Annotated in this window: 48 protein-coding genes and 1 pseudogene (2 of these 49 running past the window's edge); 27 read left to right on the top strand and 22 right to left on the bottom strand. The window is 67.1% G+C overall.

The genetic code is table 11. The features are described from left to right. Window positions 1-1356: the beginning of a multidrug efflux RND transporter permease subunit gene (locus WCE59_RS08890; RefSeq protein ID WP_343258398.1), read on the bottom strand. Its footprint begins 1764 nt before the window's first position; 1356 of the gene's 3120 nt are visible here — the first part of the coding sequence; the start codon lies at window positions 1354-1356; its stop codon lies beyond the left edge, outside the window. Continuing rightward, window positions 1353-2570, bottom strand: a complete 1218-nt coding sequence (locus WCE59_RS08895; protein ID WP_343258399.1) for an efflux RND transporter periplasmic adaptor subunit — start codon at window positions 2568-2570, stop codon at window positions 1353-1355. The genes WCE59_RS08890 and WCE59_RS08895 overlap by 4 nt, the downstream gene beginning before the upstream one ends. Before the next feature lie 205 nt (window positions 2571-2775). Here WCE59_RS08895 and WCE59_RS08900 point away from each other — a divergent pair, with 205 nt between their 5' ends. The 3 genes from WCE59_RS08900 to WCE59_RS08910 all read left to right on the top strand — a co-directional run bounded on the left by WCE59_RS08900 (window position 2776) and on the right by WCE59_RS08910 (window position 8767). After that, the gene (locus tag WCE59_RS08900) at window positions 2776-3897 is read left to right on the top strand and encodes a UDP-N-acetylglucosamine--N-acetylmuramyl-(pentapeptide) pyrophosphoryl-undecaprenol N-acetylglucosamine transferase (protein ID WP_343258400.1); all 1122 of its coding nucleotides are present in this window, start codon (window positions 2776-2778) and stop codon (window positions 3895-3897) included. 292 nt (window positions 3898-4189) lie between these two features. Further along, window positions 4190-6988: a bifunctional [glutamate--ammonia ligase]-adenylyl-L-tyrosine phosphorylase/[glutamate--ammonia-ligase] adenylyltransferase gene (gene glnE / locus WCE59_RS08905; protein WP_343258401.1), complete on the top strand. Its 2799-nt coding sequence runs from the start codon at window positions 4190-4192 to the stop codon at window positions 6986-6988. Between the two features lie 108 nt (window positions 6989-7096). Then, window positions 7097-8767, top strand: a complete 1671-nt coding sequence (locus WCE59_RS08910; RefSeq protein WP_343258402.1) for a LysM peptidoglycan-binding domain-containing protein — start codon at window positions 7097-7099, stop codon at window positions 8765-8767. 36 nt (window positions 8768-8803) lie between these two features. Here WCE59_RS08910 and WCE59_RS08915 read toward each other — a convergent pair whose 3' ends face one another. Next, on the bottom strand, window positions 8804-9793 hold the full coding sequence (locus tag WCE59_RS08915; RefSeq protein WP_343258403.1) for a mitochondrial fission ELM1 family protein: 990 nt from the start codon (window positions 9791-9793) through the stop codon (window positions 8804-8806). Window positions 9794-9911: 118 nt separating this feature from the next. On the opposite strand from WCE59_RS08915, the gene WCE59_RS08920 reads away from it, so the two are divergent. The 3 genes from WCE59_RS08920 to WCE59_RS08930 all read left to right on the top strand — a co-directional run bounded on the left by WCE59_RS08920 (window position 9912) and on the right by WCE59_RS08930 (window position 11943). Next, the gene (locus WCE59_RS08920) at window positions 9912-10499 is read left to right on the top strand and encodes a malonic semialdehyde reductase (RefSeq protein ID WP_343258404.1); all 588 of its coding nucleotides are present in this window, start codon (window positions 9912-9914) and stop codon (window positions 10497-10499) included. A gap of 43 nt (window positions 10500-10542) precedes the next feature. Further along, entirely contained in the window at window positions 10543-11142 is a 600-nt protein-coding gene (locus WCE59_RS08925; RefSeq protein WP_343258405.1) for a YceI family protein, read from the top strand. 90 nt (window positions 11143-11232) lie between these two features. Beyond that, window positions 11233-11943: a pirin family protein gene (locus WCE59_RS08930; RefSeq protein WP_343258407.1), complete on the top strand. Its 711-nt coding sequence runs from the start codon at window positions 11233-11235 to the stop codon at window positions 11941-11943. A gap of 12 nt (window positions 11944-11955) precedes the next feature. Here the strand turns inward: WCE59_RS08930 and WCE59_RS08935 are convergent, their stop codons facing one another. The 7 genes from WCE59_RS08935 to WCE59_RS08965 form a co-directional block, all read right to left on the bottom strand. After that, window positions 11956-13332 carry a leucyl aminopeptidase family protein gene (locus WCE59_RS08935; protein ID WP_343258408.1) on the bottom strand — a complete coding sequence of 459 codons (1377 nt, stop codon included), beginning with the start codon at window positions 13330-13332 and terminating at the stop codon, window positions 11956-11958. Next, entirely contained in the window at window positions 13329-14057 is a 729-nt protein-coding gene (locus WCE59_RS08940) for an HAD family hydrolase (protein WP_343258409.1), read from the bottom strand. Before WCE59_RS08940 ends, WCE59_RS08935 begins: the two co-directional genes overlap by 4 nt. Window positions 14058-14105: 48 nt before the next feature. Beyond that, entirely contained in the window at window positions 14106-15212 is a 1107-nt protein-coding gene (locus WCE59_RS08945; protein ID WP_343258410.1) for an AI-2E family transporter, read from the bottom strand. Window positions 15213-15223: 11 nt separating this feature from the next. Continuing rightward, entirely contained in the window at window positions 15224-15730 is a 507-nt protein-coding gene (locus tag WCE59_RS08950; RefSeq protein WP_343258411.1) for a protein sip-5, read from the bottom strand. After that, window positions 15727-16236 (bottom strand): phage holin family protein, encoded by a 510-nt coding sequence (locus tag WCE59_RS08955; RefSeq protein ID WP_343258412.1) that lies wholly within the window; start codon window positions 16234-16236, stop codon window positions 15727-15729. The genes WCE59_RS08950 and WCE59_RS08955 overlap by 4 nt, the downstream gene beginning before the upstream one ends. A 57-nt stretch (window positions 16237-16293) precedes the next feature. Continuing rightward, window positions 16294-16674: a hypothetical protein gene (locus WCE59_RS08960; RefSeq protein ID WP_343258413.1), complete on the bottom strand. Its 381-nt coding sequence runs from the start codon at window positions 16672-16674 to the stop codon at window positions 16294-16296. A gap of 91 nt (window positions 16675-16765) precedes the next feature. Further along, a complete protein-coding gene (locus tag WCE59_RS08965) occupies window positions 16766-18235 on the bottom strand; it encodes a Do family serine endopeptidase (protein WP_343258414.1) in 1470 nt (489 codons plus the stop codon). 490 nt (window positions 18236-18725) lie between these two features. Here WCE59_RS08965 and WCE59_RS08970 point away from each other — a divergent pair, with 490 nt between their 5' ends. The 3 genes from WCE59_RS08970 to WCE59_RS08980 all read left to right on the top strand — a co-directional run bounded on the left by WCE59_RS08970 (window position 18726) and on the right by WCE59_RS08980 (window position 23127). Beyond that, window positions 18726-20876: an adenosylcobalamin-dependent ribonucleoside-diphosphate reductase gene (locus WCE59_RS08970; protein ID WP_343258415.1), complete on the top strand. Its 2151-nt coding sequence runs from the start codon at window positions 18726-18728 to the stop codon at window positions 20874-20876. A gap of 70 nt (window positions 20877-20946) precedes the next feature. Continuing rightward, entirely contained in the window at window positions 20947-21699 is a 753-nt protein-coding gene (locus WCE59_RS08975; RefSeq protein WP_343258416.1) for a TSCPD domain-containing protein, read from the top strand. 27 nt (window positions 21700-21726) lie between these two features. Beyond that, window positions 21727-23127, top strand: a complete 1401-nt coding sequence (locus tag WCE59_RS08980; protein ID WP_343258417.1) for a YbjN domain-containing protein — start codon at window positions 21727-21729, stop codon at window positions 23125-23127. Between the two features lie 43 nt (window positions 23128-23170). On the opposite strand, the gene WCE59_RS08985 is transcribed toward WCE59_RS08980, so the two are convergent. The 4 genes from WCE59_RS08985 to WCE59_RS09000 all read right to left on the bottom strand — a co-directional run bounded on the left by WCE59_RS08985 (window position 23171) and on the right by WCE59_RS09000 (window position 28061). Beyond that, window positions 23171-23644, bottom strand: a complete 474-nt coding sequence (locus tag WCE59_RS08985) for a hypothetical protein (RefSeq protein ID WP_343258418.1) — start codon at window positions 23642-23644, stop codon at window positions 23171-23173. A gap of 55 nt (window positions 23645-23699) precedes the next feature. Beyond that, window positions 23700-24122 (bottom strand): Cu(I)-responsive transcriptional regulator, encoded by a 423-nt coding sequence (gene cueR, locus WCE59_RS08990; protein WP_343258419.1) that lies wholly within the window; start codon window positions 24120-24122, stop codon window positions 23700-23702. 17 nt (window positions 24123-24139) lie between these two features. Beyond that, window positions 24140-26605: a heavy metal translocating P-type ATPase gene (locus WCE59_RS08995; protein WP_343258420.1), complete on the bottom strand. Its 2466-nt coding sequence runs from the start codon at window positions 26603-26605 to the stop codon at window positions 24140-24142. A 61-nt stretch (window positions 26606-26666) separates the two neighbouring features. Beyond that, the gene (locus WCE59_RS09000; RefSeq protein WP_343258421.1) at window positions 26667-28061 is read right to left on the bottom strand and encodes a KamA family radical SAM protein; all 1395 of its coding nucleotides are present in this window, start codon (window positions 28059-28061) and stop codon (window positions 26667-26669) included. 282 nt (window positions 28062-28343) lie between these two features. Here WCE59_RS09000 and WCE59_RS09005 point away from each other — a divergent pair, with 282 nt between their 5' ends. Beyond that, on the top strand, window positions 28344-29630 hold the full coding sequence (locus tag WCE59_RS09005; RefSeq protein WP_343258422.1) for an acyltransferase family protein: 1287 nt from the start codon (window positions 28344-28346) through the stop codon (window positions 29628-29630). A gap of 12 nt (window positions 29631-29642) precedes the next feature. On the opposite strand, the gene WCE59_RS09010 is transcribed toward WCE59_RS09005, so the two are convergent. Both WCE59_RS09010 and WCE59_RS09015 read right to left on the bottom strand, forming a co-directional pair. Then, a complete protein-coding gene (locus WCE59_RS09010; protein WP_343258423.1) occupies window positions 29643-30635 on the bottom strand; it encodes a glutathione S-transferase family protein in 993 nt (330 codons plus the stop codon). A gap of 93 nt (window positions 30636-30728) precedes the next feature. Beyond that, entirely contained in the window at window positions 30729-31181 is a 453-nt protein-coding gene (locus WCE59_RS09015) for a nucleoside deaminase (RefSeq protein WP_343258424.1), read from the bottom strand. Window positions 31182-31270: 89 nt separating this feature from the next. On the opposite strand from WCE59_RS09015, the gene ubiE reads away from it, so the two are divergent. From ubiE to WCE59_RS09030, 3 genes are all read left to right on the top strand, one after another. Beyond that, entirely contained in the window at window positions 31271-32029 is a 759-nt protein-coding gene (ubiE, locus tag WCE59_RS09020; RefSeq protein ID WP_343258426.1) for a bifunctional demethylmenaquinone methyltransferase/2-methoxy-6-polyprenyl-1,4-benzoquinol methylase UbiE, read from the top strand. Between the two features lie 103 nt (window positions 32030-32132). Then, window positions 32133-34151, top strand: coding sequence for a M1 family metallopeptidase (locus tag WCE59_RS09025; protein ID WP_449284136.1), 2019 nt, complete (start codon window positions 32133-32135; stop codon window positions 34149-34151). After that, window positions 34148-34876: a hypothetical protein gene (locus WCE59_RS09030; RefSeq protein WP_343258428.1), complete on the top strand. Its 729-nt coding sequence runs from the start codon at window positions 34148-34150 to the stop codon at window positions 34874-34876. Before WCE59_RS09025 ends, WCE59_RS09030 begins: the two co-directional genes overlap by 4 nt. A 31-nt stretch (window positions 34877-34907) precedes the next feature. On the opposite strand, the gene WCE59_RS09035 is transcribed toward WCE59_RS09030, so the two are convergent. Together WCE59_RS09035 and WCE59_RS09040 are read right to left on the bottom strand one after the other, a co-directional pair. Then, window positions 34908-36377 (bottom strand): MATE family efflux transporter, encoded by a 1470-nt coding sequence (locus WCE59_RS09035; RefSeq protein WP_343258429.1) that lies wholly within the window; start codon window positions 36375-36377, stop codon window positions 34908-34910. After that, window positions 36374-37309, bottom strand: a complete 936-nt coding sequence (locus WCE59_RS09040; protein ID WP_343258430.1) for a carbohydrate kinase family protein — start codon at window positions 37307-37309, stop codon at window positions 36374-36376. Before WCE59_RS09040 ends, WCE59_RS09035 begins: the two co-directional genes overlap by 4 nt. 288 nt (window positions 37310-37597) lie before the next feature. Here WCE59_RS09040 and WCE59_RS09045 point away from each other — a divergent pair, with 288 nt between their 5' ends. The 11 genes and pseudogenes from WCE59_RS09045 (at window position 37598) to WCE59_RS09095 (ending at window position 53085) form a co-directional block, all read left to right on the top strand. Further along, window positions 37598-38638 (top strand): rod shape-determining protein, encoded by a 1041-nt coding sequence (locus tag WCE59_RS09045; RefSeq protein WP_343258431.1) that lies wholly within the window; start codon window positions 37598-37600, stop codon window positions 38636-38638. A 56-nt stretch (window positions 38639-38694) separates the two neighbouring features. Then, a pseudogene (mreC, locus tag WCE59_RS09050) lies at window positions 38695-39561 on the top strand (rod shape-determining protein MreC); the annotation flags it as partial. A gap of 17 nt (window positions 39562-39578) precedes the next feature. Continuing rightward, window positions 39579-40061, top strand: a complete 483-nt coding sequence (gene mreD, locus WCE59_RS09055; RefSeq protein WP_343258432.1) for a rod shape-determining protein MreD — start codon at window positions 39579-39581, stop codon at window positions 40059-40061. 27 nt (window positions 40062-40088) lie between these two features. Next, entirely contained in the window at window positions 40089-41972 is a 1884-nt protein-coding gene (gene mrdA, locus WCE59_RS09060; RefSeq protein ID WP_343258433.1) for a penicillin-binding protein 2, read from the top strand. After that, entirely contained in the window at window positions 41969-43078 is a 1110-nt protein-coding gene (gene rodA / locus WCE59_RS09065) for a rod shape-determining protein RodA (RefSeq protein WP_343258434.1), read from the top strand. Before mrdA ends, rodA begins: the two co-directional genes overlap by 4 nt. A gap of 64 nt (window positions 43079-43142) precedes the next feature. After that, entirely contained in the window at window positions 43143-44300 is a 1158-nt protein-coding gene (gene mltB / locus WCE59_RS09070; RefSeq protein ID WP_343258435.1) for a lytic murein transglycosylase B, read from the top strand. After that, window positions 44297-45601: a septal ring lytic transglycosylase RlpA family protein gene (locus WCE59_RS09075; protein WP_343258436.1), complete on the top strand. Its 1305-nt coding sequence runs from the start codon at window positions 44297-44299 to the stop codon at window positions 45599-45601. Before mltB ends, WCE59_RS09075 begins: the two co-directional genes overlap by 4 nt. Before the next feature lie 94 nt (window positions 45602-45695). After that, complete coding sequence (locus WCE59_RS09080; RefSeq protein ID WP_343258437.1) at window positions 45696-46910, top strand: D-alanyl-D-alanine carboxypeptidase family protein; 1215 nt, start codon at window positions 45696-45698, stop codon at window positions 46908-46910. Between the two features lie 89 nt (window positions 46911-46999). Then, window positions 47000-49981 carry a type VI secretion system Vgr family protein gene (locus WCE59_RS09085; protein WP_343258438.1) on the top strand — a complete coding sequence of 994 codons (2982 nt, stop codon included), beginning with the start codon at window positions 47000-47002 and terminating at the stop codon, window positions 49979-49981. Continuing rightward, window positions 49978-52131, top strand: coding sequence for an esterase/lipase family protein (locus WCE59_RS09090; RefSeq protein WP_343258439.1), 2154 nt, complete (start codon window positions 49978-49980; stop codon window positions 52129-52131). The genes WCE59_RS09085 and WCE59_RS09090 overlap by 4 nt, the downstream gene beginning before the upstream one ends. Before the next feature lie 162 nt (window positions 52132-52293). Continuing rightward, on the top strand, window positions 52294-53085 hold the full coding sequence (locus WCE59_RS09095; protein WP_343258440.1) for a T6SS immunity protein Tli4 family protein: 792 nt from the start codon (window positions 52294-52296) through the stop codon (window positions 53083-53085). 63 nt (window positions 53086-53148) lie between these two features. On the opposite strand, the gene WCE59_RS09100 is transcribed toward WCE59_RS09095, so the two are convergent. The 4 genes from WCE59_RS09100 to WCE59_RS09115 form a co-directional block, all read right to left on the bottom strand. Beyond that, entirely contained in the window at window positions 53149-54096 is a 948-nt protein-coding gene (locus tag WCE59_RS09100; protein WP_343258441.1) for a CsgG/HfaB family protein, read from the bottom strand. 96 nt (window positions 54097-54192) lie between these two features. Next, entirely contained in the window at window positions 54193-55140 is a 948-nt protein-coding gene (locus WCE59_RS09105) for a phosphatidate cytidylyltransferase (RefSeq protein ID WP_449284137.1), read from the bottom strand. Beyond that, window positions 55137-55790, bottom strand: a complete 654-nt coding sequence (locus WCE59_RS09110) for a lysophospholipid acyltransferase family protein (RefSeq protein ID WP_343258442.1) — start codon at window positions 55788-55790, stop codon at window positions 55137-55139. The genes WCE59_RS09105 and WCE59_RS09110 overlap by 4 nt, the downstream gene beginning before the upstream one ends. Further along, entirely contained in the window at window positions 55775-56395 is a 621-nt protein-coding gene (locus WCE59_RS09115) for a CDP-alcohol phosphatidyltransferase family protein (protein WP_343258443.1), read from the bottom strand. Before WCE59_RS09115 ends, WCE59_RS09110 begins: the two co-directional genes overlap by 16 nt. Before the next feature lie 88 nt (window positions 56396-56483). On the opposite strand from WCE59_RS09115, the gene WCE59_RS09120 reads away from it, so the two are divergent. The 3 genes from WCE59_RS09120 to lipA form a co-directional block, all read left to right on the top strand. Then, complete coding sequence (locus tag WCE59_RS09120; RefSeq protein ID WP_343258444.1) at window positions 56484-56762, top strand: DUF493 family protein; 279 nt, start codon at window positions 56484-56486, stop codon at window positions 56760-56762. Beyond that, on the top strand, window positions 56750-57451 hold the full coding sequence (lipB, locus tag WCE59_RS09125; protein ID WP_449284138.1) for a lipoyl(octanoyl) transferase LipB: 702 nt from the start codon (window positions 56750-56752) through the stop codon (window positions 57449-57451). The genes WCE59_RS09120 and lipB overlap by 13 nt, the downstream gene beginning before the upstream one ends. 99 nt (window positions 57452-57550) lie before the next feature. Continuing rightward, window positions 57551-57671 carry the beginning of a lipoyl synthase gene (gene lipA, locus WCE59_RS09130; protein WP_343258445.1) on the top strand. The gene runs 887 nt beyond the window's last position, so only the first 121 of its 1008 coding nucleotides appear in the window; it begins with the start codon at window positions 57551-57553; its stop codon lies off the right edge, out of view.

Raw genomic sequence — 57671 nt, forward strand, 5'->3', positions numbered from 1 at the left:
CATGAACAGCAGCGGGATCAGCACCGCGATCAGCGACACGGTCAGCGAGATCAGGGTGAAGCCGATCTGCTTCGCGCCATCCAGCGCCGCCTGCAACCGTGGCTTGCCCTGTTCAAGATGCCGGGCCACGTTTTCAAGCATCACGATCGCATCGTCGACCACGAAGCCGGTGGCAATCGTCAGCGCCATCAGGGTGAGGTTGTTGAGCGAATAGCCCGCCATCAGCATGAAGCCGAAGGTGGCCACCAGCGACAGCGGCACCGCCAGGCTGGGAATGATGGTGGCGGGGATGGTGCGCAGGAACACGAAGGTCACCAGCACCACCAGGCCGATCGCCAGCAGCAGCTCGGTCTGCACGCCCTTGATCGAGGCGCGGATCGATTCGGTGCGGTCGCTGAGTACGGTCAAGTCGACCGCGGTCGGCATGGCCGCCTGCAGGCGCGGTAGCAGCGCGTGCACCGCGTCCACCACCTCGATCACGTTGGCGCCGGACTGGCGCTGGATATTGATCAGGATGGCCGGTGTCTCGCCCGACCACGCCGCGAGCTGGCGGTTCTCGGGGCCCTGGTCCACTTCGGCCAGGTCGCCCAGCCGCAGCGGCGCGCCGCCGCGCCAGTTGATCACCAGGTCGCGGTATTCCTGGGCGGAGCGCATCTGGTCGTTGGCGTCGAGCATGATCGCCCGGGTCGGGCCGTCGAAGCTGCCCTTGGGCATGTTGACGTTGGCAGCGGAAATCGCCGCACGGATGTCATCCATGCCGAGGTTGGCCGCAGCCAGCGCGTTGGGATTCACTTCCACGCGCACTGCGGGCCGCTGGCCGCCGGCCAGGCTCACCAGGCCCACGCCCGGCAGCTGCGACAGGCGCTGGGCCATGCGCGTATCGACCAGATCGTAGACATCGGGCAGCGGCAGCGTGGCCGAGGTGACCGCCAGGGTCAGGATCGGGGTGTCGGCTGGATTGACCTTGCGGTACACCGGCGGCATCGGCAGGTCATTGGGCAGCAGGTTGCTGGCCCCGTTGAGTGCCGCCTGCACCTCCTGCTCGGCCACGCCCAGGTCGATTTCCAGCGAGAACTGCAGGGTGATGACCGAAGCGCCCCCGGAGCTGGTGGACGACATCTGGTTGAGGCCCGGGATCTGGCCCAGATGGCGCTCAAGCGGCGCGGTGACCGCGCTGGTGGTGACCGAGGGGCTGGCGCCCGGGTAGAAGGTCAGCACCTGGATGGTGGGGTAGTCCACCTGGGGCAGCGCCGCCACCGGCAGCAGCCGGTAGGCGAAGATGCCCGACAGCAGCAGCGCCAGCATCAGCAGCGTGGTCGCTACCGGGCGCAGGATGAAGGGGCGGGAGAGGTTCATGCGCCGGGGCCGGTGTCGCTGTCCACGGCGGGCTCGTCGCCCAGGTCTTCGACGGGCTGCCCGCTGGCGTCCACCACCTCCACCTTGGCGCCGTCGCGCAGCCGGTCGATGCCTTCCAGCACCACCCGCTCACCGTCGGCCAGGCCTTCGATCACTTCCACCCGGCCGTCGCTGGTGGCGCCCAGCACCACGGGGCGCACGCTGGCAGTGTCTTCGGCGTCGATCACATAGACGTAAGTGCCCTGGCTGCCGAACTGCACCGCGGCATCCGGGATGGACAGGGTTTCCTCGTTGCCCAGCTGCAGGCGGACGTTGACCGACTGGTTGGGAAACAGGCGGTCATCCTCGAACAGGGCGCGCAGGCGCAGGGTGCCGGTGGCGGTGTCGATGCGGTTGTCGACGCTGGACAGGGTGCCGGTGGCCAGCAGGCGGCGCTCTTCGCGATCCCAGGCCTCGACCGGCAGGCTGTCGGAGCGGCGCATAGCTTCGATCAGCGAGGGCACTGCGGTTTCGGGAATCGAGAACAGGGCGCTGATCGGGCTGGTCTGGGTAATGGTAACGATGCCCTCGGCATCGCCGCTGCGCACCAGGTTGCCGGCGTCCACCTGGCGCAGGCCCACGCGGCCGTCGACCGGCGCGGTGATGCGGGTGTAATCCAGCTGCAGGCGGGCTTCGTCCACGGCAGCCTGGTCGATCTCGCGGCGGGCTTCGAGCTGGCGCACGCGGGCCTCCAGGTCGGACACGTCCTGGGCGGCGACGTAGTCACTCTTGGCCAGGTCGCGGAAGCGGCGCAGTTGGATCCGGGTGTTTTCCAATTCGGCCAGGTTCTGGCGCTGCTGGCCCTCGGCCTCGGCCAGGCGGATGCGGTACTGGGCCGGGTCGATCTGGGCCAGCAGCTGCCCGGCTTCAACCCGCTGACCTTCCTCGAATTCAACCCGCAGCAGCTCGCCGTCCACGCGCGAGCGCACGGTCACCTGGTGCAGCGGGGTCACCGTGCCCAGCGCCCGCAGCTGGACCAGCAGCGGGGCCCGTTCGGTCTCGGCCACCCGCACCGGGGTGGCGGGACCACCCGGCCCGAAGAAGCCGCCGCCCCGGCCCGGCCCCTGAGGCGGCGCGGCGTCGTCTCCGCCCGCGCAGCCGCGCCACAGCAGCAGCAATGCGGCAATGACGGCCACGGCGATCAGGAGGGTCTTGGTGCGGGGGGCTTGCTTCATGGGGGAGTCCGGGATGTGCGGGGCGGCGGCACGGCGGCCGCGATCGGCCGGCGCCGCGGGTGAGGCGTTCGCAAAGTGGGGGTGGGCGGCACGATGTGCTCGCGTGCGCATTTTACAGGGGGTCCGATGACAGATGGCGCAGCCGAAAGTCATGCCTGTCGCACGCGCCGCTATAGTCGCGGTCCCCTCACAGATGCGAGCACCGATGTCCGGTTCAAGCACACCTTCCACGGGCGGTGCGATCGCCCTGGCCGCCGGCGGTACTGGCGGGCACCTGTTTCCCGCCGAAGCCCTGGCCCGCGAGCTGATGGCGCGCGGCCATGCGGTGGTGATCCACACCGAGCAGCGCGGCGCCGCCTATACGGAGGCTTTGGCCGGCATCGAGCACCTGGTGCTGCCGGCGCGCTCCCTGGCGGGTGGCGTCGTGGGCAAGGCGCAGGCGGCGATCACCATTGGCCGGGCCGCGATGCGTGCGCGGCGCGATCTGGTCCGGCGGGGGGCGCGGCTGATGGTCGGCTTCGGCGGCTATCCGAGTTTCGCGCCCGCGCTGGCGGCCAAATCGCTGGGCCTGCCCTTGCTGCTGCATGAACAGGCCACGCGGCTGAGCATGGCCAACCGGCAGCTGCTGCGCCTGGCAGACGGCGTGGCCACCTCGTTTCCGCAGGTGGCCGGGCTGGAAGGATTTGATGCGAACAAGGTGTTCGAGACCGGCAATCCGGTGCGACGCGCGATTCTGGAGGCCCGCGCGGGCTACCCGCCCTTGGCCAGTGATCAGGCGCTGCGGCTGCTGGTGGTGGGCGGCAGCCAGAGCGCGGCAGTGTTCGGGCGGGTGGTGCCACCGGCGCTGCTGGCGCTGGATGAAGGTATCCGCCGCCGGCTGCAGGTGTCGCTGCAGTACCGGGGCGAGGACGCCGCGGCGATTGCGGACCGGCTGGGGCAGGCCGGCATCCAGGCCGATGTGCGCCCGTTCTTCAACGACATGGGTGAGCGCCTGCGCGATGCGCACCTGCTGATTGCCCGTGCGGGCGCGACTACGGCCGCGGATCTGCTGGTGATGGGGCGGCCGGCGATCTTCGTGCCGATTCCGCACGGTGGCTCGCGCGAAGAGCAGCGTCGCAACGCCGACACGCTGGCCGAGGCCGGCGTGGGCTGGTGCCGGCCCGAGCCGGAGCTCACCCCGGAATCGCTGGCGGCGCTGCTGGATGAACTGTTGACATCGCCTACGATGCTTGTCGAGGCGGCCCGTTGCGCGGCGGAGCTGGGCAAGCCGGAAGCGGCGTCGCTGCTGGCTGATGCGGTGGAACAGACGCTGGCGCGAAGAGGCTGAACAGGGCAGAAAGTTTGTGTACTCGCAAGTGCTGTTTTGCAGTGCGGCGTGCATGTTGCATAACCTTTCCTTCACAGTTGCTCTGCACCCGACGTGGGGGAGGGAGCAAAAGCCCGCTACCGGTTTTCCGGTAGCGGGCTTTTTTTATTGTGCCCCGCCGCCGCCGGGAGGCCTTTGCGCTCCATGTCCCCCGGCCTGCGCCTGCGGCTACGGCCTCCTCCTTTACTTACGCGCAAAGGCCTCCCGGCCACGACGGCGGCGTTTGCCCAGGTCCAGTGCCAAAATGCGGGGCATGGATGATGCCGATCTGGATGCTGAACTCGAATCACTTGCTGGCCGCGCGCTGGAGCGCCTGCGACGGGCGCTTGGCGACGATGCGCAGACGCTGGACGTCCAGGCCAATATTGAGCGGGTGCGCCGGGTGGCGATCGCCAGTGATTTCGCCATCGACACCCTGGAACGCCAGCCGGAGCTGATTCCCGCCCTGCTTGCCGATGACGGGCCGGATGCGTTGTCGGCGCCGACGCTCGCGCCCGATGACAGTGACCGCTGGCCGCGCCTGCTGCGGCGCTTCCGCGCCGCCGAGTCCACCCGCCTGCTGTGGCGCGATGTGCTGGGGCTGGATGACCTCGACGCCACCCTGACCGGCAGCACCCGCCTGGCCGATACCTGCCTGCAGCTGGCCCATGACGCGCTGGAGGAGCAGTTCGCCGCCCGGCACGGGAGGGTCCGTGACAGTGATGGCGAAGTCGTGCGCCTGGTGGTGTTCGCGCTGGGCAAGCTGGGCGGGCAGGAGCTCAACTTCAGTTCCGACGTGGACCTGGTCTATGCCTATCCGCAGGGCGGTGAGAGCGACGGTGCGCGCCCACTGGCGGCGGAACAGTACTTCGCCAAGCTGGGGCAGGCGCTGGGTCGGCTGCTGGATGACAACACCGCGGATGGCTTCTGCCATCGGGTGGACCTGCGCCTGCGTCCGTTTGGCGGCGCCGGGCGGGTGGTGCTGAGCTTCGCGGCGATGGAGGCGTATTTCCAGAGCGAAGGGCGTGACTGGGAGCGCTATGCCTGGCAGAAGGCGCGGCCGGTGGCCGGCGATCTTGACGCGGGGATGGAGTTCCTCGATCAGCTGCGGCCGTTCGTCTATCGCCGCTATCTCGACTATGGGGCGCTGGACGGCCTGCGGGCGATGAAGGCATCGATCGCCGCCGAGGTTGCCCGCAAGGAAATGGCCGATGACATCAAGCGTGGGCCCGGCGGTATCCGCGAGATCGAATTCCTGGCCCAGGTGCTGCAGTTGATCCGCGGCGGACGCGAGCCGGCGCTGCGCGAGCCGCGTCTGGAGCCGGCCCTGAGCGCGCTGGTTGCTGCCCGGCATATCCCCGAAGACAGCGCCCGGGACCTGTCGCAGGCCTACCGGTTCCTGCGCCGGCTGGAGAACCGGCTGCAGATGCTGCGCGATGCCCAGGTGCACGCGATTCCAGCGGCGCCGCTGGATCGGCTGCGCATTGCCCGCGGCCTGGGCTACGCGGACTGGGCCGGCCTGGACGTTGAGCTGCAGGCGCACCGCGTCCGGGTCGGCGGGGAATTTGATGACCTGCTGGCCCAGCGCAGCGAACTGCCGTCGGCGGACGGCGATATCGCCGGCTACTGGCGCGCATTGCCGGAAGGCGGGGATGCGGGTGCGCTGGCCGCGGCGGGATTCGACGACGCTGGCAACGTGGATGCGGCGCTGCGCGATTTCGCCCGTTCGCCCAGCGTTCGTGACCTGTCCGATTCCACCCGCGCCCGCCTGGACCGGGTCATGCCGGTCCTGCTGCAGGCCAGCGCCCCGGCTGATCGGCCGCTGCAGGCGGTGCGCCGGCTGCTGGCGCTGCTGCACAACATCCTGCGTCGCTCCGCTTATCTGGCCCTGCTGGACGAGCAGCCAAGCGCACTGCAGCGACTGATCGATCTGGTCAGCCGCAGCGCCTTCCTGGCCGAGCGCGTGGCCGCGCACCCGCTGCTGCTGGATGAGCTGCTGGACGCGCGCGCGGAAGGCCCGCTGCCCGAGCGCGCGCTGTTTGCCCGCGCCTGTGCGCCGGCGCTGCACCATGAGGATCTGGAGCAGGCGCTGTTTGCGCTCAACGAAACCCGCCATGCGCTCAGCTTCCGCATCGCCCTGGCGGTGCTGGACGGGCGCCAGCAGGCGCAGGAGGCAACCCGCCAGCTGGCCTGGCTTGCCGACGCCGTGGTGGAAGGCGTGGTGGAGCTGGCGCGGCGCGACCTGTGTGCCACCCGCGGGGCGATTGAACATGCGCGCTTTGCGGTCCTCGGCTACGGAAGTCTGGGCGGAGAGGAGCTTGGCGTGGGCTCCGATCTTGACCTGGTGTTCCTCTATGACGCGCCGCAGGGCGCCCAGTCGGACGGCCAGCGACCGCTGGATGCGCCGCGCTGGTTCGCGCGCCTGGCGCAGAAGGTGGTGGCGCTGCTGGACACGGTGACCGGCGCGGGCCGGCTGTACGAAGTCGATATCCGCCTGCGCCCGGACGGTGCCAGCGGACTGCTGGTGTCATCGCTGGCCAGCTACGACGACTACCAGCACCAGCGTGCCTGGACCTGGGAGCACCAGGCGCTGGTGCGCGCGCGCTGCGTGGCCGGTGACGACAGCCTGGGTGCGGATTTCGAGCGGGTGCGCGCACGTGCGCTGGCCCGCGAGCGCGATCCGGACGAGCTGCGCGATGAGATCGTCACCATGCGCGCGAAGATGCGTGCCGAACTGGACCGGGGCTCGCCGGGCCGCTTCGACCTCAAGCAGGGCGAGGGCGGGCTGACCGACCTGGAGTTCCTGCTGCAGTACCTGGTGCTGCGCGACGCACACACGCATCCCGAACTGCTGGCACCGCGCGCAACCCCGGCGCTGCTGCAGGCGGCCGGTGGCGCCGGTCTGCTGGATCCGGCGGCGGTGCAAACCCTGCGCGTCGCCCACGCCACCCTGGCCGAACTGGCCCTGGCCTGCGGCCTGGACCGGCGCTCGCGGCTTGTGCCCGACAGCGACGAACTTGCGGCAGCCCGTGCGGCGATCCGCTCGGGAGTGCGTGCAGCGGGCCTGGGCTGACAGCACCGGCGCAGCGGGGCGTTGCCAAGCTGGGGAAAACCCCAGATGGCAGACGGGCGCGGACTGCCTAGCATGGCGGTAATTGCACACCCGCATTGAGGACGATCCATGAGCATCCACGCTATCCGTGACGGCGGCTACCAGCCACCGCCGCCGCCGCCGACCCGCAACGAGACCAAGCACACCGTGGTCCCGGCCGAAAGCATCACCGATATCGCCAACCGTCACGGCGTGTCGGTGCAGGACATCATGAAGTCGAATCCGGCCATCCAGAACCCGGACATGGTGTACCCCAACCAGGAACTGACCATTCCGGCGCGGGTCACCGACGATCCCAGCGTCAGCCTGTCCAGCGATGGCAGCGTGGGTGCCAGCAACACCACCACCGAGAAGACCACGACCACGTCGGAAAACGGCAGCGTGCGCCAGTCGTCCACCTCGGGCACCGTTGGCATCAGCGCCAACGAGGAGAAGGGCACCGTCACCCTGTCCGGGGGTGGCTCGTTCTCCGAGTCGGTGAAGAACGCCAAGGGCTATGGGGTGAGCTTCAGCGCCGGCGGCAATGCGTCGGTCACCGAAGGCGGCAAGACCGAAGACGGCGTGACGACCTACCAGCTGTCGACGGACGTGTCGATATTCCTCAAGGGCGGGGTGAATACGCCCAAGGCCGGGCTTGAGATCGGCCGCACCGAAGGCATCCGCACCTCCTATCAGGTGACCATGCCGGAAGACGCCGATGTCGATCCGAAGGACATCAATCCGTTCGATCCCTCCTCGATACCGGAAGGCGCCGTGGTGACCATGAACGGCTCGGATTACAGCACCAACGAGTTCAAGGCGACCTTCCAGAAGCTGGCACTGCAGACCAAAATCACCGACGAGAGCGGAGTGAGCACCGCGATCGAACGCACCGGTGAGGACACCGTGCGCGTCACCGCTGGCCCGACCGAGGCGATCCAGGCCTACAACGGCGTTGGCGTGGACTTTGGCGTGGCCAACGTGATGCTGGGCCGCAACGACAGCCTGTCCGGGGCCACCCTGCAGACCGCCGAATTCGACCTGTCCACCGAAGAAGGGATGGCGGCCTACAACGACTTCATCACCACCGGCAGCCTGCCCGAAGACAATGGCGACGGGGTGAGCAATGTGGCCACCATCGAAAAGGTGGATTTCAGTTCCCAGACCCAGCTCAGTGGCAAGCTCGGCCCGCTCAAGCTGACCCTGGATGGCGCGCAGAACACTGGCAACATGGTCGTGACCACCTTCCCGGACGGCTCCATGGAGCGCACGGCTGACCTGCAGTACTCGGGCAACGTGCCGATGAACATCACCCAGCGCTGGGACGCGGATGGCAACGAGATCGCCTCCGAGCGCGTCTACAGCTACGACTTCCAGGTGGATGAGCAGAACCAGCAGCTGCTCAACGCCGCGCTGACCGGTGATCTTGCGCAGGCCGCCGACGGGCCGCTGGAGCCGGGCCAGACCGTGACCCTGAGTTTCAACGAAAACCAGATGCAGGCGCTGGCCGGGCAGACCGGGAGCGCGGTAGAAAACGGCGCGCACATGGACCTGGGCCATCTGCTAGGTGGGATGCAGCCGGACGGGTCCTACGCGGCGCAGGAACCTTGGGATTTCGCCCTGTCGCTGGGCCGGAACATGGGCAACAGCGACTATGGACTGGCCGAACGGCTGTTCACGATCGCTGACGGCAGCACGGCGGGCGGCTTTGGCGACCGTGAGTACGCGGCCATCGATGCCGGGGTCCACGTCCAGCCCTGACCCGGCGGCAGGGTGAGTCACAGGATGGCGGGCGGGTCAGCTGATCCGCTCGCGCACCTGGGTGGCAATACGCGCGGTCTCGCGCAGCGGCTCGCAGTCGAAGCGGGCCAGCGCCTCATCCACCGGCCGGATGCGCCCGCGGGTTAGCAGGGCATCGAGGAAACGGCGCGGCCGTCCTTCTGTGCCCGTGGGCTCGAATACGAACACCGGCGCCCGGGTGGCGCAGGCTTCCGACACCATGTTCACCGAGTCGGGCGTGCATACGATGCGGTCGGCCCAGGCCAGCAGGCCGGGGTAGGGGTTGGATTCCCCGGCTTGCCCGGTCCAGGCCATGCCGGGCCATGCTTTATCAGGCCCGTCTCCGCTGTCCATCCGCTCGCGCAGCGCGGCGGTGACCTCCGCCGGGGTGCGCCGCGATACCGTGGCCAGCACGCTGCCGCCCTCATCGGCCAACACGTTGGATATGGATTGGGACAGCGCCTCAAACGCGGCACGATCAAAGCGTGCATGGCGACTGTTGCCGCCCAGCAGCAGGGCAATGCGTGGGCGCGGCAGTTCGGCCAGCAGCGGAAAATCCGCGCGCCCTGCTGCCAGCCATGCATCGTCCACCGGATTGAGGCTGCCAAGCAGGTTCAACACGTTGGGGCCTTCGAGACCGTCGTGTTCGGGCGCGATCACCAGATCCCAATGAGCGGGGTCCATGCGTGGATCCAGGATCTGCACCGCGCGCGCGCCTGCGTCGCGCAGCAGCCGCGTGGCCAGGGCCGACTGGCGTCCACAGCCGATGGTCAGCGCCGGCGGCGTGGCGAGGGCGCGGGCAAATTCGCTGCCGAACGCGTGCTTCGCGCCGGGGAGGCGGTGCGGTGCGGCCCAGCGCCACGGACGTCGCGGCGTCAGCCGCCAGTTGCGGACAGCGTCGTGCCCCAGCGCTGCTGCCAGCGAGAGCGCCTGGCGCAGGTTGCCGGCATGACCATCGGTCAGGGCCCAGGCCGTTCCATAAGTGCTGGGTTGCGGTTCAATATCCATTTATCGTTCTGTTTTTGTGACCATATGTTCCGGTCAGCAGGCTCCGCAAACATCCGTGGAACTCTACACTGGACGCCAATTCACATGCGGCACCCGCCGCGGGGGAGACACTTTCGACATGACTGAAGTCCTGACCGACGCAGCGCTTGACCAGCTGTTCCGCACCGCCCGGACCTATAACCGTTTCAGCGGTGAGATCGACGATGCCACCCTTGAACGGCTGTATGAGCTGACCAAGTGGGGGCCGACCAGTGCCAACACGTCGCCGGCGCGCTTCGTGTTCGTGCGCTCGCCGGAGGCCAAGGCCCGCCTTGCGCCGGCCCTGGACGAGGGCAACCGCGAAAAGACCCTGTCCGCACCGGTGACCGTGATCGTCGGCCACGACCTGGAGTTCCACGAGAAGCTGCCGTACCTGTTCCCCCACACCGATGCCAAGGCATGGTTTGCCGGTCCGCAGGAGGGCCGCCGCGAGCAGGCCTTCCGCAACGGCACCCTGCAGGGCGCGTACCTGATCCTCGCCGCGCGCGCGCTCGGCCTTGATACCGGTCCGATGACCGGCTTCGACGCGGTGAAGGTGGACGAGGCCTTCTTCAAGGGCACCTCCATCCGCTCCAACTTCCTGGTCAACCTGGGCAAGGGCGATCCGGCGAGCATCTTCGACCGGTCGCCGCGCCTGGGGTTCGACGAGGCCTGCCGCATCGAGTAAGCGCGTTACCCCTTTCTGTCATTTCCCTTTTCGGAGACACACCATGAACCATCGCAACTTCCGCCGCCTGGCGCTTGCCGCCGCCCTGTCCTTTGCCGCCACCGCTGCCTTCGCCGCGCCGGTCACCTACACCATGGACCCGGACCACACCACCGTGGCCGCCAAGTGGAACCACTTCGGCTTCTCCAACCCGGTGATCCTGTTCGGCGATGTCGACGGCACGATCGTGTACGACGCCGACAACGTGTCCGCCTCCAGCGTCCAGGTGACTCTGCCGCTGTCGGGCCTGGAGTCCAACGTCAAGGCCTTCAACGACCACCTGCTGAGCGACGACTTCTTCGACGCCGCGCAGTTTCCCGAGGCCACCTTCCGCAGCACCTCGGTGGAGGTCGACGATGACGACGAACTGAAGATCACCGGCGATCTGACCATCAAGGGCATCACCAAGGAAGTGGTGCTGGACGTGGACATCAACCTGATCGGCGAGCATCCGATGACGGGCAAGCAGACCGCAGGCTTCGACGCCGAAGTCACCATCAAGCGCAGCGACTTCGACCTGGGCCTGTACGTGCCGAACGTGGCCGACGAGATCGAGCTGCACATCACCACCGAGGCCCCGATCGCCAGCGGCGACGACGCCTGATCCGAGGTGGCCGGCGCTCCCTCGCCGGCCACTCCTCCTCCTCCGGTAGGAGCGCGCACGGCGCGCTCCTACATAAGTTGTTCTCCTACCATGCAGATCTTCCGTCCGGCCGCCGAGCGCGGCCACGTCAACGCCGGCTGGCTCGACAGCCGCCACAGCTTTTCCTTCGGCCATTACCACGACCCGCAGTGGATGGGCTGGGGACCGCTGCGCGTCATCAACGAGGACCGGGTGTCGCCTGGCGGCGGCTTTGCCCCGCACGGCCACGCCAACATGGAGATCCTCAGCTACGTGATTTCCGGCGGCCTGGCGCATCGCGACAGCACCGGCAGCGAAGGTGTCCTGCGCCCGGGCGAATTGCAGTGGATGAGCGCCGGCCACGGCATCGAGCACAGCGAGTACAACGCCTCCGATTCGGAGCCGGTGCACTTCCTGCAGATATGGATCCAGCCCGATCGCCTGAACGCCGCACCCGACTACGCCCAGAAGGCCTTCGACCCGGCCGCACGACGGGGCAAGTGGGGCCTGCTGGCCTCTCCCGACGGCGCCGACGGCAGCCTAGCGATCCGCCAGGACGCGCGCCTGCTCGGCGTGCAGCTGGCCGCGGGCGAAACCGTGGTCCACACCCTCGATCCCGCCCGCCGCTACTGGCTGCAGGTTGTCCACGGACAGGTGTCCGTCGACGATCGTGAACTGTCGGCCGGCGACGCCATCGGCTACGCCGAGGAGTCCGGCGAGCTGCGCATCACCGGCACAGGCGAAACGCTTGCCGATCTGCTGCTGTTCGACCTGCCGGCCTGATTCGTTCCGACCTCAGCCCGGGTAGCGCGCCTTGAGCATGGCCCACACCGAACGCAGTCCCTGGGCTTCACCGCCGATGGGTCGGCCGGCGCGTTCGCAGTCATTCCAGGCGAACACATCCAGGTGTGCCCACTGGGTGTCCTCGGGTACGAAGCGCTCCAGGTACAGGGCCGCAGTGACTGAGCCGGCCATGCGCGAGCCGGCGTTGGCGATGTCGGCCACGCGGCTGGTCAGGTAGCGCAGGTACGGGCGCCACAGCGGCATCCTCCACACCGGGTCGCGCTGGTCCATGCCGGCCTTGAGCCAGGCGTCGGCCACGGCGTCGTTGTTGCTGTAGAGCGCCGGCAGGTCCGGGCCCAGCGCAATCCGGGCCGCCCCGGTAAGGGTGGCGAAGTCGAGCAGCAGGTCGGGGGTGGATTCGCCGGCATAGGTCAGCGCATCGCCCAGCACCACCCGCCCTTCGGCGTCGGTGTTGTCGATCTCCACGCTGATGCCCTTGCGGGTGGCCACCACTTCGCCGGGACGGAAGGCATCCGGACCGATCGCGTTCTCCACTGCCGGGATCAGCAGCGACAGGCGCACCGGCAGGCCGCGGCTCATGACCAGCTCGGCCAGTGCCAGCGCGTGGGCGGCGCCGCCCATGTCCTTTTTCATGTTGCGCATGCCGTCGGCGGGCTTGATGTCCAGGCCGCCGGTGTCAAAGCACACGCCCTTGCCCACCAGTGACAGCAGCGGGGCGCCCTGCCTGCCCCAGGTCAGGTGCAGCAGCCGCGGGGCGCGATGCGATGCGCGGCCGACGGCATGGATGGCGGGAAAGTTCTGCGCAAGCAGCTCGTCGCCGACGATGCTTTCAAGCCGGCCACCGTGTGCCTCGGCAATGCCGCGGGCCACGGTTTCCAGCTCTTCCGGACCCATGTCTTCGCTCGGGGTGTTGACCAGATCGCGCACGCGGCTGCAGGCGGTGATCACCGCCAGGGTTTCCGCATCAGCCTCCACTGCCAGCCGGGCCGGCGCACGCGGGGCTTTCTTGTAGCGGTCAAAACGGTAGCTGCCCATACCCCAGCCCAGCGCAAGGGCGTCGCGGGCCTCACCCTCCGGGGCCTGTACCGGCTGCCAGTCACCCGCAGGCAGGCAGAATGGCGCGTGCGCATAGGTGAACGGATCCAGGCGGTCGCCCAGCCCGAGGACAGCGCCGGGCGCGCTGCCGTCTTCCGCCGGCAGGCTCAGCCAGGTACCGGGCGCAGCGTCGAAGCCGTGCGCCTCGAGCCACTGGCGGACGGCTGCAGGCTGCTGGTCCAGCCAGCCAGGCAGGGACTCGCGGTCGAGCAGGTGCAGCGGACGGGGGTTTTCTGCCTCGGCAGAGGTGGTCAGCCCGGGGGGAAGGGTCATTCTGTAACACTCCTGTGGGGTGCATCCCCGAGCCCGGCGTCCAGCCAGTCGGCCAGGCCGGTCAGGCTGTCGAAAGCCAGGTCGGGGGTAATGGTGGCGTGTTGCCAGGTGCGGCCATCGCGGTTGATCCAGCAGCTGCGCAGGCCGGCCCGCGCAGCGCCGGCCACGTCGGCCTCGATGTGATCGCCCACGTGCAGCACTTGGCCGTGGTTAAAGCCCAGACGCGCGCAGGCGGCGTGATAGATACAGGGCGAAGGCTTGGCCTTGCCATGTTCCCCGGCGCCCAGCTGGAAGACGAAGTGCTGCTCCAGCCCGATCCGGCCGAGGTCCGCATTGCCGTTGGTCAGCGCTGCGATCGGCACCCGGGCGGCAATGCGCTCAAGCGCGGCGACGCTGTCGGGATAGAACTCCACCTGGTTGCGGGCGGCGAAGAACGCCTCGTAGGCCGAATCCACCAGGTCCGTGTCGCCGCCGCTCTCGCGCAGGGCCTGTTCAATGGTCAGGCGGCGCAGCGCGGACACGTCGTGCGCCAGGTGCGGGTTCTGCTGGTGGACCCGCAGCCGCAGATCGCGCATGGCCCCGGTGGAGAAGCGCTCCGCGGTGCGCGGGCTGTGGGTGCGGAACCACGCATCCAGTGCCTGCTCGATCCGCTCCCCGGTCGGCGCGAACGGCCAAACGGTGTCATCCAGATCGAGGGTGATGGCGCGGACGGGGAAAAACTGCATGCGTCCCATTCTACGCAACGGCCGCGGAGGGGTCCGGGCTGCAACGGATCATTCCAGCAGCCGCGCCCAGGGCTCCATGCCATCAATGCGCGACAGCACCTTCTTGACACAGACCAGCAGCGGCACCGCCAGCAGCAGGCCGATGAAGCCCCACATGAAGCCGAACAGCATCAGCGCCAGGACCAGCAGCAGCGGCGACAGCGCCATGCGGTGACCGACCACCACCGGGGTGAAGATCTGTCCCTCCAGTGTCTGCAGCACCAGATAGACACCAAGTGGAAGCAGCGCCTGACCCAGGTCGTCCCAGACGATCAGGCCCATCATCAGCAACCCCGTGGCCGCCATGAACGCACCCACATAGGGCGCGTAATTGAGCAACGCCACCAGCGTGCCCCACAGCAGCGCATTGGGAAGGCTCAGCCCGATCAGGTGCAGCGCCACCGCCACCGCCGCGCCCAGCACCGCGTTGATCATGGTGATGGTGAACACGTAGCGGGACACTTCCTGCTCGATCCCCTGCATGATCTCCACGCTCACTTTCTGCTGGTAGCGGCTTGGCAGTAGCGAAATCGCATGCCGTTGCAAGGGCTCTCCATAGACCATGAAGAAGAACGTGAGCAGCACCACCGCCAGCACCGACATCACCATCTTCGGCGTGGCCACCAGCCGCTCCCAGGGATCCTGCTCGCGGACTGCCACTACCTCAAGCTGGCCTGCATCGGCGCCGTCGGCGGCGCGGGCCACGGTGGCCGCGGCTTCGCTGGCCTGCTGCATCGGCCCGGTCATCTGCTGCAATTTGGGGGTCAGCAGCTGCAGCTCACTGGGCAGCTGCTGCATCCATTCCGCCGCCGGCGCCACCAGCTGCCGGCCCAGCATCAGGGTCAGCACCAGGGCCGTGCCCAGCAATAGCAGGGCGCCGACGAATGGCGGGATGCGTGCCCGCTTGAGCAGGCGCATCAGCGGGTTGCCGATCAGAGCGAAGAACATCGCCAGCAGCACCGGCAGCAGCAGGTCGCGCGCGGCCCAGGCTGCGAACAGCACCGCCAGGGTGGCCAGGATCACCACTGCGATGGATGCGCGCGGACGCGGTGCCGGAGATTCCACAGCGGCCGGTGCGGGTGCGGATGCGGGCGCTGGCTGCTCGGCGCTGCCCACTGGCCGGCCGCCTAGCGTTCGGACAGTTCGGTCGCCGCCTCGGCGGGCGACGGCTGGCGATCCCAGACCGGGTCGGGTTGGCGACGGTCGGCGTGGTGCACTCCGGCAGGCGACGCGGCAGGCGCGGCAGCTGGGGTGGCGGTACCGGCATCCACTCCCGCTGCGGTCCCGAGCGCATCGTCTGCGGTGTCAGCAGCCTCGTCAGCGGTCTCGGCAGCGTCCTTGGCAGTCATTGCTGCCATGGCCGCCTGTACCGAACCCACCAGACCGACAACCGAAGTGACCAGTTGCAGGGCGCGGGGTCCACCCAGGCTGCCGAGCTTTTTCAGCGCCTTTTCCGGCTCTGCACGGCCGACGACAAAGCCGGATGCCAGGCCACCCACCACGATCCGTAGCGGGGTCCAGGCTTCACGCCACTGGCGGGTCATGCGTCCGTGCGATTGCCGGGTCTGCTCGGCGCGGCCTTCCACCAGGGCTTCCCCGCGTTCCACCCGGCGTTTGAGGTGCTGGAAGTTCATACGGTTGGCCCCTGTGTCATTGGCGCCGCGGTGTCCGGCTGTCCGCTGTCAGGTGCGTCCTTGTCCTCGTCGTCGTCCTTCAGCAGGCCCAGGCGGGTGAGCTGGCGTCGGGTAGCTTTCAGCCCGGTATGACGGGCGTAAACCATTGCCCGCCATCCGGCGAGTCCGGTGATGAGCAAATTGATCGCGGCCGCAATCAGCGCGGCGACCAGCCAGCTCAGCCCGAACGAATGCAGCAGGATGACCAGCAAGGCGAGGGTCAGCAGCCAGGCGGATGTGCCGAACACGATCGTGAGCGCCAGCCAGGCCAGCGTACGTCCCGCTGCGGCCCGTGCCAGCGCCAGGTCCGCACGCAACAGGCGTCGCAGGGCGCGGGCAGTGTCGCGCCCGGATGCAAAGGTCTGGCGTCCGGCCGCGGTGACGCGGCGGACGCTTTCATCCAGATGCGGTGGCTCCCCGGCGTTGGCGCTATCCGCGCCGGCGCTGTCGGGATGATCATCGTTCAAGGCATGCCCCGGCTGCTTGGGTGAAGACGCAACGTTGGCTCAAAACGCAACCGGTGATTACCGGCTGCGTGCGAGCTTGGCGATGATCCAGCCGGCGGCAAATGCCGCACCGAACGAGGCGAGCGGGCGCTCACGGATCAGGTCGGCAGCGCTGTCCACCAGGTCGCGGCCCTTGTCCATCACCTGGTCCAGCTGTTCCTTGCCGGCTTCGGTCAGGTCATCGATTGCGGCCTTGCCGGACTGGGCCGTATCGGCCAGGTCACTCTTGACGGTCTCGCGTCCCGCCTTGAGCTCGCCGCCGGCCACGCTCGCCGCGCTGCGTACTGCATCGCCGGCATCACGGGCGGCCTGCTTGAGGTGGGTGCTGGCTTCGCCAAGGTTGCTCTTGACCGACTCGCTGGAGGGGCGGGTCGTGGTCGAATCGATTGGCTGGTTCATGGATGTCTCCTTGTTGGTGGAACTGATGTGGTGGTGTTGCTGGAATCAAGTCTGCCGCATGGATTGTGCACGCTGTGCGAGCACAGCCACGCTATTGCAGTTGGACCTGGCCGCGCGAGCGGCCGCGCTGGATGATCAGCAGCAGATCTTCCGGCGACTCGGACAGGGCAGCGCGGAAACCGGCCAGGTCGCGGAACGGGCCGCCGGATGAGGCCAGGATCAGATCGCCGGCGCGCAGGCCGTTGCGCTCGGCGCGGCTGCCGGAATCCACGCTTTCAACGCGCACCCCGCCCACCCGCTCGCCGGCGCTGCGGCGCAATGCCTCCGGCAGGTCGGCCAGCGTAGCGCCGGCCAGGCGCGGATCGTAGCTGGCGCCATCGCGGGGGACTTCCATCAGCCGCGCGCTGACGGTGATGGTCCGGCCGTCGCGGATCACTTCCAGGCTGACCTCGGTATCCAGCGGCTGCAGGCCCTGGAAGTTGCGCAGCGATTCGCTGTTGTCGATGCGCTGGCCGTTGGCCGAGATGATCACGTCACCTGCGCGCAGGCCACCTGCCGCGCTGGAAGAACCCGCATGCACACGGGTCACCAGCGCACCGCGCGGCGCTTCCAGCTCCAGCCCGCGGGCGAGTTCCGGGTCCACCGTCTGGGTGTCGATGCCCAGGGTGCCGCGGCGCACTTCGCCGGTGGCATACAGCTGACGCATGACGCTGCCGGCCAGGTTGGATGGAATCGCAAAGCCCAGGCCGATATTGCCGGCCATGCTGCCCTGCGCGTTGAAGCTGGCCGTGTTGATGCCCACCAGCTCGCCGCGCAGGTTGACCAGCGCGCCACCGGAGTTGCCCGGGTTGATCGAGGCGTCGGTCTGGATGAAGTTCTGGTAGCCCACGCCCGGCACGTTGCTGCGGCCCACTGCCGAGACGATTCCCGAGGTGACCGTCTGGCTGAAGCCGAACGGGTTGCCCACCGCGACCACGAAATCGCCCACCTGCAGCGTGCTGCTGTCGGCCAGCGGCACCGCGGTGAGGTTTTCGGCGGGAATGCGCATCAGGGCGATGTCGGTTTCCGGGTCCGAGCCGATGAACTCGGCTTCCATGGTGCGCCCGTCGCTGAGGCTCACCGATACCGACACGGCTTCAGCCCCGCGGGCCACCTCGATCACGTGGTGGTTGGTCAGCACCAGGCCGCGTTCCGCGTCCACGATCACGCCTGATCCCAGGGATTCGTTGATCCGCTCCTGGGCAAGCTCCGGGAACATGCGACGGAAGAACGGGTCGTTGCCGAACGGGCTCTGGGTACGCACCCGCTGGCGGGTGTGCACGCTCAGCACCGCGGGCGTCACCTGCTCAAGCATGGGCGCAAGGGAAGGCAGCGCCTGGCCCTCAATTGCTACGGGTAGCGCGACGGGCGTGGGCCGGGCGGCCGGCCAGGCGGGATCGGCCACTTCGACGGCCGCTGGCTGGGCCAGGGCCGATGGCGGAAGGTCGCGCAACAGAGTGGCAACCAGGCCACCGAAGGCGGCAGCTGCAACCAGGGCCAGTAGTGTGGGAAGCGGGCGCATGATGTTCCTGTTTGTCTCGCAGGGAGGGTCGCCGATACGTGAAGTGGGGCGCGTTCAGTATGGTTCAAGCGTAGTCCTGCAGCGCCCACCTCGGCCACTCCACTGACCAGGGCGGGGGGTTGAAATACGCAATTTTCCCGTTCCCGGAGGGGGATCAAACCGCAACCGCCGCGATCCGCGGGGGGTGCGGCCCAACGGGTTTGACTTCCATTTCCGCCGGGCGTAGTTTTGAGGACCGCTGCCACTACATCTTGGGGTCACCGAAGTGGAGATGGCACAAGCAATGGGGTTTTGGATGAACAGGGTCCATCGCCGCGGGAGTCGCGCCGGAGCATGCCTGTTGTGACGCGCACCACACAAAAATAATCCATGACCGCTGCGCAGCGCGCTGCGCGGCGGGTATTGCCGTCGGTACCGGCAGGCCGCTGGCGGACCACAGAACAACACGCGCCCGGACACCATCGGGCGCAGAAAAGGAGATACACGCAGCATGAGCACGGTTCGCCTGGAGGCAGTTCCCAAAAGCAAGGCGCTGGAGATCCCGATGCAGCCGGCATCACTGGACATCTGGGACAAGAAGTACCGTCTGATGACCAAGCAGGGCGAAGCCCTGGATGCGGATATCGACGGCACCTGGCAGCGCGTGGCCCGCGCCCTGGCCGATGCCGAAGGCGATGCCGACAAGCGCAGCTTCTGGTACGAGCGCTTCCTGTGGGCGTTGCGCCGCGGGGCCATTCCCGCCGGTCGCATCACCTCCAATGCCGGCGCGCTGGAACACAAGCCGGCCACCAGCACCATCAACTGCACCGTGTCCGGGACCATCGGCGATTCGATGGATGACATCCTGGAGAAGGTCCACGAAGCGGGCCTGACCCTGAAGGCCGGCTGCGGCATCGGCTACGAGTTCAGCACCCTGCGCCCGCGCGGGGCGTTCGTGGCCGGTGCGGGCGCCTACACCTCGGGCCCGATGTCGTTCATGGATATCTACGACAAGATGTGCTTCACGGTGTCGTCGGCCGGTGGCCGTCGCGGCGCGCAGATGGGCACGTTCGACGTGTCGCATCCGGACGTGCGCGATTTCATCCGCGCCAAGCGCGAGGACGGGCGCCTGCGCCAGTTCAACCTGTCGCTGCTGATCACCGATGGCTTCATGGAAGCGGTGGATGCCAACAGCGACTGGCCGCTGGTGTTCCCGGTCAGCAAGAAGGAAGTCGACGATCTGGACCTGAAGGATCCGGAGCAGGTGGTGTGGCGCGAGTGGCCGCAGCACGAGGGTTACATCGTCCGCGATGACGGCCTGGTGGCCTGCAGGATCTACGGCAAGGTCAAGGCCCGGCACCTGTGGGACATGATCATGACGTCCACCTACGACTTCGCCGAGCCGGGCTTCATCCTGATCGACCGGGTCAACGAGATGAACAACAACTGGTGGTGTGAGGACATTCGCGCCACCAATCCCTGCGGCGAACAGCCGCTGCCGGCGTACGGTGCCTGCCTGCTGGGTTCGATCAACCTGACCAAGTTCGTGCGCAATCCGTTCACCGACCGCGCCGAGTTCGACTGGGACGAATACCGCGAAGTGGTGCACGTGTTCACCCGCATGCTCGACAACGTGGTGGAGATCAACGGCCTGCCGCTGGAACAGCAGCGCGCCGAGATCATGCGCAAGCGCCGCCACGGCATGGGCTTCCTCGGCCTGGGCAGCACCGTGACCATGCTGCAGATGAAGTACGGCTCCAAGGAAAGCTGCGATTTCACCGAGCGCGTGGCCCGTGACATGGCCGTTGCCGGGTGGGAAACCGGCCTGGCGCTGGCAAAGGAAAAGGGTCCGGCGCCGATCATGGAAGAGCGCTTCAAGGTCACCGCCGGGATGCTGCGCAAGCGCCCGGAGATGAAGAAGGACGGCTGGAAAGTCGGCCAGGAAATCTCCGGCAAGGTGCTGCACGCCCGCTATTCGCGTTACATGCAGAAGGTGGCCACGGTGGCCCCGGAGCTGGTGGCGGAGCTGGCCGAAACCGGCGCACGCTTCACCCACCACAGCTCGATCGCCCCGACCGGCACGATCTCGCTGAGCCTGGCCAACAACGCCTCCAACGGCATCGAGCCATCGTTCGCGCATCACTACAGCCGCAACGTGATCCGCGAGGGCAAGAAATCGAAGGAAAAGGTGGACGTGTTCTCCTTCGAGCTGCTGGCCTATCGCGAGCTGATCAGCCCCAAGGCGATGCCGTACTCGGATGACCCGGAAGCGCAGCTGCCGGACTACTTCATCTCCGCCGACGACATCACCCCCAGGGAGCACGTGGACGTGCAGGCCGCGGCGCAGAAGTGGGTGGACTCTTCGATCTCCAAGACCGCCAACGTGCCCACGGACTATCCGTACGAAGACTTCAAGGACATCTACACCTATGCCCACCGCCAGGGCCTGAAGGGCTGCACCACCTTCCGCTTCAACCCGGCGGCCTTCCAGGGCGTGCTGGTGAAGGAGAAGGACCTGGAGAACACCACTTACCGCTTCGAGCTCGAAGACGGCCAGGTGCTTGAGGCCAAGGGCAACCAGGAGATCGAATACGACGGCGAAACACATACCGCCGCCAATCTGTTCGACGCCCTGAAAGAAGGCTATTACGGCAAGTTCTGACATGGCGGCCGCCCGCAGCGCGGCCAGCCGGAACAACCCCCACGACACAACGCATTACCGAGACCCGCACATGACCCTCAGGATCGAGAAGAAGATCACCGGATACTCCGTCGTCACCCCGGAGGACAAAAAGGAGTCCGCTTCCGCACCGGCAGCCGTGGCCAAGGCGCCACGGGTGGCGGAAGTGATCCAGATGCACGAGCGCATCGAGCGCCCCGACGTGCTGATCGGTTCCACCTACAAGATCAAGTCGCCGCTGGTGGAGCACGCCATGTACGTGACCATCAACGACATCGTGCTCAACGCCGGGACCGAGCACGAGCAGCGCCGCCCGTTCGAGATCTTCATCAACTCCAAGTCGATGGAGCACTTCCAGTGGATCGTGGCGCTGACCCGCATCATGTCGGCCGTGTTCCGCAAGGGCGGCGATGTGACCTTCCTGGTGGAAGAGATGAAGGCCGTGTTCGACCCCAGCGGCGGCTATTTCAAAGCTGGCGGCGTGTACATGCCCTCGCTGATGGCCGAGCTGGGCTACATCGTTGAAGAGCACCTGAAGAGCATTGGCCTGCTGCACGACCCGGACATGAGCGACGCGCAGCGCGCGCTGATCGACGAGAAGCGTCGCCAGTACGAGGACCGTTCAAAAAAAAGCGCTGACGGCGACCAGGGCCGCGACGGTGCCGGAGAGGACGTGGCCGTGACCGGCGATGGCACCAGCTTCCCGCCCTCGGCCACCATGTGCCACAAGTGCAGCACCCAGGCCATCGTGATCATGGACGGCTGCGCCACCTGCCTGAACTGCGGCTACAGCAAGTGCGGCTAGGCCGTCTGTAAGCGAAAGGGGAAGGGGATGAAGTACGCGGCAATGCTGGCGCTGTTGGCGCCGGCTTCAATGGCCTGTGCGGCAGACGGGCTGGTGACCGGCCCGACAGTACTGTCGCTGCTTGAGCAGGCAGGCTACAGCGCAGCGCTGGATGAGGACGGCGTGGGCGACCCGCTGATCCTCACTGCGGCCGCGGGGCTGGACTACCGCATCTATTTTTACGACTGCACGGACGATGGCTGCGAGTCGCTGCAGTTCCATATCGGCCTGGACCTGGCCGATGGCGCCACCGCGGACGTGGTCAACGACTTCAACCGCGGCTACCGCTACGCGCGCAGTTTCCTGGATGAGGAAAACGATCCGTTCCTGCTGATGGACGTGGAAATGGCCCACGCCGATCACGCCGCCCAGTTCGCCACCCATCTGGGCGTCTGGGAGGAGCTGCTGGGTGCCTTCACCACGGCGATGGGTTTTGGCGGCAGCGGCGGTGAGGGCTGGGAGGAAGAGCGCATTGCCTGGCCGGTGGCGCCGCAGGCTGGTGTGCAGCTGACCTACGACAGCAGCCACGCATCGGTGAGCACCACCGGCGACGAGCGCATGGAGATCAACTCCAGCGGCGTGACCCGTGTCTGGGCAGAGGAGGACAGCGAAGGAGTGCTGCAGCGCTGGATGTCCAGCGATACCGGCGTCGAGGTGCAGGGTGCGCCGGCGGAGTTGGAGCCGGCCATTGCCACTGCGATCCAGGCCTTTGACGGCATCACGCTGGATGTACGCCTGGATGCAGAGGGCAACTACGTCGCCGTGGCCAACATGGATCAGATCCAGCCGCTGTACCTGGAGGCCATGCGCAGCATGTTCCAGCACATGGGCGGCGCGCTGGGCGAACTGGGCGAGGACGGAGAAGCGCTGGCCGATGTCGAAGCCGGCATGGAGTCCATGCTCCAGGCGCTGGCCGCGCCGCAGGTGCTGGAAAGCCAGTTGGCCGAACTGCCGGTGGCCTACAACTTCCCCGCCGGTGGGGGCCTGCAGCTGGACCGCGAGTATGCCTATCAGGATGAGGGCGCCAGTCCCTTTGGCGGCGAAACCATCCCGATGAACAACACCATGCTGCTGAGCGCTTCGCAGCAGGTGCCCGGGCACTACGCGCTGGTGTGGACCATCGTGCCTGATCCCGACGCCACCTGGGCAGCGATCGCCAGCGCTGCCCAGCAGCTGGTCGGCGGCGCGCTGATCGACGATGAGGAGGCCGGTGAGCTGATGGACCGGGAGATGGAAGCACTCGGCCGCGACGCCCACTTCAGCACCACCGTCACCTACCGCATCGATCCGTACACCGGCGTGGTGCAGCACATGGAACACGTGGCCACGAAGCGCTTCGGCGGCAAGGAAGAAATCGAGACCAGCGTGCTTTCGCTGCGCGAGCCGTAGGCGGCTTGCCGGATGCTGGCAAGCGCAGCCTGCAAGCAAGCTGTCAGGACTCCTGTTCCGGCTCCATTGGCTGGCACCCTTCTGCTGGGCGCTCAGGCCTTTCCATGGAAAGGATGCCGATCAGATTGTGCAGGTCCGTGGATTGCTGGCGGTCCATGATGACCGGAGTATTTGCTGTTTCCGGGCTACGTGCTGGAAGAACAACCACATACTCGCGATCCAGGGATAACGGGGTCTCCTCGCCTGTCACCAGGTTGAGGATGTCGCGCCTTTCGCCGGTCAGGTGGCGGACCAGGACCGCTCCGGATTGGCGAGGTACGTGCAGGTTGTAATCAGTGACCTCCGGCGGGCTGCGGCAGCCGCCATTCCACACCCACCTCACTCTTTCTATCCGTGTGCCGCTATCTCGGAAAAAGTAATAGTGTCTGCTGCTTGCGTCTTCGCCTTCTGCAAGGCAGTGCGTCCACGCATTCGTCGCTTGCGATGGGCCAGCCGTCAGCCCCAGCAGCACGGCCATGAACAGTGATCGGCACATTCCAAGCGCTCCCTGCTTGTCCTGAAGCTGGAGCGTATCAGGCGTTTCCAGGTTCGCTGGATCGATCCCCGGCTGGCGCTTCCAATCCTTCCAGGATCGGGCAGTCGGGACGGTCGTCGCCGACGCAGCAGTCGGCCAGGGTCTGCAGGGTGGCGGACATCTGGCGCAGGTGTTCGATGCGCTCTTCCAGGTCGGCGATATGCGCTTGGGCCAGGCGCTTGACGTCCGCGCTGCGGCGGGAGCGATCGTTCCACAGGCCCAGCAGCTCGCTGATCTCGGCCACGGAAAAGCCCAGATCGCGGGCGCGTCGGATGAAGCGCAGGCGGTGCACGTCCGCATCGTTGTAGATGCGGTAGCCGGAGTGGCTGCGGTCCGCCGGCGGGATCAGGCCGGCCTGCTCGTAGTAGCGGATCATCTTGGCGGAAACACCGGACGCCGCGGATGCCTCGCCGATATTCATACCTGTCTTCCCATGGGTCACGCCGCCGCCGCAGGTGGCTGGAACCCGCGCAGCCGCAGCGCATTGCTGACCACGAACACGCTGGACAGCGCCATCGCGCCGGCCGCGAACATCGGCGAGAGCAGGATCCCGAAGGCCGGGTACAGCACGCCGGCCGCCACCGGGATCAGCGCCACGTTGTAGGCGAAGGCCCAGAACAGGTTCTGGCGGATGTTGCGGATGGTGGCCTTGGACAGGGCGATCGCGTTGGGTACGCCCTGCAGGCTGCCCGACATCAGCACCACGTCGGCCGCCTCCATGGCGATGTCGGTGCCGGTGCCGATGGCCACGCCCACGTCGGCCTCGGCCAGTGCGGGGGCGTCGTTGATGCCGTCGCCGACAAACGCGAGCCGACCGTGCGCTTCGCGCAGCTTGCGCACCGCCTCCACCTTGCCTTCGGGCAATACCTCGGCCACTACCTCGTCGATCCCGAGCCGATCGGCAATCGCGCGTGCGGTGCGGGCGTTGTCGCCGGTGACCATGGCCACCTTGATTCCAAGTGCATGCAGCGCGTCGATGGCGCCAGCGGTATCGGCCTTGATCGGATCGGACACGGCGAGGATCGCGGCCAGGCGGCCATCGATCGCGGCATACAGCGGCGACTTTCCTTCGCTGCCCAGGCGCTCGGCGACCGGGGCGAATGCGGCCACATCAAGGCCCAGCGAACGCATGTGCCGGTCGGCGCCCACTTCCACTGGGCGGTCCTTGACGCTGGCGCGCACGCCCATGCCGGTGATCGATTCGAAATCCGCCGGCTCCGGCACCTGGATCCCTTCTGCCGCGGCGGCGTCCACGATGGCGCGGGCGATCGGATGCTCCGAGCGCGATTCCACCGCCGCCACCAGTTGCAGCACATCTTCGCGCGCGAATCCTTCGGCCAGCGCCAGGTCGGTCAACAGCGGACGGCCCTCGGTCAGCGTGCCGGTCTTGTCCACCGCCACCACCCGGGCCTCGCGCAGCAGCTGCAGCGCCTGACCGTTGCGGAACAGCACGCCCAGCTCGGCGCCGCGGCCGGTGCCGACCATGATCGACGTCGGCGTGGCCAGGCCCATGGCGCACGGGCAGGCGATGATCAGCACCGCCACCGCGTTGACCACGGCAAAAGTCAGCGCCGGCGAGGGGCCGAACGCCAGCCACACCAGGAAGGTCAGCACCGCCGCGCCCATCACCGCGGGCACGAACCACAGGGTGATCCGGTCCACTGCGGCCTGGATCGGCAGCTTGGCGCCCTGCGCCTGTTCGACCATGCGGATGATCTGCGCCAGCACGGTCGCCCCGCCCACCGCGGTGGCGCGCAGCACCAGCGCGCCCTTCTGGTTGACGGTGCCGCCCACCACGCCGCTGCCGGGTGATTTCTCCACCGGGACCGGTTCGCCGGTGACCATGGATTCGTCGATCCAGCTGCTGCCCTCAACCACTTCGCCGTCTACCGGCACCCGCTCGCCGGGGCGCACGTGGACCAGATCGCCGTCCGCCACTTCGTCGATCGGGATCTCGATCACCTGGCCATCGCGCGTCACCCGCGCCTGCCGCGGCTGCAGGCCCACCAGGCGCTTGATCGCCTCGGAGGTGCGGCCCTTGGCGCGCGCCTCCAGCCAGCGGCCCAGCAGGATCAGCGCCACGATGACCGCGGCGGCTTCGTAATACACGTTGACGGTGCCCGCGGGCAGGGCATCGGGCAGGAACGTGGCCACCACCGAGTAGCCCCAGGCCGCCAGGGTTCCCACCGCGACCAGCGAGTTCATGTCCGGCGCCAATCGGACCAGCGCCGGGATGCCGGTGGTATAGAAGCGCCGGCCCGGCCAGACCAGCACCAGCGTGGTCAGCGCGAACTGGAAGTACCAGCTGTTCTGCAGGCCGATGGTGCGCACCACCCAGTCGTGCATGGGTGGGAGCAGGTGCGAGCCCATTTCCAGGATGAACACCGGCAGGGCCAGGGCGATGGCCACCAGCAGGTCGCGGCGCAGACTGCTGCGCTCGGCGTCCTGGCGGATCGCGGCCTCATCGTTGCCGGCCGGTGCCAGGGCGTCCACGGCGCGGGCGCCGTAGCCGGCCTGTGTGATTGCTGCCAGCACCGCCTGTCCGGGCGCAGTGCCACGCACGGTGGCGCGCTCGGTGGCAAGGTTCACGCTGGCTTCGGCAACGCCGGGGACAGCCAGCAGGGCGCGCTCGATGTTGCCCACGCACGAGCCACAGTGCATCCCCTCGATGGCCAGCGTGGTGGATGTGGCGGGGACGGGATAGCCGGCTTTGCCCAGTGTTTCCACCAGGGTGCCGTGGTCAAGCGTGTGCCCTTCGGCGGCGTGCACCGTGACCCGCCCGGCGGCAAGGTTCGCCGCCACGCTGGCCACGCCATCGACCTTGCCCAGCGCGGCCTCGATCCGGCCCACGCAGGATCCGCAGTTCATGCCCTGGACGGGCAGGCTGATCTTTTCCTGTGTCATGCCGGCAGCATAGACCTTCCCACGATGGGAAGGTCAAGGCCGTGGCAGGTCTGGTCGCGGGCTAGATCAAGGCCAGCTTTTCTTCCTTCATGTCGGAGAATTCTTCCTCATAGAAGAATTTCTCCGCGCCCAGCGCCGGCTTCAGGTCCGGCAGCCAGGTGGCGTTCTCGTCGTACTTGGCGAAGAACGGGCGCTGCACCCAGTCCGGGTTGCGGCCCTGGATCAGGCGCAACACGAACAACTTCTCGCCATTGATTTCGGTCACGCCCTGGATCTCGACCTTGCCCGGATCCGCCGACATCGACGGCCCGCGCGCGGTTCGCGCCAGCCCGGAGACGCGCTGCATGGCCTGGCGGTAGATCTCCCAGGCCTTCACCAGCGGCACCTCGAAGTAATGGCGTGCGCCGGTGTCGCGCTCGACGAACATGTAATACGGCACCATGCCCAGCTGCACCTGGGTGCTCCACATCCGCGTCCAGGTGTCGGCGTCGTCGTTGATGTGGTGCAGCAGCGGCGCCTGGGTGCGGATCTGTGCGCCGGTGGCGCGGATGCGCCGGATCGCCTCGCGGCAGATCGGCGTTTCCATCTCGCGCCAGTGGTTGAAGTGGGCCATAAAGGCCACGTGCTTGCCGGCTTCCACCAGCTCGCGCAGCAGCGCCAGCACATCGTCCGCGTCCGGATCGGTCACGAACCGGTACGGCCAGAAGGTCAGGCTCTTGGAGCCGATGCGGATGTTGGTGACGTGCGCCAGCTCGGGCTTCATCAAGCCTTCGAGGTAATTGCGCAGGTGCCGCGCCTTCATCACCATCGGATCGCCGCCGGTCATCAGCAGGTCGCTGACTTCCGGGTGGGCAGCCAGGTAGCCGTGCAGTTTGTTGGCCTCATTCGACGCAAAGCGCAGCTCCTTGTCACCCACGAACTGCGCCCAGCGGAAGCAGAACGTGCAGTAGCTGTGGCACACCTGTCCCTGGCTGGGGAAAAACAGCACCGTCTCGCGGTACTTGTGCTGCATGCCGGGCAGCGGTTCGCCGTCGAGCATGGGCAGGTTGAGGTCCATCTGCCCGGCCGGATGCGGGTTGAGCGCGTCGCGCACGCGCTTGATCACCGGCGCCATCTCCGTATTGCTGGCTTCATTGCGAACCAGCGCCGCCACTTCATCGAAGTGCTCCGGCAGCAGCATCCCGCGCTGCGGGAACACCAGCCGGAAAATCGGATCGTCGGGAATGTTGCTCCAGTCGATCAGCTCCTCGATCACGTAGTCGTTGACCCGGAACGGCAGCACCTGGCTGACCACCTTCATCTCGAACCGCATCGCTTCCGACAGCGCCTGGACCTGTTTGATGCTCTCGAGCTGGCGGTGGGTATAGACCTTGAACTCGCGCGCAGCGAAATGGCCGGTGGATTGTGCTTCTTCACCGGTCTGATCCGGCTGATAGGCGTGCACAAGTGCATCCATAGAAATCTCCACATTTAATGACGCCAGTCGCGGGCAGGGAACGCCCGCGGAAGTGCCGCCTGGAATTATTTCGGGTCGGGTGGGCATGAGCGCGGACGAGCATGCGTCCGCAACGAAGCCGCGAAGAATGGAGCGAGATCCCCGACCAGCGATGTGACCAGCAATGCGCACGCCGTCTTGAGCGGCTCGACGCGGTGGTCCCGGGTCAGGGTAACAAACGGTCGTTTGCGCTGCAGTGCGCCGCCGAAGTATGGGTGTACTGGCCTTGGGTATGATCCGCGCATGAGTGAACGCGACCGGTATCCCGATGCCCTACGTGCAGGTGCGCTGCTTGTTGTCGTGTTCGGTCACTGGATCGCGACGCTGCCGCGGATGGAGCAGGGCCGGCTTGCCGGCACCGACCATCTGCTTGGCATCTGGGACGCGGCCGGGGCAATCACCTGGCTGGTCCAGGTGGTGCCGCTGTTTGTCTTCGTCTCCGCTGCGGTCAGCACGCCGGGCGTGCTGCGGCGGCTGGACGATGGCGCATCGCAGCGGACCTGGTGGGCAGGCCGTGCGCTTGGGCTGGCCCGGCCCACGGTGACCTATCTGGCAGTGCTGGCCGCGCTTGCGCTGCTGGCCCTGGTCACCGGCGGGCGGCTGCTGGAAACATTCAACACCTCGCTCACCATCCATCTGTGGTTCCTGGTGATGCTGCTGGCCGTGCAGGCGTTGTTGCCGTTGGCGGTGCGGGCCGACCGGCGGTTCGGACTGGGCGCGGTGGCCGGGCTGGTGGCTCTGGCAGCCCTGGCGGACCTGCTTCGCTCCGGGATCCGTGCGCCGGGCGAACTGTTTGAACTTGGCGCGCGCGTGCGCGACAGCGCGCCCGGCATCGGCTGGATCAACATGCTCGCGGTGTGGTTGCTGCCCCAGCAGCTGGGCGTTGCCTGGAAACAGGGGCGCTTTACCGGAGCGCGTGCGGGTGCCGTGCTGTTGCTGCTGGGCGCGGCATGGCTGGCGGCAGCGATCGCCAGCGGCTACCCGGTGGCGATGGTGGGCGTGGAGCTGGCCGGCAACAACATGCTGCCGCCCACCCTGGCACTGATCGGGGTGGTGTGGGTGCAGGTGGGCCTGGTGCTGCTGTGCGAGGCGCCGGCGCGGCGGTTCCTGGCCCGGCACCCGGTGGCGCGGGTGGTGGCGGTGCTCGGCGCGCTGGGGATGCCGCTGTACCTGTGGCACAAGTTGGCCGAGCTGCCGGCCGCATGGCTGGGCGAGCGCCTGGGTGCGCCGATCGATGCCGGTGATCCGGGCCAGCCGGGGTTCTGGCTGGGCCGGCTGCTGTGGATCGCACTGTGCGCGCTGATGGTGGCACCGGTGATGGCGCTGGTGGTGTGGTTTGAGATGCGCCGCCGGCGCGGTGTGGTCGAGGCCAGCGGCGCCGCGGCAATCATCGCCGGTGGTATTGCCCTGTTCGGCGGACTGGGTGCGGCGCTGGCGCTGGGAGTGGTGCCGGGCGCGCTGATCGGCTTGGCCGGCGTGGCGGCGGCTTCGTGGCTGCTGCGCGCGCATCCGCAGCCGCCGGTGGCCTGACCGGCGCGCGGGTTACGGCACCGGGTCGGCCGGCAGATGCCCGCGCCCATGCGGCGCGTCCAGATCCTCGATCGGCCCCAGCGGCACGATGCCGTTCGGATTGATGGTGTCGTGGCTGCGGTAGTAGTGCTGCTTGATGTGGTCGAAATTGACCGTCGTGGCCACGCCCGGCCACTGGTACAGCTCGCGCAGGTAGCCGGACAGGTTCGGGTAATCGGCAATGCGGCGCAGATTGCACTTGAAGTGACCGTGGTACACCGGGTCAAAGCGCAGCAGGGTGGTGAACAGCCTCCAGTCGGCCTCGGTGATGCGCTGGCCCACCAGATAGCGACTTTGGGCCAGGCGCTGGTCGATTTCATCCAGCGCCTCGAACAGCTTGGTCACTTCCTCCTCGTACACATCCTGTTCGGTGGCGAAACCGGCCTTGTACACGCCGTTGTTGATGGCGTCATAGACCCGCTTGTTGATGGCGTCGATGTCGGCGAGCAGTTCCTGCGGCGCGTAGTCGCCCGGCTTTGCACCCACTTCATCAAAGGCCGAGTTAAGGATGCGGATGATCTCCGACGACTCGTTGTTGACGATGGTGCTGCGCTGTGTGTCCCACAGCACCGGCACGGTGACCCGGCCGCTGTAATCGGGCTGCGCACGCTGGTAGACCTCGTACATGTAACTCGCGCCGTCCGGATCCGGCACCACGCCGTCGCCCGGTTCGAACGTCCAGCCGTTTTCCGCCATGAGCGGACTGACCACGAAGACGGGGATCATTTCCTCCAGCCCTTTCAGGGCGCGGAAGATCAGCGTGCGGTGTGCCCAGGGGCAGGCCAGGCTGACGTACAGCCGGTAGCGGCCGGGCTCGGCCTTGAATCCCCCTTCGCCGCTCGGGCCGGCACTGCCGTCCGCGGTGATCCAGTTGCGGAACTGTGCATCGGTGCGGACGAAGCGCCCGCCCGTCTTGGAAGTGTCATACCACTGGTCGACCCAGCGGCCGTCGATCAGCAGGCCCATGGCCGGTCTCCTCGGATTGCGTCACCCAAGGATGCACCCGTCCGGGTGCACGCCGCGTTGCGTTGGCAGTCCGTTGCGTTCCAGCGCGCGCCCTCAGTCGACGCCGATGTCCTCGTTCCACACGCCCGGATTGGCCGCGATCCAGTCGCTCATCATGCGGATGCAGGCGGCGTCGTTGAGGTCGATCACTTCCACCCCGTGCTCGCGCAGCCAGTCGTGGCCGCCCTGGAAATTGACCGATTCGCCCATCACCACGGTGCCGATGCCGAACTGGCGCACCAGGCCGGCGCAGTACCAGCACGGCGAGAGGGTAGTGACCATGATGGTGTCGCGGTAGCTGCGCTGGCGACCGGCCTTGCGGAAGGCGTCGGTCTCGCCGTGCACGGAAGGATCGTTCTCCTGCACCCGGCGGTTGCGGCCGCGGCCGAGCAGGGTGCCGTCGCGGTGGAACAGCGCGGCGCCGATCGGAATCCCGCCCTCGGCCAGCCCGGCGCGGGCTTCGTCGACGGCGGTTTCAAGCAGGGCGCGGTAATCGGGCGTGGTCATGGCGGTTTCCAGCAAATGATCCGGGCGGGTGGCAGAGCATAGGCAGCGGCGGCGGCACCGTCACCCCGGAGGGTGCGATAATTGCCGGCATGAGCGCATCCGATAAATCCGGCACCACCCACTTCGGCTTCCGCGACGTGCCGGTGGGCGAAAAGCAGAAACTCGTTGGCCAGGTGTTTTCCTCGGTCGCAGGCAGCTACGACCTGATGAACGACCTGATGAGCCTGGGCATCCATCGGATCTGGAAACGCTATTTCACCGCCACCGCGCTGGTGAAGCCCGGCGACCGGGTGCTGGATCTGGCCGGCGGCACGGGTGATATCGCCGCGCTGCTGCGTCCGCGCCTGGGCGAGGACGGCGAGGTGGTGCTGGGCGACATCAACGGCGAGATGCTGCGCGTGGGCCGCGACCGCATGACCGATCGCGGCCAGGTGCGCGGTTTCAACTACGTGCAGTGCAATGCCCAGGCGCTGCCGTTTCCGGATGCCAGCTTTGATCTGGTCACCATCGCCTTCGGCCTGCGCAACGTGACCGACAAGGACGCCGCCCTGCGCGAGATGTACCGGGTGCTGAAGGTGGGCGGCCAGGCGCGGGTGCTGGAGTTTTCCGAGGTCACCCTGGACTGGTTCAAGCCGGTCTACGACTTCCACTCCTTCAAGGTGCTGCCGCGGTTGGGCAAGCTGTTTGCCAGCGATGCGGACAGCTACCAGTACCTGGCCGAATCAATCCGCCAGCATCCGCCGCAGGAAGAGCTGAAGGCGATGATGGAAGCGGCCGGCTTCGCGCGCTGCGGCTATCGCAACCTGTCGGCCGGCATTGTCGCCATCCACGACGGCTATCGCGTCTAGGATCGTCGATACGCGGGTTCGCGCGCATGGCGCGCTCTGCGCCAGGGTGAAGGGCGGTCGGGGGTAGACTTGCGGGTCTGATCCTCCAAGGACTGGTCCTGCCATGCGCTTTCCCCTGATTCCATCCCGCCTGACCCCCCTGATGGCGTTGCCCCTGGTCGCCCTGCTCGCCGCAGGCTGCCAGCGCGAGCCGACGCCGGAAGTCGCCAGCCCGACGCCGCAGCCGGATGCCACCGTGGCTACCGTTGACCGAGACGAGCACTCCTACGCCGAGCCGGAAAAGGTCGTCATCGAAGACATGGCCCTTGATCTGGCCCTGGACTTCGACAGCCGCACCCTGGCCGGCACCGCCACCTACACCCTGGAGTGGAAGGACGGCAGCGCCACCGAGCTGGCGCTCGACACCCGCACCCTGACCATCGAGCAGGTGGAAGCCGAAGCCGGCAGCAGCTGGAACGCGCTGGAGTTCACCCTCGACGACGAGGATCCGGTGTTCGGCAGCCGACTGATCGTGCAGACACCGGGGCAGCCGGAGCGGGTCCGCGTGACCTACCGCACCGCGCCCGAGGCCTCCGGCCTGCAGTGGCTGGAGCCGTCGATGACCGAGGGCGGCGAGCTGCCCTTCATGTTCAGCCAGTCGCAGGCCATCCACGCCCGCAGCTGGGTGCCGCTGCAGGACACCCCCAGCGTGCGCTACACCTACAGCGCGCGCATCACCACAAGTGCGGACGTGATGGTGCTGATGAGCGCCGACAACGACCCGGACGCGCAGCGTGATGGCGAATACCACTTCACCATGCCGCAGCAGATTCCGTCCTATCTGATGTCGATCGCCGCTGGCGATCTGGTGTTCAAGCCGATTTCAGAACGCGCGGGCGTGTGGGCCGAGCCGGCAGCCGTCGATGCGGCGGTGGCCGAGTTCGAAGACACCGAGCAGATGATCCAGACCGCCGAATCGCTGTACGGCGAGTACCGCTGGGGCCGCTACGACCTGCTGATCCTGCCGCCGTCGTTCCCCTATGGCGGCATGGAGAATCCGCGCCTGTCGTTCATCACCCCGACGGTGATCGTAGGCGACAAGTCGCTGGTTTCCTTGATCGCCCACGAGCTGGCCCACAGCTGGTCGGGCAACCTGGTGACCAACGCCAGCTGGAAGGACATGTGGCTCAACGAGGGCTTCACCTCGTACGTGGAGAACCGCATCGTCGAGGAGATCTACGGCAAGGAATTCGCCGACATGGAGTGGGTGATCTCGCGCCGCGGCCTGGAACAGGAAATCGAGAGCGCGGATCCCGGTCTGCAGGTGCTGGCGGTGAAGCCGGACGATGCTGCAGATCCGGAAGATACCTTCAGCTCGGTGGCCTACGACAAGGGCGCGTGGTTCCTGCAGTTCCTGGAGGAGCGCTTCGGGCGCGAGACGCTGGATGCTTTTCTGCGCGGGTATTTCGACCACTTCGCGTTCCAGAGCATGTCCACTGCGCAGTTCGTCGAGTATCTGAAGGCGGAACTGGTATCGCAGAACCCGACTGCGGTCAGTGATACGGAACTGGAAGAGTGGCTGTACCAGCCGGGCATTCCGATGTCCGCCCCGCAGGTGCTGTCGCCGCGGCTGGGGCTGGTGGATTCGGCCCGCCTGGCATGGCGTGGCAGCGACCAGCTGCCGCCGCCGCAGCTGACCTCCGAGTGGAGCACCCAGGAGTGGATCCACTTCCTGGAGGGTATGCCGGACACGCTGAGCCTTGAACAGATGGCGCAGTTGGATACCGCCTACATGTTCAGCGACACCGCCAACGGCGAGATCGCCATGCGTTGGTACCCGCTGGCAGTGCGCAGTGGCTATGCAATTGCCTATCCGCAGATGGAGGAATTCCTGGAGCGGATCGGCCGGCGCAAGCTGGTCATGCCGGTGTACGAGGCGCTGGTGCAGACCCCGGAAGGCCTGGCGCTGGCCAGTGAGGTGCTGGACCGCGCCCGCGCCGGCTACCACCCCATCACCACGGCTTCGGTGGAACAGGTGATCGAGCGCGCACCGGCGGAAAGCAGGGTGGCGCCGGCCCCGGTGTCACCCGAGCTGGAAGGCGCGGAGCAGGGCGACGCTGACGAGGCGGTGGATCCCTCATGAGTGCGGGCGTGCGTCTTGCCCTGATGCTGGCGGCAGCCGTGGCGCTGTCCGCCTGCGGCGATCCCGAGGCCGAAGCGCAGGCGCGCGCCGAGGCCCAGGCCGCGGTGGCCGAGCGCGAAGCGAGTGAAGCCGAAGCCGGGTTCAACACCGCGGTGGCGGATGAAAACTGGTCGCTGGCCAAGGCCCACGCCGACGTGCTGCTGGCGCGCTGGCCGGACACCGAAACGGCCGGTCGCGTGCGCGACCAGTTCGATGACGTCAAGGCCCAGGCCGATGCGATCCGCGAGGCCGATCGCACCGCGCGCCTGTGGACCTACAACGTGCAGGAAGTGAAAGGCGGACAGCAGCGTTCCGCGCAGATCCATTCAAAGGAAGCCGCGGAGATCGGCGGCGTTCGCGGCCAGGTGCAGCTGATCTTCCGCGACCATCCGGACTGGGGGCGCAGCAGCTATCTGGTGCTGCCGGGCGGGGATTTTGCCCGCGCCTGCTATCGCGCCTGCCGGGTCACCGTGACCATCGACGATGGCGAGCCGCAGCGCATGGCCGCCAACCGCCCGGATACGGACGAGGCGATCGCGATGTTCATCGATGACAACCGTGCGCTGTGGCGTGCCGTTGATGGCGCGAAGCAGCTGATGATCGAATTCCCGCTGGAGACTGACGGCAGCCACACCGCCGAGTTCGAAGTGGCGGGCCTGGATCGCGCCAGGCTGCCCTGGGACTGATTGACCGGCGTGCGCGGCTGGTAAACGGAGATCAGGCCGGCTCGCTGCGTGGACACGGCGCGGCCACTGGGCCGGGCGGCTGCGAGGGGATGTCTGCGGGGATCGGCGGCTCTTCCTCCGGCCGCAGCATGGTGGCCTGGCGCCAGCGGCCGAAGCGGTAATAGGCCATGGCCAGCAGCATCGCCGCCACCGCGCTGATCGGGAAACTCCACCAGATCGCATCCACGCCCAGCGAAGGCTGCAGCCAGTTGGCGAACGGCACGCGTACGCCCCAGAGGGCAAGCCCCAGCATCAGCAGCGGCGGGATCACCGCACCGGTGGAGCGGACCACGCCGAACAGCACATAGGTGGCCCCGAAGAACAGGAACGACCAGATCCCGATGCGGTTGATCTGCCGGCCCAGCTCCAGCGACGCGCTGCCCTCGGGCAGAAACGCCGCCAGGATCCAGCGGTCCAGCACCAGCAGCGCGGCGATCAGCGCGCCGGTCAGCAGCAGGTTGAATCCAAGGCCGGTGCGTGCCGTGGCATCCACCCGCGCCCACTGCCCGGCGCCGACGTTCTGCGCCGCCATCGACGAGCACGCCGCGCCGATCGCCATCGCCGGCATCTGCACATAGGTCCACAGCTGCAGCACCGCCCCGTAGGCGCCGGTCACGGTGGTGCCGTGGCTGTTGACCATGGTCATCATCGCGATCATCGCCAGCGAAATCACCACCATCTGCGCGCCCATCGGCACGCCCTTGAACACCAGTGCGCGCACCAGCGCCCAGTCCGGCTTGAACAGGTGCCGCTCATGGCGGCTGATCCACAGCGCATGGCGGCGATGGCGCAGCCAGGCCAGCATCGCCGCCAGGCTGATGCCGTTGGCGATCACCGTGGCCACCGCCGCGCCGGTCATGCCCAGCGCCGGCACCGGCCCCACGCCGAACACAAACAGCGGCACCAGCACCACGTCCAGCGCCACCACCAGCAGCAGGAACCGGAACGGCGTGCGCGAATCACCCGCCCCACGCAGCACCGCCGAAAGGAAGGTGAACATGTACAGGAACGGCACCGCCAGGAAGATCACCTTCAGGTAGCCGTCCGCGTGCGGCAGGGCCTCGGCCGGCGTGCCCATCCACTGCAGCAGCTGGCGCGAGAGCGGCAGCCCGGCCAGCGCGACCACCAGCGACAGTGCGATGAAGAAGGTGGCTGCGGTGCCGATCACCCGGCGGGCTTCAGCCGGATCGTGCCGGCCCATGGCCTGCGCCACCAGGATGGTCGCCGCCATGCCCAGGCCAAACACCGCCCCGAGCAGGAAGAACAGCACGTTGTTGGCGTTGGTGATCGCCGTCAGCGCCGCCTCGCCAAGAAACCGCCCGATCCAGAACGCATTGACCGAGCCGTTCAGCGACTGCAGCACGTTCGCGCCCAGGATCGGCAGCGCGAACAGCAGCAGCGTGCGGCCAATCGGCCCCTCGGTCAGGTCGCGGGAGCGGACCGGAGGGCGGGGTGGACTCACCCCAGGTCGTATCCGAACTGCTCGCGGAACTGTTCCGCGAATTCGTCATAGCTGAAGCGCTGCCGCTGGGTCCCGTGGTGCTCGACCTTCAGCGCGCCCATCAGGTTGCCGATCCGGCCGATGGTTTCCCAATCGTGGCCACGCATGATTCCGTGGATCAGACCGGCGCGGAATGCGTCGCCGCAGCCGGTGGGGTCGGTCACCTTGCGCTCGCGCGCCGGCGGAGCCTCGTAGGTCTTGCCGTCTGCGCGGATGCAGGCGCCCTTGGGGCCGCGGGTGGCCACGTAGGCTTTCACCTGGCTGGCGATCTGGTCTTCGTTCAGGCCGGTGCGTTCCTGCAGCAGGTTCGACTCGTAGTCGTTGACCGCGATGTAATCGGCCAGGTCGATGAACTCGCGCAGCTCTTCGCCGTTGAACAGCGGCATGGCCTGGCCCGGGTCGAAAATGAACGGGATGCCGGCTTCGGCGAACTCGCGCGCGTTCTGCAGCATGCCCTCGCGCCCGTCCGGGCTGACGATCCCGAATTGCACGCCCGGAACGTCCTTCACGTGGTTCTCGTGGCTGCGCATCATCGCGCCGGGGTGGAAGGCGGTGATCTGGTTGTTGTCCAGGTCCGTGGTGATGAAGGCCTGCGGCGTGAACATGCCCTCCAGTTCCTTCACCTGGTCCAGGCGGATCCCGTTGTCGTCGAACCACTGCCGGTAGGGGGCGAAATCCACGCCCACGGTGGCCATCGGCACCGGTTCACCGTCAAGCAGCTTCAGGTTGTAGGCAATGTTGCCGGCGCAGCCGCCAAATTCGCGGCGCATCTGCGGCACGTTGAACGAGACGTTCAGGATGTGCACCTTGTCCGGCAGGATGTGGTTCTTGAACTGGTCCGGAAACACCATGATGGTGTCGTAGGCAAGGGAACCGCAGATCAGGACCGACATCGCGTAAGGCTCTTGAGGGGGCACAAAGGGCGCTAGATTAACGGTCCGGCCGCGTCGAGGCCAGCTGCGATCGCCTGCGCCCGGCTCGCTGCTGCCGGTGAAGCGGGCTGCAAAGCGCGTCGGGGCGGGGGCCCGGAGGCCGGAACCATGCGGTTCGGACAACCCCGCGGAGCGCGATTTTGTTACGCTTGTGCGCCCTGCGGCCCCCGCCGCTGTCCCCTGTGTTTCCCTCCTGGTTTTCCGCGTACCGCGCCCCGGCGCGTGCGCCCTGCACGGACCCTACGCCCGATGTTCAAGAAGTTCCGCGGCATGTTCTCCAACGACCTGTCCATTGATCTGGGCACGGCCAACACCCTCATTTTTGTCCGCGGCCAGGGCATCGTGCTCAATGAGCCATCCGTGGTCGCGGTGCGCCAGGGCAGCGGCGGGCAGAAGACCGTCGCAGCGGTCGGCGCCGAGGCCAAGCAGATGCTCGGCCGCACCCCCGGCAACATCACCACCCACCGGCCGATGAAGGACGGGGTGATCGCCGACTTCACCTACACCGAGGAAATGCTCAAGCATTTCATCCGAAAGGTGCACAAGAGCCGCTTCCTGCGCCCCAGTCCGCGGGTGCTGATCTGCGTTCCCGCCGGCTCGACCCAGGTGGAAAAGCGCGCGATCAAGGACTCCGCCCTGGAGGCCGGTGCCCGCGACGTATCGCTGATCGAAGAGCCGATGGCAGCCGCGATCGGCGCCGGCATGCCGGTCACCGAGGCGCGCGGTTCGATGGTGGTGGACGTGGGCGGCGGCACCACCGAAGTGGCGGTGATCGCGCTCAACGGCGTGGTGTACTCGCAGTCCGCGCGCGTGGGCGGCGACCGCTTCGACGAGTCGATCATCAACTACGTGCGCCGCAACCACGGCATGCTGATCGGTGATGCCACGGCCGAGCGCATCAAGCTGGAAATCGGCTGCGCCTGCCCGCAGGAAGAAAACGCCGAAACCGAAATCTCCGGCCGCCACCTGGCCGAGGGCGTGCCCAAGGTGATCACCATCAAGGCCAGCGAAGTGCTGGACGCCCTGCGCGAGCCGCTGGCCGGTATCGTCGAGGCGGTGCGCCAGGCGCTGGAGCAGACTCCGCCGGAGCTGAGCGCGGACGTCGCCGAGCGCGGCATCGTGCTGACCGGCGGCGGCGCCCTGCTGAAGGATCTGGACAAACTGCTGAGCCAGGAAACCGGCCTGCATGTGCAGGTTGCCGAGGACCCGCTGACCTGCGTGGCCCGCGGTGGCGGACGCGCGCTGGAACTGCTGGACATGCACGGCAACGAGTTTTTCTCGTCCGAGTAAGACGTTACGGGCGTACCCCCCCCCCCCCCCTTTTTTTGTGAACAGACGGCTTCAGCGTGCCTTCCCTCGCCAGTTCCGCCGCTCCCCGGCCCGGTGATGTTTCCGGCACGTTGCGCCTGTTGGCCTTCCTGGCGGTGTCGGTGGCGCTGATCGTGGCCGATCACCGTGGAGGCTGGCTGGACCAGGTGCGTGCCCACGCCGGCGTGGCCATGCAGCCGGTGTGGTGGCTGGCCGGGCTGCCGTCGCGACTGGGTCGCGGCGTGCGCGAAGACGCGGTGACCCGGAACCTGCTGAGCGAAGACAACCACCGTCTGCGCAATGAGCTGCTGGTGGTCAATGCCCGGCTGGCACGGGCCCAGGCCGCGGCGGCGGAAAACGTGCGCCTGCGCGAACTGCTGGGTGCGGCCGGCAGCGGCGGGCTGGATGTGCAGCTGGCCCCGATCCTCAACATCGACCTGGATCCCACCCGGCAACGCCTGATGCTGCGGGCCGGCACCGCCGATGGCGTGCGCGAGGGCCAGACCGTGATCGACGCTGGCGGTGTGGTGGGGCAGGTGATCCAGACCACCCCGTCCACCGCGACCGTGCTGCTGGCGACCGATGTGGACCATGCCGTCCCCGTGCTGGTGGCCCGCACCGGCGTTCGCCTGGTCGCCTACGGGCAGGGACGCAGCGATCTGCTGCGGCTGCCGAATGTGCCGCTCTCCATCGACATTGAAGTGGGTGATCAGCTGGTCACCTCCGGCATGGGCGGACGCTTTCCGGCCGGTTTCCCGGTCGGCACGATCACCGCGCTGGCGCCTGATGACAGCCGCGCGTTCCTGGTCGGGGAAGTGCAGCCTGCCGCGCAGATCGATCGCGGCCGGGACGTACTGCTGCTGCGCGAGGTCGAGCTTCCGCCTGTCACGGATCCCGGCGACGCGGACGCGGAGACGACGCAGTGAAGCGCAGGCCGAATTCCTGGGTTCTGCCGGTCAGCGTGGTGTTGGCACTGCTGCTGGGGCTGGTGCCCCTGCCGGATGGGCTGCAGCCGCTGAGGCCATATTGGTTGGGCCTGGTGGTGGCTTACTGGGTGCTTGAAGACAACGAGCGCCTGGGACTTGGTTTCGCGTTCTCCATGGGACTGATCGCCGACCTGGCGTTCGGCAGCATTCTCGGCGAGCAGGCACTGCGGCTGACGGTGATGGCATTCATCCTGCAGCGCTTTCGCAGCCAGCTGCGCTTCTTCCCGCTGGCCCAGCAGGCGCTGGCCATCGGCGGGCTGTTGCTGAACGACCGGGTGGTGAGCGCGGCCGTACACCTGGCGCTGGGCGTGGCGCAGCTGCCGTGGATGTACTGGCTGGCCCCCGTGCTGGGCCTGCTGCTGTGGGTGCCGCTGTGCCTGGTGATGGATGCGCTGCGGTTCCGGCAGCGGTCGCGGTAGGCGATGGTGCTGCGGAGCAGGCACAAATTGCGCAATCCGGCTGTCGAAGCGACGCAGTTCCGGACGCGCGCGCTTATCGGCTTCATCGGTGTTGCGGCGGTGCTTGCGGTGCTGGCCGGCTGGTATTTCCGCCTGCAGGTGATCCAGCACAGCGAGTTTGCCCGCCAGTCTGAGGCCAACCGCATCACCCCCAGACCGGTAGTGCCCGGGCGCGGGCTGATCCATGACCGCCAGGGTCGGATATTGGCCGACAACGTGCCGGCGTACCGGCTGGACGTGACCCCGGAAGACGCGGCCGGCACGGACGACCTGATCGCCGGGCTGTCACGGATCTTTACGTTGGATCCGGATGACGTGGAGCGCTTCAGCGCCCAGCGCCGGGCGCGCCGCGGGTTTCATCCGATCACCCTGAAATTGCGTGTGAGCGAGGAAGAGGCGGCCCGGTTCGCGGTGGATCGCTGGCGGTTCCCCGGGGTGGACGTGGTGCCCTATCTCAATCGGCGTTATCCCCACGGTGATCTGTTTGCCCACGTGGTCGGCTACGTGGGGCGCACCGACGAGAGCGACGTGGAGCGCTACGGCAGCGCCCACCTGCTGTATCCCTACACCGGTCGGACCGGTATCGAGCGTTCGTTTGATGAGGCGCTGCGCGGCCGGGTGGGTTATGAGCACGTGGAAACCAACGTGGAAGGGCGCGCGCTGCGCACCCTGGGCCGGGTGCCGGCCGAAGCCGGCAGCGATCTGCGCCTGAGCGTGGACGTGGACCTGCAGCGGGCGATGGTGGAGGCCTTCGGTGAGCTGCATGGTTCGGCGGTGGCGGTGGAGCCGTCCACCGGCGAGGTGTTGGGCATGGTCAGCCTGCCCAGCTTCGACGCCAACCTGTTCGTCAACGGCATTTCCCACGCGGACTACCGGCAGCTGATGGATGATCCGGCGCGGCCGCTGTTCAACCGCAACGTGCTGGGTGGCGGCCCACCCGGGTCCACGATCAAGCCGTTCGTTGCGCTTGCCGGCGTGGACAGCGGGCTGCGCACCCCGGAAACGCGGGTGTTCTCCACCGGGGAATTCTTCATCCCCGGGCAGAGTCGTGGCTATCGCGATGCGGGGAGCGGTGGCGGCTGGGTGGACCTGCGCGATTCGATCTCGCGCTCCATCAACTACTACTACTACCAGCTGGCCTACGAGATGGGGATCGACCGGTTCGCCAGCTTCATGCAGCGCTATGGGTTTGGCGAACCCACCGGGATCGAGCTGGTCGGGGAGAGCGCCGGCGTGGTGCCTTCGCGGGAATGGAAGGCCGGGCGCAGCAGCGAGCCCTGGTATCCCGGCGAGACCGTGATTGCCGGGATCGGCCAGGGCTACTGGATTGCCACCGCGCTGCAGCTGGCACGCGGTACCGCGGCCATCGCCAACGGCGGCGATCTGCATCCGCTGAGCCTGCTGGCCGCACGCCGCGACGGCTATGACCGGCCCTGGGCCGAGCCTGTCCGACGTCCGGCCACTGCCATCACCGATCGGCCGGCGCACCTGCAGGCGGTGCAGGAAGGCATGGAAAAGACCATCCACGGGCGCGGCACCGCCACCGCGCTGGCCCGTGGTGCTGAATACCGGATGGCCGGCAAGACCGGCACCGCCCAGCGCGTGGGCCGGCGCGGCAATGCCCGCGTGGATCCGCGCAGCCTGCCTTATCACCTGCGTCACCAGGCCCTGTTCCTGGGCTATGCGCCGGCCGACAATCCGACCATTGCGATTGTGGTGATCGTCGAGCACGGTGGTTATGGCGGGGTCACCGCGGCCCCGATCGCCCGCCAGATCTTCGATGCCTGGCTGGTGGAAGAAGAAGTCGAGCTGGAAGTTGACCAGATCGATGTCGACGAAGCCGCGCCTGTCGATGAAGGGGCGCAGCCATGAGGGTGATCGTGCACTGGCTGCTGGACCTGTGGCTGCGTTTCTCCCGCACCATCGACTGGCCGCTGCTGGGCGCACTGGTCGCCCTGATGGCGATCGGCCTGGCGGTGCTGCACAGCGCCAGCGGGCAGGATCCGCGCATGGTCACTGCCCAGGCGCTGCGTTACGGTGCCGGATTGGGGGCGATGTGGGCGCTGTCGCGCCTGACGCCGCTGCGGCTACGGTCGATCGCGCCGCTGGCCTACGGGCTGTCATTGGCTCCTCTGGTGCTGGTGCTGTTCATCGGAACGGGTCGCTACGGCCAGCACTGGATCAACCTGGGGGTGTTCTACTTCCAGCCTGCCGAGCTGATGAAACTGAGCCTGCCGATGATGGCGGCCTGGTATCTGAACCAGATGGGCCCGCCACCGCGGCCGTGGGCGGTGCTGGTGTGCCTGGTGATCATCGGCCTGCCGACCGGGTTGATCATGCTGCAGCCGGATCTGGGAACCGCCGTGCTGGTGGCGATGAGCGGGCTGTTCGTGCTCTACCTGGCGGGACTGTCGTGGTGGTGGTTCGCGGCGGTGGCCGGCGCGGCGGCGGCAGTCGCCCCGATGGCGTGGCTCTGGTTTCTGCAGCCCTATCAGAAGGACCGCCTGCTCACGTTCCTGGATCCGGAGCGCGACCCGCTGGGGGCTGGCTGGAACATCATCCAGTCAAAGATTGCCATCGGTTCGGGCGGCATGGCCGGGCAGGGCTGGGGAGAAGGCACCCAGTCGCACCTGGATTTCGTGCCCGAGCACACCACCGATTTCATCTTCGCCGTGCTTGCCGAAGAGTTCGGCTGGATCGGGGTGGTGGTGACCCTGTCGCTGTATCTGTTCGTGATCGGCCGCTGCCTGTGGATCGCCAGCGAGGCCCGAGACGGTTACTCGCGCCTGCTGGCGGGGTCCCTGGGTCTGGCAATGTTCGTCTATGTGCTGGTCAACGGCGGCATGGTGTCGGGGCTGCTGCCGGTGGTGGGCGTGCCGATGCCGCTGCTCAGCTATGGCGGTACCGCGGCGGTGTCGCTGCTGGCCGGCATGGGCGTGGTGATGTCGATCGGCAGGCATCGGCCGGCACGGGGCTGACCGGGGCTGAACGATGGGCCGGACGGGCGTGCAGCGCCGCCCCGGCATGCTAACCTCGCCACCGATGAATCCGCGCACTGTTCTCCGCCTGGCCCCGTGCCTGATCGTGCTCGCATTCGCCGCCTGTGCGACGGATGCGCCAGCTCCTATTTCACCGCCTGCCGCCGAGGCCCGCGAACCGCTGCCTGAGCCGTTGCCGGAGCCCATCGTGGAGCCGGCCGAGCCGCAGTTGCTGGCCCCGGTACCGCCGCCACCGGAGCAGCGCCCCGAAGCGCCGACCGCGGTGACCGATCCATCCATCCCGCGCCAGCAGCGGGTGGACAACTTCATTGATTACGCGGTGCGTACCCACGGCGTTGACGCCACGCGGGTGCGCACGGTGCTGCAGCAGGCGCAGGTACGCCAGAGCATCCTGGATGCAATGGCGCGGCCGGCCGAGCGGACCCGCACCTGGGCTGAATACCGGCCGATCTTCCTCAACGATGCGCGCATCCGCGGCGGCCGCAGCTTCTACGCGACCCACCGTGCGGCATTGGATCGGGTGGCAGCCGAGTCGGGCGTGCCGGCCGAGTACATCGTGGCGATCATCGGCGTGGAGACCAGCTACGGCGGCTTCACCGGCAACCACCGCATCGTGGATGCGATCTACACCCTGGCCTTCGACCATGCGCCGCGGGCACCGTTCTTCGCCGCCGAGCTGGGCCACCTGTTCGCGCTTGAGCGCGAGGAGCCGCAGCTGGACCTGATGGCGCTGCGCGGCAGCTACGCCGGTGCGATGGGTCTGGGGCAGTTCATGCCTTCCAGCTACCGGCATTGGGCGAAGGATGGCGACGGGGATGGCCATCGCAACCTGATCGACAACCTGGACGACGTGTTCGCCTCGATTGCGAACTACTTCGTGGCGTTCGGCTGGGAGCGCGACGCGCCGGTGGTGGCGCGGGCGACGCGCGCCCCGGACGCCGATGATTTCAAGCCCGACAACATGGAGCCGGTCTATCCGCTGGCGATGCTGGCCGAGCGGGGCTATGAGCCACGCGCTGGCGAGCCGCTGGCCGAAGGTGCCACGCTGCTGTCGTTTGAAGGCGATGCCGGGCCGGAGCACTGGCTGGGCTACCGCAACTTCTTCGTGATCACCCGCTACAACCGCTCGCCGATGTACGCGATGGCAGTGCATCAGCTGGCGCAGGAAATCGCTGCAGGGTCGGGTGGCACCGGGCGATGAGGTGGCTTGCGGCTGCCGCTGTCGCGCTTGCACTGGCCGCCTGCAGCGGGTCGCCAAAGAAGCCCCAACCACCCCCGGCCGGTGAGGGCACGGGTCAGCCCGATGCTGCCAGCACGGATGGCAGCCAGCCGCCGCGTCGCTCGCCGTATCCGGCGGCGCAGGAAGACCTTTCCAAGCGCGGCGACTACGTTTCCGGCGGCCTGTACGCGCCGCACATCAGCGATACCGCACCGGATTACATCCCCGATGTGGACGCCATTCCCGAGCCTGATGTCGTTGACGAGCCCCGCTCGCGCTACGGCAACCGCTCGCCCTACACCGTGCTGGGCAAGCGCTACACGGTGCAGGATGAACCGGCCGGGTTCGTCGAACAGGGCATTGCCTCCTACTACGGCAACAAGTTCCACGGTCGCCGCACTTCCAACATGGAGGTGTATGACATGTACGCCTTCACCGCCGCGCACAAATCACTGCCGCTGCCGAGCTTCGCCCGGGTGACCAACCTGGACAACGGCCGCTCGGTGGTGGTACGGGTGAATGATCGCGGGCCGTTCCATGAGGGTCGCGTGGTCGACCTGAGCTGGGCGGCGGCGGTCAAGCTGGATCTGCACCGCCAAGGCACGGGCCAGGTGGAAGTGCGAGCGCTCAGCCCCGGGGAAGATGCGCGCCATGTGCAGGGTGCAGTGGCGGCGGCTTCGTCTTCCGCGCAGCCTGCGGCCGCGACGGAGCCGGCTGCCGCCAGCGCAATCGATGTGCTGGTGGATGCGCTTCCGGTGGCCACGGTGGAGGCCAGCCCGCTTCCAGAGAGCCCGCTCCCACAGACGACCGCGTCGGCGCCCGCGCCGGTCGCTACTGTCGCTGCGGTTGCACCTGAGATCGCCGCGGGCGTGGACCCCGCCTATGCCCACGAGCGCCGCTTCAACATGAAGCAGGACGGCCGGGTGATGACCGCCGATGATTTCGATGCCTGGCTGGAGGAGCGGCAGATTGATCTGCGCGCAGTGGCAACGGTTGCTTCAGCCGATGTGTCGCCTGCGCCGGCACCGGCAACGGCACCGGCTGCGACGAACGACGGCGTGACCCTGCAGGTGGCCGCTTTTGGCGCCCGCGCCAATGCAGAGCGCGCGCTGGCCACCCTGCTGGGTGCGGGTGTTCCAGGCGCGCGGCTGGTGGATGGTTCCAGCGGCGGCAAGGCCATGTGGCGGTTACAGGTGGGGCCCGTCGCTGCGGCCCTGGTTCCCGAGCTCAGCGCCCGCTTCAGCGGTCTCGGGTTCGGGCAGCCGCAGGTGGTTCGCGATTAAACTTGTCCCCAGCGTCCGCTGATCTTTTTCCAGTCTTTCCAGTTCGTAATGTCCGCCGCGTCCCCCGCGCAGCGTCCGAGGAGTCAATTCGTTGATGAAGTCCCGATTCGCCCGTCTCGCCGCCACCGCCATGGTGGCCCTGTCCGTGTCCGCAATCGGACTGGCACTGGCACAGAGTCCGCAGCCACAGCCCGCCCCGGCGCCGGCGATGCCGGAGGTGGCCATGCCGCCGCCGCCGTCGATCATCGGGACCGCTTGGGTGCTGATGGACTATGAGACCGGGCAGATCCTGGCCGGGGAAAACTACGACGAGCGGCTTGAGCCCGCCAGCATCACCAAGGTGATGACCAGCTACGTGATCGCCTCGGAGCTGGAGGCCGGACGCATCTCCGAAGACGACCAGGTGATGATGACCGAGAACGCCTGGCGCAAGGGTGGCGCCGGCACCGGCGGCAGCTTCAGCGGCTTCGAGGTCAACCAGACCGCGCGCCTGCTGGATATGGAAATCGGCATGGCCGTGCAGTCCGGCAACGATGCTTCGATCGCCTTGGCCGAACACGTAGCCGGCACGGAAGAGGCCTTCGCTTCGCTCATGAATGCCCATGCGCAGCGGCTGGGCATGACCGGCAGCAACTTCGTCAATTCGCACGGCCTGAGCGAGGAAAACCACTATTCCACCGCGCGTGACCTGGCGGTGCTGGGGCGGGCGATTATCGGCGGACATCCCGACATCTACGCGCACAACAAGATCCGCGAGTTCACCGTTGGCCCCATCACCCAGCGCAACCGCAACGTGCTGCTGTGGCGCGACGACAGCGTGGACGGGATCAAGACCGGACATCATTCCGGCGCCGGCTACTGCCTGATGGCCTCGGCCCAGCGCGGCGACCAGCGGCTGATTTCGGTGGTCCTGGGTTCTACCAGCGAGAACCAGCGCGCCAACGATTCCATGGTCCTGCTCAACTGGGGCTTCCGCTTCTTCGAAACCCACCGTCTGTACGACGCCGGCGAGGCGCTGACCACCCAGAAGATCTGGAAAGGCCGCGCCAATGAGCTGCGCCTTGGCCTGTCCGAGCCGCTGCTGGTGAGCACCGCACGCGACAAGTACGACCAGCTGCAGCCGTCCATGGACGTGCCGCAGACCCTGGTGGCCCCGATTGAAGAAGGCCAGGTGATGGGCTCGGTGCGGGTGGTGCTGGATGGTGAAGTCGTCGCCGAGCGGGAGCTGGTGGCACTGGAAGCGGTGGAGCGCGCCGGCTTCTTCAAACGCCTGTGGCACGAGTTCCTGATGTGGTGGCGCTCGGACTGAGCGCCGCGGCCGGCGTGCCGGCCGCTTGACGCGGTGTCTCCCGGTGGCATTATCCTGAGCAAGGATGGCCTCGGGCCAGGGAGCACACCATGCATGGAGCATCTGGTGCGGCGGCGCAGCTTGCCGCACTTGTCGGCGTCGACGACGCCAACCGGTTGTACCGGTTGGAACTTGCAGACGCCGGCGCACCGCTGATTGTTGAACGCTGGGCCGGCCATGAGCGGCTGGCCGGCGAATTCCAGTGGACGGTGGACGTGCTGTCCACCCGGGCGGATCTGCCGCTCGATGACTGGCTGGGCCAACCGGCCACCCTGTTGACCCGGCTTGCCGACGGCGACACGGCGCGCCGCAGCGGCCTGGTGCGCGAAGCCGCCTGCCTGGGCGCCGACGGTGGTCTGGCGCGCTACCGGCTGACCCTGGCGCCCTGGACCTGGCTGATGACCCAGGGCCGGCACAGCCGGGTCTTCCAGGACCGCAGCGTGGTGGAGATCGTGGAGTCGGTGTTCGCCGGTTACGCGCCGCTGTCGGCCTGGCAGCTGGGTGAGGAGGTTGGTCCATTCCTGGCCGAGACCCGGCCGCGCAGCTATTGCGTGCAGTATCGCGAGACCGATGCCACCTTCGTCCAGCGTCTGCTGGCCGAAGAAGGGCTGGGCTGGCGCCTGGAAGAAGACAGCGAGGCCGCGGCCGGACACCGGCTGGTGCTGTTCGCCGACAGCGCCGCGCAGCCGGAAGACGCCACGTCGGCCCGCGATGGCGGTCTGCGCTATCACCGCAGCGACGGCACCGAGGCGCGCGACAGCGTGCAGGGCATCGGCCTGCGGCGCCGGATTGGCGCGGACCGGATGACGGTGCTGGGGCAGGACTACAAGAGCGTGCGCGCCATTGCCGCGCAGCTGCCGCTGCAGAACCATGGTCATGAGTTGACCATTGAGGATTACGATCCCTCAGGTGCATACGCCTTTGCCGATGCGGGCCAGGCCGAACGTCATGCACGGCTGATGGCGCAGGCTACTGAAGCGGGGCGCGAGCGGTGGTTGGGTCACGGCACAGCACGCACCCTGCGCACCGGTACCTGGTTCCAGCTGACCCAGGCGCCAGTGGCCGGCAGTGGTTCGCCACCGCAGGAGCTGCTGGTCACTGGCCTGCACCACGTGGGCATCAACAATCTTCCGGTGGATCTGCGTGAGTCCGTGGAAGCAGAGCTGGGAGAAGCGCCCGATTGGGGCGTGGACGTTCCTGAGGAAATGGCGGGGCACGATCTGCTTCCACGGGCCAGGGCAGTGGGCTACGCCAATGCCTTTGTGGCGGTGGATCGCAATCGTCCGTGGCGCCCGATACTGCTGGATTGGACCGGCAGGCGCCTCAACCCGCGGCCGACTGCGCCCGGCTACCAGACTGCGATTGTGGTGGGAGCGGATGGGCAGTTCAGCCCTTCCGGCCATCAGGAGCTGCACAGCGATGCATTGGGCCGGGTGCGGGTGAAGTTCCACTGGCAGCAGGGACAGGCTGCGGGCGATCAGGACACCTGCTGGCTGCGGGTCGCCCAGCGCTACGCCGGTCCCGGCGTGGGCAGCCAGTTCCTGCCGCGGATCGGCCAGGAGGTGCTGGTGGCCTTTCTCGAAGGCGATATCGACCGGCCACTGGTGACAGGTGCCCTGTACAACGGCCGGGGGGAAGCCGGCATCGCCGCCACGCCGGGGGGCGAACCTGCCGAACAGGACCTGTCAGCCTATGCCCAGGCTGCCGATCATGCGGCGAGCGCTCAGGCCAACCTGGCCGGCGGCAACGCGCCTGCGTGGCACGGTATGGGGTCTGGTGAAGAGTCCCACCGCAACGCCGGGGCCCTGTGGGGCATCCAGTCCAAGGAATGGGGCGGCGAAGGTCACAGCCGGCTGGTATTCGACGACAGCGACGACCAGCTGCGGCTTCAGCTGGCCACCACACAGGCCGCCAGCCAGCTCAACCTGGGGCACCTGATCCACCAGGCCAACAACTACCGCGGCAGCTTCCGCGGCGAGGGTTTCGAGCTGCGTACCGATGCATGGGGCGCGGTGCGAGCCGGGTCCGGCCTGTGGCTGAGCGCCTACGCCAAATCGGGCGACACCCCCGCCGGCGATGCCGTGGCCCCGGCCGCGCTGCTGACCCAGCTGCGCAGTCTGGGCGAGACGTTCTCGCAGGCGGCCGCGACCCATCAGACAGTGAAACTGGCCGGCCATGAAGGAGCGAAAAGCGCGGCCTCATCGCGGCTGGTGGATACCCAGGCGCCGCTGGCGGCGCTGCTGGCCAGCGTCAAGACGACCGTGACGGGTGAGGATTTCGACAGCGCCCGCGGCGAAGCAGACGAACGCAGCCCGGCGGCGGGCGAGGGCAAGGTGCCGCACACCGGCGATGCCCTGCTCGGTCTGGCAGCGCCTGCAGGAATCGGCTTCGTGGCGGGCCAGAGCCTGACCTGGTCGGTCGGCGAAACCCTCACCCTGGCCAGCGGTCAGTCCAGCAACCTCGCCATCGCCGGCAACCTGCGTCTGCACAGCGGCCAGGCCATCGGCCTGCTGGCCGCCGCCGTTGAAGGCCAGACGGAAGACGTGGGCCTGAGCGTGGTGAGCGGCGAAGGCGAGCTGGACCTGCAATCCCAGAACAACCAGATCCGCATCCGCAGCCGCGACCAGCTCAAGCTGGTCAGCGCCAACGCCGAGGTGGACCTTGCCGCCGGCAAGGCCGTGCACCTGGCCACCAGCGGGGGCGCCAGCCTCACCATCGAAGGCGGCAACATCGTCATCGCCTGCCCGGGGGAGATCAAGGTGCATGCTGGCAAGAAGAGTTTTGTCGGGCCGACGCAGCTGAGTCGGGAGATGAATTCCTGGCCGGAGACGAAGTTCGACCAGAATCATGTCGTCCGGTACGAACATTCAGGTGAGCCAATTCGCGATTGGCCTGTGGAAATTGTGCGCGCGGATGGTGCACGTATCCGGCTGATGACCGATGACGAAGGTCGGCTTCCGATTCAAAAAAGCCAGGCGCTTGAGAAAGTGCAGGTCAGGGTGTTGCGCAAAAATGATCGGGGTCAAGAATGATGACCGAGCATCGGGTAATGACGGGTTTGCAGGATGATGAAGGGGCTACCGGCGTTCAGACCCTGATGAGCCCAAATTCTACTGCTGAAGAAATGGTGGTCCTGGCGGATCCCAGGCCTGTGATTCCAGTGGTTTTCCTGCCGGGGATCATGGGCACGAACCTGCGCAACAAACATACTGGAAGGCGCGTCTGGCGACCGTTGAATACAAGCTCCATCACGCTCGGGAATGGGAACTGGGCCGAGGTGGGCTGGGCGAAGGACTTTTTCCTGGCTACAGCGGCGGAGCGTCGTCGATGGTTGGACCCCGAGACGACGGAAGTCGATCCGCGTGGAAAGATTCATTTCCGCATCAACATGAACAAGATGCCGGGGAAGCTGGACGAAAAAAGGAGATTGCGGCTTCAGCTCCCGAAGCTCCGCAGCCCTACGTTCATCAACATGGACTGGAAGCATCTTGCCATCAGTGAAAGAGAGGCCCGCCGCCGCGGATTCGGCGCTTTGATGCAGTCCGCCTACCAGCCGGTCATGGCGAATATGGAAGCCGTGCTCAATCGCCTGGTGCAGGGTGGCGAGGTCAGTGACAGCTGGAGCCACGGCAACAGCATGTTTGGCATGCTGGCCGATCCCGCTGAATACGGGGAGAAAAAAGGGGCAGCACAACTTGCGCAAGAAGAGGTCAGGCAGGCTGCGAATTACCGGTTTGAGTTTTGGGCCGGCGGATATAACTGGATCCGATCCAACGCCGACAGCGCAAGCAAGGTCATAGAACGTATTGAAAAGAACGTTATTGGCCACTACAGAGAAACCCTGGGGGAGTCCGCTGCTGCTGGGATGAAAGTCTTGCTAATGACTCACTCGATGGGCGGGCTCGTGGCCAGATCGATGATTGCGAATCACAACTATGAGCGAGTGCTTGGCAGCGTTATTGGTGCAATGCCAGCAGAAGGGGCTGCGCTGACATACAAGATGATGCGCACCGGCGCCGACAGCATGGCAATGAAACTTATTGCGCAGGGAAATACAGCAATCCATCTGGTCGCGCAACTGAGTAATTCCAATGGAGCCTTGGAATTGCTTCCAACTTCCCGTTACGGTGGAGACGGCAACGGATGGCTGCGAGTACGCAGGCCAGGAGCCGGGAAACTTGAAAACGACGACACCTTGCCTAAGGGGGCGAACCCCTACGATGAGATTTATCGGAGCCGTAAATGGTACGGCTTGGTTCCAGAGCGAAACGGGGTGGCTCTGGATATAGCTGGTACCCAGGACGCGGCGGGCTATGAAAGCCGAACGGGTGGATTGGACCCATTCGCGGAGTTCGACACAAAGATAGATGAGGTGAAACGGTTCCACGGTCAGATTGACGGGAAATGCCCCTCGCCTGCCTATGTGCATGTAGGTGCTGATGGTCACAAGAAGCGACTGGCGTACGATGAGGTTGCATGGAGTGTTGACAGTGCCGTGTCGGTGAAGTTTGAAGGGCTTTTTCTTCGTGCATCAACTTTCAAAGGGGCCCTGTACGCGACAAGCAGCTTCCATGATTATTCGTCGCCTACAGCGCTGGACTTGGACAGTCAGTTCATCCCGGAGTGGATGCAGGGCTCAGGAAGACAGACGGTCCAGCAGCGGCACCATGCCACTGCGATGCTCAGTGTGTTTCGTGCCAACCTGGAAAACCAGATAGGTGCGGGATTTACCCTCGAAACCGCCAACGCCAATGGTGTCTGGGGAGACAGTCTGAATGGACGAATGGTTCTCGGACTGAGGATCGACTGTCCCGCCCCGCCTGTGGAACCAGTGTCTTACTGCTCTGAAGAGCCCAGCGTCGTGCTTGATGAGCTGGTCATTACGGCCTATGCCTCACCAGCTCCCGAAGACCTTCTGGCCACTGCCGCAGAAAAATCCGGTGTGGGCGATGAAACTGTTCCCTATATTTCAGCTGCCTCTCCGCTTGCCTGGAGTGGGGTCGAGGCCTTCTTCGCGATTGGCGATGAGGGGAGCAGTAGCGCTACAGGAAAAAAAGTGTGGGACATCAAGGGGCGTCGGACCAAAGGGTATGAACATCAAGACGCCTACAACGATAATCGGGCGCGATGGGCATCACTTTTTTCAGTGATAAAACTGGCCCAGCGCGCAGACTGGGCTTGATCATGGATCCCAGCCATCATTCGTACCTGACGGGAAGCCATTTGCATGCAACGCACTGTTAGAACCATCTGCCTGGGCCGGTTCCTGCTGGTGGTGCCGCAAGATGCGCGGGTACGGGGGAGTTATGTCACTGCGGGAACGCGTGTCCTCACTTATGTCGGGGTGAGCAGGGACGGGTTTGTCCGGGACGTCAGCGGGCGTCAGGCGGAACTCCAGGCGGCGGCGCATGATGAAGGCGGTTCGATGTTCGTGGAACGCTATGCGTTGACGCCTCTGCATGAGGTGCTTGTTTCGTGGGCGAGTTCCGCGAGTCGGCGGATATATCGCTACGAGGAGTTCCAGCACTTCCCGGATCAGCAGGTTCTGTTTCGCTTCGATGGCAACGGCACGGCGACGCCGAGGGCGCGCGCCAATGCGCGTGAGGCCCAGGCGCGCTTTTCATCGGCGATGCGTGTCCGCAGCGCCGATGAGATCCCGAAGCAGGCGGGCTTTTGTATCGAGCGCGGCTTTATTGCCGGAGCCGCGCTCAACCGCGAAGAGGTGGAGGCGGGAATCGAGTTGCGGGGAACGCGGGGGACGCAGCTGGCGTTCACCAGTTTCGTGACCCGCAATCCGGAGCCTTCGCTGATGGTGCGTGCCGCGGAGATCCCGATGGGGCAGCCGGATTCTGTGGGTGAGGGCAGCTTCGCTCTGCGCCGTGGACAGCGCACCGCGGCAGGATTGCAGGGGACGGAGTTGCTGCTGGTGGAGAACGATGGCGGTGAACTCAGCTACGAGTTCATGTGGGAACATCCCGGCACGCCGGATTCCCTTGCGGCGCCGTTCCTCAAACTCGCGCTGTCGCTGGATCCAGGCGCCGTCGGGCCGGGTGGAGACTTCAGCGAGCTGAAAGCGGCCACGGCGTTCTGGGACGAGCTGATGGATTCGCTTCGCCTGCGTCCAGGGGCGGTCTGAGGGCGCCCCTGGATTCTTTGACAGGCATCGGCCCGGGCCGGAACAAGGCCCGGGCCCGTCGCTTCAGCGCGACAGTCCGAACAGCGTCGAGTTGACCCACCCCCGGTTGCCCAGCTCGTCCTCCACTTCCCACATCAGTTCGGCCCGGTTGCCGGTGGGGTAGAGCATCATGCCGACGTCCAGATCACGCACCGCGCCGCCGCTACCGTCGGCGGTGCGGAGCAGGCGCCCGGGCTTCTGCATGGTGACGGCCTGCTGGTGGTTGGCGGCCGAGGCATCGCCAGGCAGGCCGCCCAGCTGGGCGACCAGGTCGGTATAGGCCTGCAGGTAGGCCAGGGTGACGACCTGGCCGATCTCGGTGTCGGCGTAGCCGGTGGCGCCACCGCCGGCCAGCCCGCCGCGGAACACGGCCGCACCACCGCTCCAGCCAAGGTCGGTATGGGTAGCGTGGCCTTCGGCCATGGCGACTTGCTCGGACGAACGCATGTCGGTGACGGTGAGCAGCACGTCGGCGGTCTTGCGGCTGATGTCGATGCCGCCCAGCACGGCCGCCGCGGTGCGGTTGCCGATCATGCCGCCCAGCAGTCCGCCAATGCGGTTGCCGCTGGATTTGGCGTTCTGCGAGATGAGGTCCGGTACCAGCACGTAGTCGGCGGCGCGCACCTGGCCGCGGCCGATGTTGGAGCCACCGCGCAGTTCGCCGGACGAGGCAAGGTCACGTTCGGCCTGCATGCGCTCCATGCCGCGGCCACGGTCGACCAGGGTGAAACAGCGCGACCGGTTGACGAACAGTTTGATCAGCGCCGAGGGCGAGGACAGCTGTTGACCGGTCCACCAGTTGCGGCCAGGCGGTTCGTCCACCGCGATTGCCCCCAGGCTGCGGCTGCAGACCGGGATCTCGGCGGTGCGCTGGGCACGCTCGGCCTGGGCGCGCTGCGCGTCTGCAGGGCCGGGAAGCAGGAGCCCGCCAAGCAGGGCCAGCGGGAGGGAAATCCTCAGCAGTGTTGTCATGGTGTCCGGAGATCGGTAGCGAAGGGATATCCCCTGTAACGCCGTTTGACGCCGCCGACGGACAGCCGTGGGGCAGCTATTCCTGCACCAGTTGCCTCACACCCACCAGAACCTGACCAGGTGGAAGAACACCGGCGCCGCGAAACACACCGAATCCAGGCGGTCGAGCATGCCGCCGTGGCCTTCGATCATGTGTCCCCAGTCCTTGATGCCGCGGTCGCGCTTGATGGCCGACATCACCAGGCCGCCGAAGAAACCCATCAGGTTGATCACCAGGGCCAGCAGCGCGGCCTGCCAGGGCGCGAACGGGGTGATCCACCACAGCCCGGCGCCCAGTACCGATGCCGAGACCACGCCGCCAGCGAACCCCTCCACCGTCTTGGACGGGGACAGGTTGGGAGCGATCAGCCGCCGTCCGCACAGCTTGCCCCACACGTACTGGAGCACGTCGGAGGACTGCACCACGATCACCAGGAATGCGATCAGCAGCAGGTTGCGGCCCTCGTAACCGGCGATTTCCAGATTGAGCAGCGCCGGCACGTGCGAGATACAGAACACGCTCACCATCAGGCCCCACTGCACCTTGGAGGTGCGCTCCAGATAGCGGGTGGTGTCGCCGCCAATGGTGGAGAGGATGGGCAGGAACAGGAACGCATACACCGGTATCAGCAGCGTGGACATGCCGTACCAGCCGCTGTAGACCAGCCAGTACTGGTAGGGCAGTACCACGTAGAACGCCACTACCAGCGCCCAGTAATCCCCGCGGCGGGTAGGGGTGAGGGTGATGAATTCGCGCAGGGCGAACAGCGAGATCAGCGCGAACAGCAGCGTCATCCCGATCCGTCCACCGAGGAATGCCAGGCCGACCACGATCGCCATCACCCACCAGGCGCGGATGCGTGCCACCAGGTTGTCCAGTACCGCACTGGGGCCATCGCTGCGCCAGCGGAGGATCTCCGCGATGGCCGTGGCCAGCAGCAGGACGCCGCCGATGCCCGCGAACAGCAGGGTGGTATCCGGAAGATCACGCAGCATGTTGATCATCGTGCGCGCTCCGGTACGCCGACCGCATCGCCGACCCCATCGCCGTCCAGCATCAGCAGCGCCGCCCGGGCACGATCAAGAAAGGCCTGTTTGTCTTCGCCGGGGCCGAGCCGCAGCGGCGTGCCGAAGCGCGCGGTGCACAGCAGCGGCAGGGGCAGCAGGCGTCCCTTGGGCATCACCCGGTGCAGGTTGTCCAGCCACACCGGCACGAACTCCAGCTCCGGCCGCTGCCGGGCCAGGTGGTAGATGCCGCTCTTGAACGGCAGCAGGCCATCGCCGGTATTGCGGGTGCCTTCCGGAAACAGGATCAGCGATGCGCCCGCGTCGGTGGCATCGCACAGGGTCTGGATGGGATCGACGGTGCGCGCGGCGGCATCGCGTTCGATCAGCACGCCGTTGAACACGCTGTGGATCAGGTAGCGGCGCAGCCGGCCGCGATTCCAGTAATCGGCGCCGGCCACCGGTCGCACCTGTCGGCGCAGCGCAGCGGGCAGGGCCGACCAGATCATCACGAAGTCGCCATGGCTGGCATGGTTGCCGAAATACACCCGGCGCTCGGCCGAGGGCGCGCAGCCTTCCCACAGCGCACGCGCGCCGGTCAGGGCGCGGATGGAGCCGCTGAAGCCACGGGCGATCAATCCGTCGAACATGTGCCTGCCTCCTGTAATCCCTTGCCCACCCGCCGCCACACGGTCACCGCGCACAGGAGGCAGACGATGGCCGCCCCGACACCCACCGTGGCCGCACCGATCCAGCCGCCCGCCAGCAGGATGCCTGCGAGCCCAACCACAAACGCCCGGTCGCTCTTGCCCATCGGTCCGTCGTAGCGTCGGCTTGCGCCCGCCAGCAGACCCAGCACGCCGGCGTATTCCGTCATCAGCGCCAGCAGCGCCATTGCCCACAGCAGCGATGCCTGGACGCCCGGCACGCTGAGCAGGGCCAGGTACAGCGCCGCATCGGACACCGCATCGCACAGTTCGTTGAGGTAGGCGCCCAGTGGGGATTTGTGCCCGAATTCGCGCGCGAGCATTCCATCCACGGCGTTGAGTGCCATGCGCGCCAGCATCCAGCCCGGCAGCAGCAGGTACAGCAGCGGCCGGCCGGGCGCCCAGGCGAACACGATCGCCGCAACCGCCAATGACAGCAGGCCAGCGGCAACGGTGACCTGGTTGGCGGTGATGCCCATGCGTTCGAGCCGGCGTACGCATGGCCGAAGCAGATCCTGGAACCGTCCTTTGAGCAGGTAGATCGACAACGCGGTGGCTCCTTGCCGGCGAGAGCTGTGGAGGGTACCCGGTGACCCTCCCCTTGGGAACGCTGCCCGGGGCCCTCATAATTGGCCGATGGAAATCAAATCCGACAACCCCGACCACGGGTTCCAGTTCCCCGGTCAGTTCGAGATCACCGCCGTAGGGCCGGTGGATGCCGCCCTGGATATTGAAGTGCCCAAGCTGCTGGCCGCCGCCGGCATCACGGTGCTGCCGGACACCATGTCCACGCGCGACTCCAGTGGTGGCAAGTATGTGTCCGTCAGGCTGAGCTTCCGCGCTGCATCGCGCGAGGAATATGAAGCCGCGCATACCGCCCTGCGTGAGCACCCGCAGGTGAAGTGGACGCTGTGATTCCGGAGGCAGGTCCGGTTCCGCAGGTGGATTCCGCAGGCGTGCCCTCCGGCCGGCCGGTCGCCGTGGTGCGCGAGCTTGGCCGCCAGCCGTATGAGCCGGTCTGGCGGGCCATGCAACAGTTCACCGATGTGCGCGATGCCGGTACGGCCGATGAAATCTGGCTGGTGGAGCACGATCCCGTGTTCACCCTGGGCCAGGCCGGCAAGGCCGAACATGTGCTTGGTGCCGGCGATATCCCGGTGCTGAAGGTGGACCGGGGCGGGCAGGTGACCTACCACGGGCCCGGGCAGATCGTGGCCTATCCGCTGCTCGACCTGCGCCGGCTGAAGCTCGGCGTACGCGAGTACGTGGAGCGGATGGAGCAGGCCGTGATCGACACCCTGGCCGAGTGGAACATCGGTGCCTCGCGCCGCGACGGCGCGCCTGGCGTGTACGTGGCCGGGGCCAAGGTGGCGGCGCTGGGGATCCGCGTGCGTCGCGGCTGCACCTTTCACGGGCTGGCCTTCAATATCGCCATGGATCTGGAGCCGTTCTCGCGCATCAACCCCTGCGGCTACGCGGGCCTGCAGGTCACCTCGGTGGGGGATGTGGGCGGACCTTCGACCATGGCTTCGGTGAGTGCGGTGCTGGTGCAGGAGATGGCCCGGCAGTTCGGTCTGTCGCTGGAGCCGGCTACCGCTGCCTGAAAGCGTAGTTTCCTGCGCCGCAGCGTTCCGCCCAGCGCCGGGCCCGGACAGTCTGGTGGTCTACAATGCGTAGCCCGTGTAACAGCCTTCCGGTGCGCCATGAGTTCTGCAGACAAGTCGATCCCGATGCAGGTGGTCACGCCGCCCCCGGCCGAGGGTTCGCTCCGCCCGGGTGAGCGCCAGGTGGCCGGTGACAAGATCGGTCGTTCGCCAGTGGAAT

The sequence above is a fragment of the Luteimonas qiangzhengi genome, assembly GCF_039548515.1.
In the GTDB taxonomy this organism is placed as follows: Bacteria; Pseudomonadota; Gammaproteobacteria; order Xanthomonadales; family Xanthomonadaceae; genus Luteimonas.

Bases quoted from the DNA above. Each gene is read 5' to 3' on its own strand.
- rodA (WP_343258434.1), top strand. From the start codon at position 41,969: ATGAGGGTGATCGTGCACTGGCTGCTGGACCTGTGGCTGCGTTTCTCC.
- WCE59_RS08925 (WP_343258405.1), top strand. From the start codon at position 10,543: ATGAACCATCGCAACTTCCGCCGCCTGGCGCTTGCCGCCGCCCTGTCC.
- mltB (WP_343258435.1), top strand. From the start codon at position 43,143: ATGAATCCGCGCACTGTTCTCCGCCTGGCCCCGTGCCTGATCGTGCTC.
- WCE59_RS08950 (WP_343258411.1), bottom strand. From the start codon at position 15,730: ATGAACTTCCAGCACCTCAAACGCCGGGTGGAACGCGGGGAAGCCCTG.
- WCE59_RS08915 (WP_343258403.1), bottom strand. From the start codon at position 9,793: ATGGATATTGAACCGCAACCCAGCACTTATGGAACGGCCTGGGCCCTG.
- WCE59_RS09040 (WP_343258430.1), bottom strand. From the start codon at position 37,309: ATGTCGGTCCTGATCTGCGGTTCCCTTGCCTACGACACCATCATGGTG.
- WCE59_RS09105 (WP_449284137.1), bottom strand. From the start codon at position 55,140: ATGATCAACATGCTGCGTGATCTTCCGGATACCACCCTGCTGTTCGCG.
- WCE59_RS09085 (WP_343258438.1), top strand. From the start codon at position 47,000: ATGCATGGAGCATCTGGTGCGGCGGCGCAGCTTGCCGCACTTGTCGGC.
- WCE59_RS09100 (WP_343258441.1), bottom strand. From the start codon at position 54,096: ATGACAACACTGCTGAGGATTTCCCTCCCGCTGGCCCTGCTTGGCGGG.
- WCE59_RS08995 (WP_343258420.1), bottom strand. From the start codon at position 26,605: ATGACACAGGAAAAGATCAGCCTGCCCGTCCAGGGCATGAACTGCGGA.
- cueR (WP_343258419.1), bottom strand. From the start codon at position 24,122: ATGAATATCGGCGAGGCATCCGCGGCGTCCGGTGTTTCCGCCAAGATG.
- WCE59_RS08910 (WP_343258402.1), top strand. From the start codon at position 7,097: ATGAGCATCCACGCTATCCGTGACGGCGGCTACCAGCCACCGCCGCCG.
- WCE59_RS09000 (WP_343258421.1), bottom strand. From the start codon at position 28,061: ATGGATGCACTTGTGCACGCCTATCAGCCGGATCAGACCGGTGAAGAA.
- WCE59_RS09030 (WP_343258428.1), top strand. From the start codon at position 34,148: ATGAGTGCGGGCGTGCGTCTTGCCCTGATGCTGGCGGCAGCCGTGGCG.
- WCE59_RS09025 (WP_449284136.1), top strand. From the start codon at position 32,133: ATGCGCTTTCCCCTGATTCCATCCCGCCTGACCCCCCTGATGGCGTTG.
- WCE59_RS08960 (WP_343258413.1), bottom strand. From the start codon at position 16,674: ATGAACCAGCCAATCGATTCGACCACGACCCGCCCCTCCAGCGAGTCG.
- WCE59_RS08930 (WP_343258407.1), top strand. From the start codon at position 11,233: ATGCAGATCTTCCGTCCGGCCGCCGAGCGCGGCCACGTCAACGCCGGC.
- WCE59_RS08965 (WP_343258414.1), bottom strand. From the start codon at position 18,235: ATGCGCCCGCTTCCCACACTACTGGCCCTGGTTGCAGCTGCCGCCTTC.
- WCE59_RS08895 (WP_343258399.1), bottom strand. From the start codon at position 2,570: ATGAAGCAAGCCCCCCGCACCAAGACCCTCCTGATCGCCGTGGCCGTC.
- WCE59_RS09090 (WP_343258439.1), top strand. From the start codon at position 49,978: ATGATGACCGAGCATCGGGTAATGACGGGTTTGCAGGATGATGAAGGG.
- WCE59_RS09015 (WP_343258424.1), bottom strand. From the start codon at position 31,181: ATGACCACGCCCGATTACCGCGCCCTGCTTGAAACCGCCGTCGACGAA.
- WCE59_RS08970 (WP_343258415.1), top strand. From the start codon at position 18,726: ATGAGCACGGTTCGCCTGGAGGCAGTTCCCAAAAGCAAGGCGCTGGAG.
- ubiE (WP_343258426.1), top strand. From the start codon at position 31,271: ATGAGCGCATCCGATAAATCCGGCACCACCCACTTCGGCTTCCGCGAC.
- WCE59_RS08975 (WP_343258416.1), top strand. From the start codon at position 20,947: ATGACCCTCAGGATCGAGAAGAAGATCACCGGATACTCCGTCGTCACC.
- WCE59_RS09045 (WP_343258431.1), top strand. From the start codon at position 37,598: ATGTTCAAGAAGTTCCGCGGCATGTTCTCCAACGACCTGTCCATTGAT.
- WCE59_RS08920 (WP_343258404.1), top strand. From the start codon at position 9,912: ATGACTGAAGTCCTGACCGACGCAGCGCTTGACCAGCTGTTCCGCACC.
- WCE59_RS09110 (WP_343258442.1), bottom strand. From the start codon at position 55,790: ATGTTCGACGGATTGATCGCCCGTGGCTTCAGCGGCTCCATCCGCGCC.
- WCE59_RS09080 (WP_343258437.1), top strand. From the start codon at position 45,696: ATGAAGTCCCGATTCGCCCGTCTCGCCGCCACCGCCATGGTGGCCCTG.
- WCE59_RS08900 (WP_343258400.1), top strand. From the start codon at position 2,776: ATGTCCGGTTCAAGCACACCTTCCACGGGCGGTGCGATCGCCCTGGCC.
- WCE59_RS09010 (WP_343258423.1), bottom strand. From the start codon at position 30,635: ATGGGCCTGCTGATCGACGGCCGCTGGGTCGACCAGTGGTATGACACT.
- WCE59_RS08935 (WP_343258408.1), bottom strand. From the start codon at position 13,332: ATGACCCTTCCCCCCGGGCTGACCACCTCTGCCGAGGCAGAAAACCCC.
- WCE59_RS08980 (WP_343258417.1), top strand. From the start codon at position 21,727: ATGAAGTACGCGGCAATGCTGGCGCTGTTGGCGCCGGCTTCAATGGCC.
- WCE59_RS09005 (WP_343258422.1), top strand. From the start codon at position 28,344: ATGAGTGAACGCGACCGGTATCCCGATGCCCTACGTGCAGGTGCGCTG.
- WCE59_RS09075 (WP_343258436.1), top strand. From the start codon at position 44,297: ATGAGGTGGCTTGCGGCTGCCGCTGTCGCGCTTGCACTGGCCGCCTGC.
- glnE (WP_343258401.1), top strand. From the start codon at position 4,190: ATGGATGATGCCGATCTGGATGCTGAACTCGAATCACTTGCTGGCCGC.
- WCE59_RS08985 (WP_343258418.1), bottom strand. From the start codon at position 23,644: ATGGCCGTGCTGCTGGGGCTGACGGCTGGCCCATCGCAAGCGACGAAT.
- WCE59_RS09120 (WP_343258444.1), top strand. From the start codon at position 56,484: ATGGAAATCAAATCCGACAACCCCGACCACGGGTTCCAGTTCCCCGGT.
- WCE59_RS08940 (WP_343258409.1), bottom strand. From the start codon at position 14,057: ATGCAGTTTTTCCCCGTCCGCGCCATCACCCTCGATCTGGATGACACC.